This window comes from Streptomyces sp. NPDC002870, assembly GCF_042888505.1.
Taxonomy (GTDB): Bacteria; Actinomycetota; Actinomycetes; order Streptomycetales; family Streptomycetaceae; genus Streptomyces.
In genome coordinates this window covers 63889-121559 of the sequence record NZ_JBIAPW010000005.1, presented here as the reverse complement: position 1 = coordinate 121559, position 57671 = coordinate 63889, and the positions used below count along the sequence as shown (strand labels likewise).

Sequence of the window (57671 nt, the reverse complement as noted above, 5' to 3'; positions counted from 1 at the left end):
CGCCGCGTGCCCGCTCCAGCGACTGTCCCACCTGGCTGAGCATGGTGGTGAGGATGGCGAGATCCTCGTCCCGCAGGTCCGGTGAGCGGTCGAAGGCCACAATGCAGCAGCCCACCGTCCGCCCGCTCGACACCAGCGGCAGGAAGGCCCTCGGCCGTCCGTCGTGGTACCGGTCGAGATCGGGGTACGCCTTCCGCAGCTCGTAGGGGGTCGCGAAGACCATGGGATGGACAAGGAGCGCCGCGTCGGCTTCCGGCGCCCCACTCTCGAGCGGGAGCCGGTCCACGCTGCGCAGGTCCTCCTTGGACGCGCCTGACGAGCCGACGACCAGGAGCCGTCCTTGGTCCATCATGCACAGCGTCACGGCACGTCCGCCGAAGGGCCGTGACACGACCTTCTGCGTGGTGGCGATGACGTCCGCCACCCGGCTCGCTGCGGTGAGTTCGATCCCGAGTTGCTGCAACTGCCACAGGTACCTGCTGCTGCTCGTCTGCCGGCGCCACTCCTCGGGTACCGTGCCGGACTGCAGGGCGGCTTCCGTGGCAGGCGAACCTGCCTCCGCCGGTACGTAGAGCGGGACCTCGGGGGCCTCCATCGACACGCTCCGGTCGGCCAGGGCGTCCAGCGAAGCGGCCACCTCGTCGGCGAGATGCATCAGGAAGTCGAAGGACTCCGCGGGCACGTCATGATCCTGAACCCACCGCGCGGTCAGCACGCCAAGACGCCGCCGTGCCGTGCGCAAGGGAGCGGAGGCCACCGTCACGGGGGAGGTGAACGGCGCGTACAGGCCCACAACCGGGACGGCCCGGATCGTCAGACGGACGTCCTCCGGCGTCTTCACGGCCGGCTTGCCGCTGCGATGGGCGATGCCGACCGTGTAGGTCATGTCACCGGCTGCGATATGCGGAGTCATGGTGAAGCTGAGCGGGGTGTCCAGGATCGTGGAGGGCGCCAGGGAACCGTCGGCCGCCAGCAGGTAGACCGATGCCGCGCTGGGCCGTACGCGCTCGTGCACTGCGAGCAGCGCCCGGGCCAGTTCCGCGTCGCGGCATTCGACCAGCGGATGGTCCGGGGCGTCGGAGGAGGTGAAGTAGCTCATGTCCACACTTCTGCGGCGTCGGACGCTATCCATCGGACTGCGTTCGGCATGCTGCCGGCGCGAGTCCTACGCACCGCCCAGTATGGTTCTCCGCCCTTGCCTTTGCGACATGCGGCTCTTCGTCGGAACGTGGGGTGGGTGGCTGAGCGTGATGCCGTGTGTACGCATCCATGGGTTCGGGACCGTGACGCATCAGCTGGACGGGGCCTTTCCGGCCACGCAGCCTTATACGTATAAGCCGGAGGTGGACAGCGCTCCCCGGTCCGGGTCAAGAGGTGTGCGCCAAAGACCTCGGGGGACCTTGTGCCTCCGCGGACTCGGCGGACTCGGCGGAACTGTCACCCGCTCTTGGCCGGCCGGAGTGGACAAGGGGCCACGGCTGCCACTCCGCTCGCTCGCGTGGCCGCGGCCCCTCCTCCGTGAGGCGGTTACGCCTCGTCGTTCACCCAGCTCATGAGCTTCCGCAGCTCCTTGCCTGTGGTCTCCAGCTTGTGGTTGGCGTCGGCCTTCTTGTACTCGTTGTACTTCGGCAGACCGGCGTGGTACTCCTCCATCCAGGTCCGGGCGAAGCTGCCGTGCTGGATCTCGGCGAGGACCTTCTTCATCTCGGCCTTGGTCCGGTCGGTGATGATGCGCGGCCCGGTCACGTAGTCGCCCCACTCGGCGGTCTCGGAGATCGACCAGCGCATCTTCTCCAGGCCGCCCTCGTACATGAGGTCCACGATCAGCTTGAGCTCGTGGAGGCACTCGAAGTACGCGATCTCCGGCTGGTAGCCGGCCTCGACCAGGGTCTCGAAGCCCGCCTTGACCAGCGCGGAGGCGCCGCCGGCGAGCACGGCCTGCTCGCCGAAGAGGTCGGTCTCCGTCTCCTCGGTGAAGGTGGTCCTGATGACGCCCGCGCGGGTGCCGCCGATGCCCTTGGCGTAGGAGAGGGCGAGCGCGATGGCGTTGCCCGAGGCGTCCTGCTCGACGGCCGTGAGGCACGGCACGCCGCGGCCCTCCTCGTACTGGCGGCGGACCAGGTGGCCCGGGCTCTTGGGGGCCACCATGCAGACATCAACGCCCGCGGGGGGCTTGATGAAGCCGAAGCGGATGTTGAAGCCGTGTGCGAAGAACAGCGCGTCGCCGTCCTTCAGGTTGTCCTTGATCGACTCCTCGTAGACCTGCGACTGGATCGGGTCCGGGATCAGCACCATGATCACGTCGGCCTCGGCGGCTGCCTCGGACGGGGTGGTCACGCGCAGGCCCTGCTCCTCGGCCTTCGTACGCGACTTGGAGCCCTCGGGCAGGCCGACGCGCACGTCGACACCCGAGTCGCGCAGCGACAGCGCGTGGGCGTGGCCCTGGCTGCCGTAGCCGAGGATCGCGACCTTGCGGCCCTGGATGATGGACAGGTCGGCATCGTCGTCGTAGAAGAGCTCGGTCACTTCGGGTTTCTCCTTGATCGGGGTTGTGCGTTCCACCCTTTGAGGTGGGGCGGGAAGGGGCGACGCCGACCTGCGGCGCCCGTGGGAGACGGCGGCCGAGCCAGTCGACTCACCGCTGACCGGGGTGAGTCGACGGGCTCGGCCTTGTTGCTCGAACCCGGCCTGCCCGGACCGTGCAGCCCAAAGCGTCACGTCCGGGCCCGAGTCGGGCGCTCGGTTCGAAGAACCGCAAGCTCAGCGGGCTACACGGATCTTGTCCAGTAGATCGCTGACGCCATTGACGAGCTCACCCACCGTCGACTTCCCGCCCAGGGCTCGGACTCGAGCGAGGTCATGTCGACGTTGACATGCATGCGGCTTCCCTCGGCGTGGACCGTCTCTCCGTCCTCGGAGACAACGCGGAAGGCATGGGCGCCGCACAGCGTTGTCGGCACCAAGAATCACGAACTGCCGCCACCGGCGGCATCGGCCGAACGACCTATCCGGCCATCCGGCCGGGGAGAAGTCGTCGAGTTCGAGTCGATTTCGGCGGTTGCCGCAATCCGGAGTGGGCACCGGGCGGCTGAGGACGCGCACGCCGCCCGCCCCGGGCCGTGGAGCCTAATGCGTCACCTGCCGGTACGCGCTGAAGAATTCCTCCAGGTGGTCCGTACGGAAGCCGATTGCATTGGTTCTCGATCGAGCTTCGAAATTCCGGCCTTGCTGCTCCACATGTGCAATAAGGCCCGAGGGGACCGGCGTGGATTCATACCGGAGGGCTTCCACACCTGTTTGCGGCATGACTACCCGCCCCGCTTGTCGCATCGCTCGCCGACGGGAGCGATTCCGGCCAAGGAATTGCGCTCCTGAGGAGTGAGCGATATGTCCAGTGCCGCGGACATGGCCTCGAGCTGGGCCTGGGTACGAGGTGCGATCAGGGCACCAGAGACAGCCGGTTCGCTCAGCACCCAGGCCAGGGCCAGCGCGGTCGGAGTCCGACCGTGCTGGGCCGCCAGGACGTCGAGCCTGCCCAGAATGCCGTACAACTCGCTTCCGACCAGCTTGCCGTAGCTCGGCAGCAGAGCCAGCCGGGAACCAGCCGGCACCTCCCGATCCGCACGGTACTTGCCGGTCAGAAGCCCCCCGGCGAGTGGACTGTATGCCGTGAAACCTGCTCCATGTCGGGCACTGGACGCGAGCTCCGGTTCAGCATCCCGCTCGAGGAGGTTGTAGCCCGCCTGCAGATTCACCGGCCGCCTTGCCCCAAGCCGGTCGGCCACGCTCACAGCCTCGTCGAAATCACTCGCCGAGAAGTTGCTCATGCCGTAGCGAAGGATCTTGCCGGTGTCGATCAGTTCGTCGAACGCGCGGATCGTCTCCTCGACCGGGGTAGCGGGGTCGGAGACATGCGTCAGGTACAGATCGATGTGGTCGGTGCCCAGCCGGCTCAGGCTCGCCTCGACCTGGCTGCGGATGTGTGCCGCTGACAGGCCTGCGTCCAGCGGGCCGGGGCCTACCCGGTTACCCACTTTTGTCGTGATCAGCACCTCGTCACGCACGGCGCGGCTCCTGAGCCAACTGCCCAGCCACTGCTCGGAACGGCCGCCGCCGTACGAGTTGGCGGTGTCGAACATCGTGATGCCCTCGGCCAGAGCCGCATCGAGCATCTGGTGGGCGGAGCGCTCGTCGTCACCTTGGCCGAACAGTTCCGGCGCAGATCCGATGCCGCCGAAATTCCCACACCCAAACGTGAGCAGGGGTATTCGGATATCGCTGTCTCCCAGCCTCCTGTAGCGCATGGTTGAAGATACCAATACTCGAGAGGTGAAGAAGGCTTCTCTCCTCGAAATTCCACGTCACCTGCGGTCGAAATGCTCGACTGAGCAACCGTTTCACGAGTCGATACTCGAATGAGCAACAACGCTCTGCCCCGGGCAGGGCACATTCTTGACGGGGCAGAACCGCAATATGAAGCGGCACGACTCATCAGACGTCGGAGTTCGCGCGAACTTGAAGTGTCGTCAGCCGTGCACGGGACGGTCCGGGCGCCACTGCTGAGCGGCTCACTGGTCGGCGGTTGGGAGGACCTCGATGCCCAGGAGGGATGCGGTCCGTTCGTAGACGGTGCGCGCGAGGGCTGTGTCCTGGGCGAGTCGAGAGGGCGTCGTCGGTTGGGACTTGGTGAAGAAGCCTCCGCTGGGTTGCGGAGCGGGCGAGGCGGTGGCGAGCCACAGCGTGGTCTGGACGCCCTGGTCCGGCGTGATGGAGAACGGCCGGAACAGCGGGGCGGTCAGCCGCATCAGTCCGCCGGCGTTGGTGTTGATGCCGGTGTTCTTCACCATGCCGGGGTTGGCGCTGTAGATCCGCAGGCCGTCGGGCAAGCGGCGCGCGAGTTCAGTAGTTGCAAGGAGGCCGAGCAGCTTGCTCGTCCCGTACACATGGAGCTGGGAGTAGAATCGGTGGCGCCATGAGGTGCCGGAGACGTCGGGGTCGGTGGCGTCGAGTCTGCCGCGCTTCTCCACGAAGGTGGAGAGGTTGATGATCCGGGCGTCGGCTGTGAATGCCCCCGCCGCCAGGAGGGCGTGCGTCAGCAGAAACGGTGCGTGGTGGTTCACGGCATACGTGCGCTCGACGCCGTCCGGCGTTTGCCCGTAGCGGGGGAATACCGCTCCCGCGTTGTTGACCAGGACATCGACGCGTACGCCGTCGTCCGCCAGCTTCGCGGCCAAGTCGCGCACCTGCGCCCACTGCGACAGGTCGGCCGCGTACACCCGGGGCGGGACGGCGTCAGTGCCGGCGGGAGCAAGGTCGCGGAGACCGTCGGCTGCGGCGGCAGTGCGTACGGCGTCCCGGCCGGCGAGTACCACGTTCGTTCCGGCCTGGACGAGGTGGCGTGCCGCCACCAGGCCCAGACCTCCTGCGCCACCGGTGATGACAATGGTCCTGGGGCTCATGATGACCTCATCGTTCTTCCTCTTCGTGGCCGTCCCGGCTGCTGATTTCGGGCCCGGCCGGGGTATCGCCCGCCGCCTCGCGGAACAGCGCGTGCAAACGCAGTCGGCTGTCGTGGTCGAGGCGGGCGAACGGCGATCGTTCGGCGGTGTGCCGGATGACGCGGTCACGCAGTTCGCACCCTTGCGGCGTGAGCTGGACGATCTTCGCGCGGCGGTCGGTGGGGTGGGTTACCCGGCGGACCAACCCGTGCTTCTCCAACTTCTCCAAGCGGTCGATCACTGTTCGCCATGGAGCATGGTCTGCTCCTGACAACCGCTGGTTTCTCCGCGCGATCACAGCCGGCCGCGCCACGTTCCCTAGGAAGGGTTCTCGCTTGCGGCCATGTCCTGTGTCCCGATGACGGAGAGCAGTTCCAACTGGGCCGCGCCTTCGCTGCCGGGCGGGGCGGTGAACCACAGTAGGCGCTGGCGTCCGTCCTCACTGAAGAGACTGTGGCAGTCCAGCTCGATGTCACCCAGGGCGGGGTGGACGATCCGCTTGTGGTCGGCCCGGCGCAAGGCGACGTCGTGGGTGCCCCAGAGGGCGGCGAACTCCTGGCTGCGCCGCCCCAGCTCGGCCACCATGCCGGCCACCTCGGGATCCCGGCCGCGCCGGGCGGCGACCGCCCGGAGGTCGGCCACGAAGGCCTGAGACTGGTGCGGGTGCTCGTCCAGCGGATAGATCGCGCGGGCGCCGGGGTCGGTGAACCAGCGGTAGACGAAGCTCGCCGCCGGGCCGGATACAGCCGGGTGCCGGCCGACGAGCGCGACGGCCAGCTCGTTCTGGACCACTGTCTCGTGCAGGTCGGTGATGACCTGGGCGGGGGTGGTGGTGAGCCGGTCCAGCAGCCCGAGCAGGGCCGGCTGGACGTGCGCGGTCGGGCCTTGGGCCGCCGGGGGGACGGCCCGGCCGGCGAGGTTGAACAGATGGTCGCGTTCGTCGCCGTTCAGGCGCAGCGCCCGGGCGAGGGCGGCTACGACCTGGGCGGACGGCTGGACGCTGCCTCCGCGTTCCAGTTCGGTGTAGTAGTCGGCCGACAGGCCGGCCAGCTGAGCGACCTCCTCGCGCCGCAGGCCGGGCACGCGGCGCCGGGGACCGGTGGGCAGGCCGACGTCGCTCGGCCGGATCCGGTCGCGCCGGGACTTCAGGAATGCGGCAAGTTCGGGAAGGTTCACCCCCTCATCGTCACTCGCGCAAGTGCGCTGAGCCAGGGGACGCCTACCCCTGGGTAGACGTAACCCTCGCTGGAGGCGGAACAGCTACCGACCATGGAGAGCACGCGGGTGCCGCGATGCGCCCCGGCTTCGGTACCCGCTGTAGGTCGATTGCCCGATGCCGCCACAGCGGAACTCGGAGACCATCGGTCTCGCAGGTCCCCGGATCGTCCCGCTCGGGAGACTTCGGGAGACTCACGAGCGGCACGCGGGGCCTGTTGTCACCCCGCACGCATCAAGCCATTGACTGACACCCACGCGGCGGCATCGACGCGTGCTGCTGCTTGCACGAGAACTAAGCAGGGGGATCATCGATATGGGCGCGGAAAGCACGCCGCCACCTGTGCCGGCAACCGACGTCTTTCTGACCGCTACCATTGCCAGACGGTTCTATCTTGAGAACCGGTCGAAGAGCGAGATCGCCGACGAGTTCATGATCAGCCGCTTCAAGGTGGCTCGCATACTCGCGGAGGCAGTGGCCCAAGGCATCGTCCGGATCGACGTCACTGTTCCGGTCAGGATAGACGTCGATCTTTCTCTGGCTCTCCAACAGCGCTTCGGGCTCTCACGCGTGATCGTGATCGAAGCCTGTGAGGATGCGCACGAGATGCATCCCGATGAGGTGGTTCAGTGGCTGGGAGAGGCAGCCGCACGGTTGATCACCGACACCGTCGATGACGATGACATCCTTGGACTGGCCTGGGGGCTCTCAGTGGAAGCCCTCGGTAGAGCGATCACCAAGCTGGCTCGCTGTCAGGTAGTCCAACTCACAGGTTCTCACCCTGATGAGTGGGACAGCTACGCATCGGTCTCCGCCGTTCTTCGTGCGGCGGCGATCGGCGGCGGCACCGCGTTTCCACTTCACGTTCCCCTCATCGTACCCAACGCGTTCACGGCCACCATCCTGGGCAAACAGCCCGGAATCGTCGCGACACTCGCCCAGTTCGAACAAGTCAGCAAGGCGGTCGTCGAAATCGGCGCTTGGGCACCAACTCTGTCCACGATCTACGACGCCTTGACGGAGCGTGAGCGTGAGACGTACCGGGATCTCGGCGTATGTGCCGAGATATGCGGTCACCTCTTTGACGGCAATGGCATTGTCCTGCCGACGGAGTTCAGCGACCGAGTGATCTCCATAGAGGTCGAGAAGCTACGGAAAATTCCGGAGGTGATCGGCATTGCAGGGGACGCCCAGAAGGCGGACGCCATCTGCGCCGTTCTCAAGTCCGGACTGCTTACCGGGATTATTACGGATGCTTCGGTTGCCCGGCGCATTCTCAGCTCCAGCGACTGAGGCCCTCAGCTCTGTCGGCCCGCCGTTCGTTCACACACACCAACTGTACTCAGACGGGCGGCAGTTGTGCCCGACGGGCTTGGCTGTACGTGTCGTGGCCGCGTCGTGTGCGGCCGCAGGGGTGTGGCGCCACTGCCATCAGCCCGGACGGCGCCTGGTCGCAAGCACCGGCACCGACCGTCAGGACGGCGTGTTCGGCTACGACCTCCGCCTCGGCAGCCACCCGACCTGAAACGCGCCACCCACCTGAACGAGACCGCCGGGTGCCCCTGCCGGAACCGATTGCCGAGGAAGCCGGCTCCAGGACCACAAGACGGTCCTGGAGCCGTGCCAGCCGCCGCACTGGTCAACCCTCGACCCGACCGTCCAGAAAGTAGTCGAACAGCTCCTGGTGCGACGCTTTCCGCCCCTCGGCGTCAATGGTCGCGTTCCACGTTTCCACGATCTCCCGGTGCTCGCGCCAGGCTGCCCTGTTGCGGGTGATGTCCTGCCGGTACGTGGTCAGGTCCATGGCCGCGAGATTCCACGTGTCCGGCCCGCAGACGACGTTCTCGCGGATGTCCACCGCGTTCCGCCGGAGGGTCGTCGGGAAGTTGCTGCACACCAGCGGGCGGTGTGCGTACACGCCGCAGCGGGCCTTCCCGGGGGCCAGCTCCATGAGGAAGACGCAGGCGCCGCTTTCCGGCCTGCGGATGAGGAAGAGGGCCTTCCCCGGACCCCCGGGCCCAAGCCGGAAGCCGTCCTCGTCGTCCATCAAGCGGATGAAGTCCGTGGGGTGAAGTGACGTTCCGGCCGCCAGCCTTCGCACGTCCGCGACGGTCACCTCGACCTTGTACGTCCGGCAGCAGTTGCCGGCGCAGTTCGCGCAGCCGGCGACGTTCGCCCCGCTGCCGTTCATACCGCCCTACCTTCTTTCGCACGGCCCGGTCGTTCGCGACGATGGGGTCGCGCGAGCGGGGCAGGGATGGTTTTCATGCTGGCTGCCGTCCATGGCTCAGGTGGCTGTTCCCCCTGCCCCGCCACCTCTTCCGGACTGCTGATTAGGCTCTGCGGACCATCGCTTGGTAGGGCGAGGACAGGCGGAAGGGGTCGCGCCGCACGTTCAACGGCGAGGGGAGCGTCGCGATGACCGCAACCGCAGGATTCGACATCGCCAAGGAGTTTCACTGGCTGGCCGCCATTGACGACCGCGGTCGGCTTCTGCTCAGCCATCGCGTCGACAACGACCCGGAGTCGATCGAGGAAGCCATCACCGAACTGCGCACCGTTCAGGCCGAGCACAGCCACCTCACCATCGGCCTGGACATGATGGGCGGTGTTGCCGGACTGCTCACGGCCATGCTGCTGACCGCCGATTTCCGCTGCGTCCACGTGCCCGGCCTGGCCGTCAACCGTGCTCGCCGCGGTACCCGCGGCGGGGAGAACAAGTCCGATCCCCGGGACGCCAAGGTCATAGCGGAACAAGTCGTGCTGCGCGACGACTTGAGGATCGTCGACCTGCCTGAGGAAACAACCGTCGACCTGCGGCTTCTGGTTAGTCACCGTGCGGTGCTGGCCAAGGAGACCACCGCGCGGATCAACCGGCTGCGCGACCTGCTCACCGGCATACACCCGGGGCTGGAACGCGTCGTGGACCCGACCCAGAAGTCCAGCCTGCTGCTGTCCCGCTACGTCACGCCCAGCGAAGTCCGACGCGCCGGCACGACACGGATCACCGACTACCTGCGCAGGCACGGCACCCACCGGCCCACGGCCGAGAAGCTGGCCGAAGCCTCGGTCAGCGCGGCCCGGGCCCAGCGCACCGCCATCGTCGGCGAACGCCGCACCGCTCAGCTCATCCGTGAACTCGCCACCGGGCTCCTGGCCACCAAGGAACGGCTCAAGGCCCTGGAGGCCGAGATCGAGGAGCTGGTCAGCGGCCACCCTGACGGGGCCCTCATCCGCAGCCTGCCGGGGATGGGGGCCATCCTCACCGCGGAGTTCGTCGCACTGGTCGGCAGCATCGGCCGGTTCACCAGCGGAGACGCCCTGGCCGCCGCGGCCGGGCTCGCCCCGGTGCTCTCCCAGTCCGGAAAGGTCCGGTACTCGCGCAGCGCCACCGGCGGCGACAAGGCCCTCAAACGCGTCTTCTACCAGTCGGCGTTCTGCGCGATCCGACGCGACCCCGTCTCCCGGGCCTACTACGACCGCAAGAGGAGTGAAGGCAAACGGCACCACCAGGCCCTGATCGCCCTGGCCCGCCGCCGCGTCAACGTCGTATTCGCCATCCTCCGCGACCGCAGGCCCTACGAGGGCCGACCGCAACTTCGTCTCATCGCTTGACTTCAGCATTAGGCAGCCACCTCCTCGGGCCACGGCGCACCGGCTTCACGGGCGGTCTGTGCCTCCAGCAGATACCTCTGGAAGTCCTCGATGCCAAGTGCGGAATCCGACTCCTCGGCGAGCGCGTTCCATCGCTTGACGACCTCGAACCAATGGTCGCGATCGGAGGCCCAGACGCTCACCCCGTCGGTCAGCTTCTCCTCGTCGAGATCCTTCTCGGTCCACTCCTGACACTCGCATCCCCGCTGGCGCTGGGTGGGTGCGGAGCCCCTGGCCGGATCGGCCGGGAAGACCCGGCAGGTAACGGGGGCGAGATCCCCGAGACCGCAGCGGCCGGCCCCGCTGGAGGTGCGTATCGAGAAGACACAGCCGCCCGCGGCGTTGGCCAGTCTGAGGTTGACGCGACGCCTCCCCTCATCAATGACGATCCCCGTCGGATCGTCGGCGGCGGCCGGAGCGGTCTGGGTGAAATGCCACGGCTCCAGAGCGAGGGTGCGGGAAATACGCACGATGTCCGCACCGGTGACATGGCGGGCTCCGCGCGTGCAGCGCATCGTGGCGCGACAGGACAGCCATTCGGCGCGGGCGCTCGGCGAGTTGGGTGATATCAATGCAAGCTCCATTCCTCAGGGCGACCTCCGCGAGGTGCGCCCGGACCAGAAGCGGTGAAGGATTTGGTGGGTGGCCGGACGGTGCCGGTGCGCTACGTCCGCGCACCGGCCCTTCCGCTCAGGGGCCCTATGGCTCAGTCCGCTTCAGCAGAGGGAGAACCCCCACTTCTGCTTGGCCGCCACGTCGACATCGCCTCTGGCCCGCATGCTCACGGTCCCGTTGTTCCACCCGGTCACATATGCCCCGCCGCTGGCTTGCAGGGCGACCTTGCAGTCGCCCGCGGAGAACGCACGCCAGACCTGCCCCGGGTCCTTCGGGGTGCAACCGGACACGTACAGAGCGCCACCGTTCGTGTCGAGGCACTGGTTGGCGCTCTTGAGCTTCAGCAGCATCTGTCCCCCGGGCATCACATAGCGCGTCCAGACGCTCGTGCCGCACGTCTTCTGGCCGACAACTCGGCCATTCACGGTAGTCAGGCACAGACCGCTGTTCGCATTGCTCACTTTGCGCTCTTTGGTCTCCCAGTACCCGGAAGCGGCGGCCTTGGGGGAGGGCGTGGCGGAGGGCTTCAGCTGCTTCTCCACCTCGGTTTGCGACGCCAGCCGCTGCCCGGCGGACACGGGCTCTGCCGCCTTGTCGAACGCCGGCTTGCCGTCCTCTTGCGCGCCGTTGCCGCCCTTGTTCCCCTGTCCGCCGGAGGGGTCGACAGACGGTTTCTTCGACGAGTCCTGCTTCGACGAGTCCTGCTTCGGCACAGCCGGTGCGTACTTGCCCGAGGGAGCCTGCTCTTCCCCGGTTTCCCCCAGCAGGGTGTCCTGCGCGGCGTTGGAGATGTTCTCCCGCTTCTTTTCGTCGCCCTCGTCTCCGCCGATCATCAGGATGGGAACACCGAGCAGCACAACGCCCGCCAGCGCAGCGGCCGCCAGCATCGGCTTGTTGGGGCGCCCTGGAGGCGCGTCCCCGTCCGTTCCGGGCTGGGCGGGGTCCGGTTGGGCAGCCGCAGCGGCCTCTGGGGTGCCCAGGGCGGACTCGCCGCGTCCTTCTTCGGCCGCGGCGAGTCCGGCGTCCGGCGCGGCGGCGGCCTGGCCCGCCGCCGATTGCTGCCCCTCCTCGGACGCCGTACGCCGTGTGCCGGCCCCGGGCGTCGAGGCCCGCACCGCGCCCTCGAACTCCCCGACCGTTGAAGGCGAGGCGTGCGCAGCAGTCGCCGAAGGCTGAGATGCCGCGACTGTGCCGGTCTGCCCCGACGGAGCCGGGCGCAAGTTGGTCCACGCGGCACCCGGATCGCCGGACATGGCCGACAACGTGACCGCCCGGCGCGTACCACCGGCCGGACGGCTGCCGGTACCCCCCTGCGCCTCGTTGTCCGGGGACGCTTGGCGGGCGGTGCTGCCGGATGTCTCTTGAGTACTCATGTGTCGTCTCCTCTTGTGGTTGCTTGAGGCCCGTCGGGCAGTGCTCGGTGCAGCGCATGCGTCACCTCGCCCAGGTCTGCCAGGCCTCTCCTCTGTCCTTGCGCTGCGTTGGCTGTCATGCGCCTGTTCGGCAGACGGCTAGCGATTCCGGGCAACCCGTTACCCGCCGGATCCCAGCGGACCGATGCACCGCTCCGGCCAGTCCGCTCCCCCCTCGGTGGGGAACTCCCGGCCGAGCGCTGCTTCGAGTCGGCTGAGAGCCACACGGTCCAATTGGCTCAGTTCCTCAACACCGTCCCCGAAGGGCGTGGGGGAGGCGGCCGTCGCGGGAAGCTCACGCAGAAGGATCACGGGCGAACCGTGCACGGTCCGGGAACCGAGTACCCGGAATCCGGTTCCCGGCGCGAACACGATCTCCTCAGGTGCGTCCTTCGCCCCGCCCGGGCGGTCGAGCAACTGCCGCACCTTGCGCCCGGTGACCGACCAGATCCCGTATCGCACAGGCACACCCCCTGGGCGCACCGAGGACATGGCCAGCGAGCTGACCGGCCCGGGAGAGAGAAGGAGGGCTCCGGCCCGCGGCTCGCCTTCTGCGTGCCCGGCTTCGGCCGGCTCGGCGGATTCGGCCGCGCGGAGGGCTACGCCCCGATAGGAGGGCAGCCGCCGCAGAGCGGACGCGATACACGCTGCGTACGGCAGCAGGCGCCCGTCGCCGCGGTGCAGGTCGCGGACGAGTGCGCGAGGGAGCAGCGGACCTTCCTCGGTGGTGAGGTAGGCAAGGAGGGCGACCAGGTCGGCCCTCGCGGCTTCGAGCTCCTGCCCGCGCAGAGCGGGCATCCGGGTGAGCACCCGCGAGACGGCGGCGCCGTGGACTTCCCAGACGTCCGACGCCAGTTCGCGGAAGGCCGCACGTTCGGCGGCGCTGCTGACGTGGCCTGGCGCGAACGGCACGGGCACGCCGGATGAGGACGGTTGCGGTGCCTGCGCGGCGGGAGCCGGCTCCCGCCCACCACTCTCGGGGCCTTTGGACGGGGGCTCCGATGCCGCCGGACCGTCCGCCCCGAGACCCTCCGCGCTGCCGCCTCTTCCATCGCGGTCACCGGGGTCCACTGCACCGGGTTTCACTTCACCGGGTATCGCTTCACCGCGGTCCGCGCCGTCGTCAGGCTCAGCGACAGGGGGGCCACTGGTTGAAGGATCACCGGCCGTGCCGAGGACGGAACCGTGCGAAGACGAGGCGTCACCGGACGACGGCGGCTCTCCTGATCCCGCCGTCAGCACGCCTGCGACCAATTCGCCGACGGTCTCTGTGTCGTCCGGCCGGGATCCACCCGCGCCTGTCGCGGGAGCCGCCGGGGTTGGGACGGGCTCCTGCGACCTGGCCTCGGTCACCGCGATGCGCGGGGCCGGGGCAGGCCTGGGGGGCGACGATGTGTCACCCACCCCCGCGATCCTCCGCGGACCCCGGCCGCCGGCGCCGCCGACTGCTCCGGCCGCGACGCCGGCGGTCTCTGGTGCGGCGGGCGACGTGAAGGCGCTTGCCCCGCCGGTGCCGACCAGTTGCCCGGACAGCTCCGGAACCTGCGCCGGGTCGGCCGGGGGCCTCGTCGCTTCCGGATCTGGCGCAGTGGGCACCGTAGCGGACTCAAGGTCGACCGCCGGTGGGGCAACGGCCGTCGGTACCCGCCCTTCGGCGTCCGGGCGCGGACGCCCATCGGTTGGTGATGACGGCTCGCCCGGCTGCTGTCCGGAGCTCACCGGCCCCGTGTCGCCACCGGTGAGATATCGGAGACCCAACACGCCTTGCTCCGAGGCAAGTTGGCGCAACCCGCCCTCTCCGGAGGGGAGCGTGCCGCGGACCAGCAGGGTGGTCCGCGCACGGGTCTCGGGGCCGAGGCTGGTCAGGAGCTGGGAGAGCGCGGGGAGCACCGACTCGTCCAACGCCGCTCCCGGCGTACCGAGTTCGACGGACAGCGTGTCCGGGTCCACCGTCATCGCGGTCAGCGAGGGGCGGGGCCCGCCCAGTTCGCCCACCGCCACACCGGCCCTGGTCGCGACGGCGTACCACTGGTCCGTGAGCGGCATGGTTTCGTGTTCGGCGTCGGCCGCGCCCTGGACGAGCGGGTAGCTGTGCACCAACCGGGGGGCAGGTGTCTTCCCGACCCCGTCGACCGGACTGCAGGCAACGGCCGTGACGTAAGGCTGCCACGTCGGCTCTCCGTCGGAGCCCACCAGGGTGGGGCGGACGGCCGCTTCCGACACGGAGTTCCCGGACAGCAGCGGTATCCCGGTGAGCACCTCCACATCGCTGCCCAACATGTCGGCGACCGACTGGGCAAGCCGCAGCAGGTCACGCCGCCCGCCGGGCGCGAGTTGGAAGCGAGACCGCTCCGCGGCCGGGAGTGCGGCAAGCACCGCGGCCACCTCGTCGGCCGCGACGTCCTCGGCCTGGGGAGCCCCCACCAGCAGGACGGGCCGTTCGGGATGAACAGGCATCGCAAAGCACAGATCGTCTTCGCCGGGCTCCGATGCCCCGGCCTGTCGCACATGTATTCCTGCCGGTATCTGGTCCACCACGCAGCCGCCGGCCGTGCGGGCGGGCACCCGGTTGAGCGACTCCTGCCATACGGGCGCGGGCGCGCGGGGACCCAGCGGCCGAGGCCGTTCACCAGGCGCGAACCGCCACCATCCGCGCGCCGCCCCCGGGCTTCCCAGGACGAACAGCGCCCCGCCGGGAGCGATGAGTACGACCCCGTCCGGGGCGATCACCTCCATCTCCCACGCATCCGCGATCCGGCGCGCCAGGCTGAGCCGGTCCGGCTGTTCGTCACCGGCACCGGACATGACCAGCCGCACGCATGAAGTCCCCTTGTCGCGGAGGGAGTCCAGGAGACCGCTCATACGCGCCCAGTAGTCCGAGGAGTCGTGGCCGGCCCGGTCGGCCGAGCCGGCCATCACCGTGACGACTTCGTCGTCGTACTCGTGAACGGTGCGGGCCACCTCCGCCAAGTCCACAAGACTCGGGAACTCGTCCTCCAAGGACCTCAGGAGAAGGACACCGTCGATGTCCTCGACGGGCACGGTGGCGGGGACCGCCCGGACCCCGCCACCGGCCGAACCTCGGGGGCCGTGCGCCGCCCCGGACCTACCGCCCCTGCGCCGGAAGACAGATGTCCACCGGCTCACGCTTCCGACCCCCGGGGCTCGCCGCTCTCCGCCCCGGCCGTCAACGCGTCAGTCACCTTGGAGCTGAGCGTGGCCTTCGGCTCCTCCACCGCGCCACCGCTGAGCGTGGCCTCCGGCTCCTCCACCGCGTCGCCACTGACCGTGGCCTCCGGCTCCTCCTCCGCGTCGCCACTGACCGTGGGCACGCTGGGTGCCGGGCTGTTGGCGGACTCGACCGCGGCACGCATGACGTCGAGTTCCAGGGTCATGCTGACCGGGGCGGAGGGGTTGAGGTAGAGCAGATGCCCCTCGGGGACCTGGTGCACCAGGTCGTTGACGTTCATCACCTCAAAGGCGAGGCGGCCGGCCGTGTGCAGGAACACCGGTGAGGTGAACAGCGGGACGACAGCCTCACCGTCCGGGGCCGCGGCGAACAGCACGCCACCGCCCGGCTTGACCAGGACCGCCACCTCCCGGCCGACCAGGGACTCGCCGACGGCTTCCCCGGGTCCGTAGCCGGTGGCGGCGAGCTGGATGGCCTCGTCCACCTCGTCTTCCGGCTCCGGCCAGCCGAGCGCGTTGGGCGAGGGCCGGTACTCGGGATTGTCCCGCCACTCCTCGATCTCCCCGTCCAGACCGGAACGCCACTGGCCGACCAGCGCCCACTCCGGGGGCGGCCCCTCGCCCGACCACGTCGGATCCACCATCCCCAGCCAGTGGTCCGGGGCAAGCCTGGCCGCCTCACGGATCGCGTCCGGAATGGGCGGCGGATCGGAGTCCGGGCCGGTGGTCGTGGCGTCCGCCTGACCGCCGTCGTCTCCGGCTCCGGCCGCCCCGCGATCGTCGCCCTGCGCACCGACCGGTGCCACCGGGATGTGTTCGTTCTGGGGCTGGCTCCCCGGCTTCTCGAGGGGCCCCACGACGGTCTCCTCGTCCGGCACTGTGGGCAAAGGAAGGGTGGTGGTGGTCTTCTTGGCCATTGCTGTCCTTACCAGGTGAGTGGGATCGGCTGATCTGCGCTGTCCCGCGCGCCGCGAGTCATTCGCGCCTACTGGCGTTGAAAGGTGTGCGTTGCCCCCGCCGTCGAAACGACGGCCGATGGACTGCGCTGAATGACCGCGCCTGCACGCGAAAGCCGACAGAGCGCTCCTGGGTTCCACCGCCGCGGACGGGATATCAGCGGGTAGGCGCAGCCAGGCGGCCCATGTCAGCCCCTGCGCGCAAGCGAACGCGGTGCCACCGCACGAACGCACGCCGAAGAGCAAAACGAGACTGACGCCAAGACCCGGCCGTCGACATCGTGCCGGGTTTCCCAGTCACCGGAGTGCCGTCCGAGACCAACCCGTTGAGCACTGCTGGACACCTCGGCCGCACCGGGCCGGGACCAACATCGACGCCCCACTGCCGCAGATACTAGCGGTGCCCAGCCTGCTGTGCATAACACCCCCGGCCGACCAGAGGTCGGACGAGATCGCTCACAGTGGGGTGCGAACCTCATGCCCGCCCCTCCAGCAATGCCATCACGGTGTGAACCTCGACGATGATGCTGACGGGAGCGGAAGGACTGAGGTAGAACAGCTCGACCTCGTCGGGGACCTGGAACAGCAGCTCGGCGACGGACATCGTCTTGTGGGGCGGCAGTTCGACACCCGCCAGCTGCGACGACACGGTGAAGATCGGAACCACCCGGGTGCCGTCGGGCGCCTCGATGACGGCCGGGCCGTCCGGCCCCTGGATCACCGCCACCTCGGCCGCGTCCGCCAGAGCCAGTGCAACATCGTGCTCCGGCCCGTATCCAGTGGCTGCGCGCTGCACCGCGGTGTCGACCGCATCGGCGGGCTCGGACCAGCCCAGTGCCCCGGGAGAAGGCCGGTAGTCCTCGTTGTCCTCCCACTCCACGATCTCGCCCTTGTCGTTGGAGCGCCACCGGCCGAGCACGGCCCACCCCGGCGGCACCCCCTCCCCCTCCCAGGCGCTGTCGGGCACGGAGAACCAGTGATCGGGCGCGAGCCGGGCGGCTGCGACGAGCTCTGGGGGCGGCGGGGGCATCCCCCACTCTTCGTCATCGCCGGCCTTGTCGGCCTTTCCTTTCCCGCCGGTTTCGTTCGGGTTCGCCGATGCCTTTGTCCTCGCGCTGTGCCCGGCGGCGCCCTCCTTCTCCCGGGTCAGCACGGACACCTTCGTGAACGCGGGGTCATTCTGGCCGGGTTCGGCCGTATCTGTGGTCACGGGTTCCGCTCTCGGCTCACTCATGACGTCCTCATGTGTCGTCGTCCATTCATCGGTGGCCAATCCGCCGGAGTCGGAACGCTTCGCGCCACCAGAGCCGGGCGACGTCACGGCGCTGTAGCCGGGCTGGTCAGGAACGCCTGAACGGAAAGGCCGCTGCCCGCATGAAGGGCGGCCTGTACGAGCATCTGCCGCAGCGCGTCGCTGTACCCCGGCATCGGCAGTCCGTGCTGCGTATAGAACGACTGGAGCACCTGGTTCAACTGCCACTGCGTCAGAGGGGATGTGTCGCCACTGTGGTAGCGCATCTTCTCCAAGCTCGCGAAACCACGCATGGCCTCGGCATAGAAACCGGACCATTGCGGGCTCTCGACGTGTGCCCCGAACGCCCCGCGCAACGCACGCGTCCACCGCCGGACACGCACCTCGCGATCCGGCATCCCCACATCCAGCCCCGCCTGATCCGCCCACCACGACAACCAGGCCTCGGGTGTCTCCGGATAAGACCGGATGAGATCCTCCCGGACCTCGCTCAGCCGCCCCTCGACCAGGATACGAGCGGGCCCATTAGCCAGCTCGACAAACCCATCACCCGCATAGCCCCATGCCGGCAGACCGGTCTCATTGGCCACATGCTGCGCGGCAGGAACGTGGGTCAACGGATCATGCCCATGCGCTTCAGCAATGACGCCACTTGCACAGACATCGACCAGCACGCCCTTCTTACCGATCAGACTCGGGCGCCGCTTGATCAGCCGCCCCAGCACCGGCCCACGCACATCATCCTCAGCGGCCTGTGAATAGCCACCAATAGTCTTGATGAAGGGAATTTCAGCACCGTTGAGATGTTTGACGCCGTGCGCACTGGCGATATACAACTCCCGCAGATCGAACGGAAGGCCCTTGACCGGACCCTCCGTATCCGTATCGGGATCCAATCGACTGTAGTGGAGTATCGCCGGAAGAACCCGGTAATGCTCCTCGTTGTCCGCCATCTCCTTGTCACTGTGGAATATGCGGCCCGTGGATTCCGACGTGGACGGATCGACGACGGTATGCGACACCAGATTATTCTCCGTGATGTCCATACCCGACGAATTCGTCACGACATACCCGCCCGCGGCAGGAGACAACCCGGGATCAGGCAGCATGCCAGGCCGGCTCAGAATCCACTGGCCCAGCGGCCGCCCTCTAGAGCCGACGAAACCCACACGCGACCGATTACCACTGGCGGCGACAAGGCGGTACTGCGCATCCATCGACCACACCAGCACCCCCGCACGCTCCGCCACCAACCGGGCCTCCTCCAAGACCCTTCCCGGCAACGGCACCACAAGAAGCACCGGAACATACGCCGGCCGCTCAGGGTCCGCCGCGATCGCATCAGCCAACCGTGGATCCCACACATCGGCGACCACCGTCCACACCGGCCCGGTCCCCCAAGGAGTAGCCCGCTTCGTCACACCACCGGATGCGTTCACCTCCGCATAGGCGGAAGAATCCAGTGGCGCAACAGGCCAGTTGGTCCAGTTCCGCCCCTGGCCCAAACCGCCCAACCGCGTCTGCGGCCCATACGAGTACGAAACCGCGCCAGCCCCCGCAGCCGACGACGCCCCCTGACCAGCACCACCCCACCCCGGCTGCGCCCCATACCCCGACTGCGGCCCATACGAGAACGCAGCGCCACCCGCAGCCGAGGACGACCCCTGACCAGCAAACGGCACACCCCCACCGAATCCAGACCCACCAACCGGCTTCGGCCCCTTCCTATGACTCCTACGAGCAGGCTCTGCTCCCCCGGCTGTCGCCACCCCGTCGGCAGGGGCCGGTTCCACCGGGCCAAGCACCGCCTGGTCCGGGCTCTCGCCGGGGCCTTGCGGAAGTCCGGCAAGGTAGCGGTCGCCGTCGTGGACGAGGAGGGCGGTGCCGTCCACCCCTCCCCCGCCGTAGTAGTCCACCGTGGCCTCCAGGCCCACCACAGCCACCTCGACGCCGAGTTCGGGGGCGGCCACCGCTGCGAGCACCCCGGCCGCGGAGTCCGGGTCTCCCCATCCGTACGACGGGTCCCGCAGCGCCAGCGCGAACCGCTGGGCCACGCTCAGACCGACCTCAGAGGCCGGCAGTTCGCCGAGGAGGGCGCCCTGCATGCGCTGCGCGGTGGTCAGCTCCACACCGATCGCGTCCAGCAGGCTCAGCGGGATGATCCGCCCGCCGTCCAGCAGCGGTGGTGCGCCCTCGGGCACATCGTCGTCGGTGACGCGACCTGCCAGCCAGTCGCGGAAGCCGTCACCCATGTCGATCCCCGCGGCCTCCAGCGCCTCGTGGGCCGCGTACCGGACGGTGAACAGCAGGGCGTCGACGAGCCGGTCGCCCTCCCCCGGCGACGCGTGCAGCGCGTACGGCACACCGTCGAGCTCCGCACTGTACGGTCCGGTGCGCCGGTAGTCGCCACGCGGTGCGGCTTCTTCCGGGCCGGTGCCGGGCTCGGTGTCGGACTCCGTGCTGGGCTCGGTCAAGGCCTCGTGGCCAGCGGGCGACTGCGCCGCTGGGAAGGCGGTCCCGTCCTGCGGGGTCTCGCGGTCGACGGGGCTGTGCGGCGGCTCGGGGGCGGCGGGCGCGGGCTCGTGGGCCAGCGGCCGGTAAGCGTTCTCGACCTGGTCCCAAAAAGCCCGGTAACCGTCGTACAGGTCGTTCTCCGCCCGCGTGCGCTCCACGGGATTCGCCCGACCCGGGTCGAGAGCCTCCGGATCAGAGCCGTACAGCCGCTCCAGAAGCGGCAACAGCGCCGGCTCATGGCGCCGCACCCAGTCGGCACCATTGTTCCGCGGCTGCTCGGTGTAAAGATCCTCCCCGTAGTTCGTGCCGAGATAGGCATTGGTGACCTGCGCGAAGTACTCCTCCACATGCACGGATGAGTAATTGCCGGTAAGCCTTCCATCGATGTTATGCAACGGGCCGTCCACCCATTGAGCACCGTACTGTTGACTTACCTTGGCTAGATACGAATTTTCGATGACCTGCCGGTCAGCGTCAGTCAGCCCGAACGAATGAATGGCGTGCGCGAACTCGTGCGTTGTCGTCGAATATCCGTCAGGGTACCCAAATGGGCCGGGTACGCTGGATTTTTCGCCAAGGAGATTCTCCTCGGTGACCGCTGTGGCGTCCGGTCCATTACCCCCCCGCACCATGTCCCAGTTCCGGCCATCGCCCATCGACACACCCTGCAGGTCGCGGAACGGGGCCAGCGAGGTCATCGCCTCGTCCTTGGGTACAACCACCACACGGGAACCACGGGTCAGCAGCCGCGCGGCCACCTCCGGATCACGCAGCATCCGCGCTATCTGCGCCTGAACCTCACGCCGCGCCGACACCGGCTGATCCACACCCTCTGGCATCACCACCATCAACTGCGCGGCAACAAGCGCGAACTCGTCCACGGACAGCGCCGTACGCAACCCGTCGACCAAAGCCGGATCCGACGCCAGCGACTCCCGCTCGGAAGCCGACAACCAAGCCAGCTCCGCAGCCCGCTCACCCACCCTCATCCCAGGCAACCGCACCGCGAGACCGCCAACCTCCGGCGCCCCGGCCCCTGCCACGCCCTTGGTTGCTTCCGACGGCGCGGTGGCGGCCCCCGTGCCCCCTAGCGACGGGGCGGTCGGCGGGGAAGGAAGGGGCATGTTCCAGTCGCCTTCCGACGGGTAGCCGAACGACACCACGGGGACCGGCTCCTTCGGCCCCTGCTGGACTGGGCCCATTTGCACCTTCCGCCACGGGGTAGGTCTGCCGTCGGCCCGTTCCCGCAGATGTACAAAGGGCGTTCTGCCATCGTCAGCGAAGGTGACCGCGACCGGCCCGTCCGGGTACCAGACCGTCATGCCTGTGATGGCGGCCGCCCGCCGCGCCCGCTCCGCGGCGGCTTTGCCCGCGCACGGCAGGAGGAACAGCTGGGTGACGCCGGACAGGTCCAGCATGGCAAGATACTGGCCCACTTCCGCCACGTCACCGCGCCGCGCCCCTCCCCCGGGCTTCGCCATTGAGAAGGCGCTGCCCCCGGGAGTGCTGTGCGAAGCCCAGGTCGCGGCTCCCGTGAAGGGCATGGCCTTGATCGTCGCTATGGGACGCCCCGCGCCGTCCCGCTGCCACTCCACGTAGTGCTTCACCGTCGGCAGCTGACTGTAGGCCGCCCGGCGCCGGGCCCAGTCGCGCGGGCTGAATGACGCCCAGCCGAACCGCCGTCCGCCGTGCGCGATCTCATACAGCACGGTCTGTGTGTTCCACCAAGCGCCGGGGTCGCCCGGCTTCGGCACCGCCGGCGCCAGCCGCTCGCCGGCGGTCACGTCCGGGGCCGGGGCGTCCGGGGCACCGGCTGTCGGCGGCAGGGCCTCGACCCGTCGCCGGACTTGAGGTACGGGTTCGGTCTCCTCCAACTGCACGTGCAGGTAGCTCTGCCGGGTCTCCTCGTCGTGCCGGACCTCCCGGCGCCGCACGCTCAACACCGTCTCCGCCGGGTACAGCACGTGCTGCCGGATTGGGTTCCCGGATACGGGGGCGATGTCCCGGGCCGTGGACCTGAGCACCTCGAACAGGACCGGGGAGCGGCGGCCCGACGCGGTCCTCTCCCTGAGCAGGCCGGACAGCACCTCTTCCCGGCTGCCGCTCGCCCTGTGGAACTCCGGCACGCTCACCGCGTGCAGCTCATCACCCGGCAGCCCGTTGGACAGATCCCCCGTGATCCAGGTGCCCCACCACACCGGCGCGTTCATCGGTGGCAGCGCCATCAGAGTGTCAGCCGCCATCCCCAGATGCTGGGGAATCTCCGCCGCCAGCGCAGCGGCCAGCCGGTCGGCTCGCTCCAGCAGTATTCCGAGCGTCTCTTCCCGCTCACCACGGTGCCCCTCCCCCTCGGAGATGGTCCGGATCCTGGCGGCGGCCTCGTCGAAATCCCCGTCGCGCAGAAGCAGCAGTGGGAAGTCGAACCGCCGCGTCTCCACCGCACGCCTAACCACCGAGCGCGCCTCCACCCGCAGCAGCTCGGCCCCGTTTGCGCCGGACGCGTCGGTGAACCGCCCACTGACCAGCGCCGCGTCCGGGCCCGAGAGCAGATACAGCGGCAGGAGGTCCCCACGCCGGAGGAAGTCCAGCACAGAACCGCCGGGGTGACGCTGCCGCCAGCGCTCCAGCGCCGCATGCCGCGAGTCCGGCCCGGGGCGGGGCACCGGCGCACCGTTCAGCCGCCGCCAGATGCCTTCGACTGCAGCCCCGGTGGCCTGTTCGGTGAGCGGCCCGGCGGTCTGGTGATACAGCGCGTGGTGCGGAAGGTAGAGCGTCTCCATGAAGGCACCGGGATCCCGGCTATCCCGGGGCGCGAGAAGCGCGGCGAACGAGCTGTACACATGGGCCGCGTCACCCTGGAGCTCCACGTCGCTTTCAAGGACCTCGGCCCTGTGGGAAGCCTCGATGATTTCGAACAGCGAGCGGGTGTGCTCGGGAAGGTACCAGGCGAGCAGGGCCTCACGAAGACGCAGCATCTCCTCCTTCGACGCATGGGTGTCGTCACCGTACTTGCGCAGCAGGTGTGTCACCTTCCTGGCCTCACCCGTGACCAGCGGGAAACCACGCCTACCGCGGGTGTCCCGGTACCAGCCGCCGTCCTTGTCGAGCGACTGCTTGGAGAACTCCTGAGGATGTTCTGAGATGACGGCGGTCCACAGGGCCCGCATGAGCTCGTCCAGCCCAGCCCCGGAGTGCGGATCCAGAAGGCGGCGCATGTTCCGAGCAACGGTCTCTGGGTCCTTGGCCGAAAAGAACAGCTGTGCGGCCCGGGGACGGTCGTAGCGCTCGGTGTAGTGGCGGTAGAGAGTCCCTACGGCCTGCCGGGCAGTGTCGGACACCGCCGGCTCCGCAGCCAGTGTCCTCCCCAGGTGCCTCTCGTACGCCACTGCAAGGAGCTCCCACTTGGGGTCCGCGTACGAGCTGCTGAACCGGCTTGCATGCCTGGCCGGGTCCATAAGGGCCGAGCGGACCGTCTCAGCGGCGAGGACGCTCGGATCCTGCGGCTCGAACTCCCGCCACTCCGGCTCCGGCTGACCCGGGGCCTGTTGGAGCACGAGTTCGCCTGTTTTTGGATACAGGCCGGTCTCGACCGGGGGAGCGACAGTGGTACTCCTGCTCCACGTGGCCGCCTGCTGAGAAAGTCTTCCCGCGCCCGAATGACAAGCAACTGTCAGCAGCCGAAAGTCTGCACGGGGCCCCCTACTCTCCGTCAGCTGCCGCATATAGCGGCCGACCTGAGTACCGTCCACTTGCTTTTGGCCGTATCGCGACATGACGCTGAAGGACTGACCACTGCTGTGCGAATGGAAGATGACAACGTTCTGGTCCGACCAGGGAAGGGGGCGAATTTCTCCGACGGTTCCCGGGTCCAGCCAGTTGCCGAAGCGGTAATTCCTCGATTCGTGCAGACCAGCATGGAACGGTGTGCGATAAAGCCAGTCCCCCATGTCAAAGGAGGACACGCCGTACCAGCGGCCCTTCCGGGTGCGCACATTCCGCGTGATGATCTCGCGGTCCCACTTCTTTCCAAGCGGCTGCGGGACCTCCTCGAGGGTGACGTGCACGTACCGCCTGCCGGTCGCCTCATCGAGGCGGACCTCGCGGCGTATCTCCCGCAGGGTCGTCGCGTAGGGGTACAGCACGGCGCGCTCGCCGGGCTTGCGCGCCAGCGGGGAGACGTCCCGGCCGGTGGAGTCCACGACCTCCCGCAACACCGGGTGCCCCTCACTCCCCTCGGTGCCCGGCCGCAGCAGGGACGCGAGCGCGGTGTTCCGGGTCGTCGTCGCCCGGTGCAGCCTCGGCACCCTCAACGTCCGCCGCTCCCCGTCGCCGTGCTGCACCCCATCCATCGGCCCGGACTCCCACGACGCCCACCACACCCGTTCGCTGACCGGCGGAAGGAGAGCTACCGCTTCAGTCGCCATCTCCGCGTGCGCCCGCAGCTCACCCCACAGGCTGTCCGCCAGCTCGACGGCCCGTTCCGCAAGGCGCATGCGGGCCTCCCCCCACGCGTCCCGTCCAGTGGGATCCGCGCGGAACTCCCAGGCGCGGTGGGCCAGTTCCGCCAATTTCCGGAACCGCTCGTCCCGCAGGAACAGCAGCGGCAGGGACGCCATCGGATCGCCGCCCTCGAACGCTTGCTCCACCAGGGGCCACGCCTCGCCCCACAGCGCCCTCTGCCTCTGCTCGAGCGGGCCGGGCGCGTCGGGGCCGGGAGTGAACTTCTCGTCCAGCAGCCGCACGTCAGAACCACTGGCCAGCTGCAGCGCCGCCGCGTGCCCCTCCTGCGCATTCCACAGCAGCTCGAGGGTGCGATGACGCCGCAACCACTCCAAGAGGGCCTCGCGGCGCTGCCGCGAGGCCGCCACCGCCGGACCGCTCAAATCCGTTCCGACCAAGGAGCCCCCCGGCCGTAGCAGACCCTTGATCTCCTCGGCCCGGCCGTCTCCGGTGACTTCCGGAGTGAACCAGTCCGCTCGCGCGAGGTACATCCGCTCATGAGGCAGCCGCAGGTCCTTCCGCAGGTCGCCGGGGCTCTTCCTCACCCGCTCAACCGGGTCGACGGCGGCATCCACCCATGCGTAGAGGCGGGAGGCCTCGAAATCCGTGTCGGGCTCGGTCTTGTCGCGCACCCCGGCCCGGCCCGAAGCCAGCCAAATCTCCACCAGCGTGTGATCGTCAGCCCCGGGCAACATCCGCCCCAGCAGCGCTTCCCGGAACCGGAGCGCCTCGCCACCGGGCACGTTCAGCGACTGGTAAACCCCGAGCAACCACTCGGCTTCCTCAGCAGTGCCCGGTCCCACCGGGAATCCGCGCCGGTCGTGCAGCTCCTTCAGCGTGTCCCGGTCGTGCGGCCGAACAGGTCGGGGCTTGAGGGGCAGACGCCGCGGGTTCAGCTGGGGTTCCTCACTCCACAGCCGGCCCAGCGTGGTCTTCCCGGTACCCGCAGCGGCGCGCCTGAAGGCATCCATCAGCTCCAGCAGGTCGGCATCGCCGTCAGGGTCCAGCAGGCGTTCCATCGCAGGCTGCGGGTCCATCGTATGGGTCAGGAACGTCGCCGACACATACTCCGGCCTGTAGTACGTGCTCAGCAGGTCGTACAGGGACCGGACCGCCCGCCGCGCCTCCCCGATCACCTCCGGGTCCTCGGCCAGCACCTGCCCGAGCGCACGTTCGTACCGCCTGCTCAGCTCCTTCCACTGGCCATCGGTGTAGAAGACGCCGAACCGCGGTGAATAGTCCTCGGCAGGCGAGGCCCCGTGGGGCGAAGGAGGCGCGTTCCAGTGTTCGTCCCCCGGCGGGACCGATGGCGCCGTGGACAGCACCGCCCCTGCCTGCGGGGCCGACCTCGAAGCTGCGGAGGCAGGACGGTACACCCGCCACCCCGTGGCATCGCCCTTGCCAGTCTCGCGCAGATGCACACCAACCGACGTGCCGTCCTCGCCAGGCGGAGCCGCAAACCCACGCTCGGCCACATACACCGTCAGCCCCGTACGCTCCGCGGCGGCCTTCAGGTCCGCGTCCTCGACCGGCGACAGGTCCTCCCCGCACGCCGCCAAGACGATACTGCTGAACCCCTTTGCTCTCAGCCTCGGCGCGAATCGCTCGACCACCTCCCCCCGGCGAACCCGCTCTACCCCTCCCCCGTCCTGCTCCAACTCCAAAGCGTCCGCGTCACCGTGCGAACCGAAGAAGAACCTCCCCGGCTCCCCCACCCCCGGCATAGGACGCTGCACAGCCAACTCACGGCCCTGGCCGTCCCGCTGCCAGTCCGTGTACTCCGTCGCCTCCTGCAGGTGCCGGTACGAGTCCTTACGCAGCTCCCAATCCTGCGCGTTGAACGACGCGAGCCCCATCACGCGTCCCTGCGCGTCCTTGATCTCGTGCAGCACCACACCGGAGGACCAGTCCTGCCCGCCGGCCCCGGACGGCTCGGCGGCGGGGCCGGCGGGCGGTACGGGTACCGGTGTGGCGTCCTGCCGGGCCTCCTCCAGCCGTACGTGCTCGTACGGCTTCCCGTCGGCGTCGTGGAGCACCGAGCGCGAGAGCACACGGAAGTCCGCGGGCGACGGGTAGCGCACCTGCGCCCGGTCCGGGGCGGGCGAGTAGAACGCGCGGAACCTCGGCCCGGTGTCGGCGTGGGCGGACCCGTCCGCCTCGGGCGCCGCCTGGCTCGACGGCGCGTTCCAGTCTTCGCGGCGCGGCCGGGACGGCTGGGGCGTGGGGGTGCTGCCCGGGGCCTCGTCAGGGCCCGGTTCCGAGTGCGTGGCGGCTCCAGGAGCCGCAGTACGCGCCGCACTGGCTGCCGCTGTCCCGCCGGCCACGAACGACGCCTCGCCCAGATGCACATGGTTGGTGCCCTCGATGTCGCGGACCACGCTCTGAACGAGATGGCGGTGGGGCGATGTCGCCAGGAACTCGTTCAGACCGATATGCGGATCGGTGGCGACCGCCTCCGACGCCTCGTCCAGGACGATATGCAGAGCCTCGTCGCTCGCCTCCGGTACCTGCCCGCCGCGTGCCTGGAAGTAGTCACCGGCGAGGCCGTCGAGGAAGGCGCCGGTCAAGAGGCCCTCGCTGCCGCTCGTCAGGCGCATGGTTTCGAGTGCGGCGAAACCGCGGATCAGTGCGGCGAACTCGGTTCCCCGGTCCGGGTTGCCGTCGATGTCGGCCCCGAATGCCTGGCGCATCGCGCGGAACCAGCGCAGGACGCGCTCTCGCCGGTCGACAACCGACGAGTCAAGTCCGTACTGCTGTGCCACCAGATCCAAATCGGCGTCGGTGGGCTCCGGAAGGAACCTCTCCCATCCGTTCGGATCGTCGGCGTTGTCCTTGAGTAGCAGGATACGCGCCGGCTTTCCGCCCTCCGACTGGTTCACCGAGTAGTCCCCGAGCGGGGCAAAAGCAGCGCGCCGGACGTGATTGGCGGCCTGCTGAGCGAGGGGGACAGTCTTGAGTCGGTCGGCGCCGCGGGGCAGAGAACCGGCTCCACGCCGCAGCAGCACGAGGGAGGCCGTCGCGCTGAGGCCGGCCGCACTGTCGCGGCGTTGGAGGTAGCGGCCGTACTCCTCGTCGCTGAGCTCAAGCGGTGAGCCGTCGACATAGTGGAGTGTGACCGAGTCTCCCGTACCGCCGACGACGGCGAAGTATGCGTCGGTCCATGGCACGGCCTTCAGCTCGCCGTACTGTTCCTTGTTGGCCTGGTCGTACTCGGCGTAGCGCTTGATGGTGGGCAGCCGGCGGTGGGCGTCTTCCTTCCGCGCCCATTCGACCGGCGTCGCCGACACCCGCCCGGCGCCCGCCGTGCCGTCGTCTCGCACGAGGGTGTAGCTGAGCAGTTCCCTGTCCGGCACGGTGGTGCCGTCGAGGGTTCGGATGGCACCGTCCGCGGGTGGTGGGGCCAGTCGCGGGGGGGTGTGGATCCACGGACCGGCGGGCTGGTGCTCGCCGGTCTCCCGGTAGATACGCACCCTGTTCCTGCCGATATCGGGGAGCAGGGCCAATCCATCACCGATGGACCACACGCTCTTACCGGTCCTGTGTGCGACGCCTCGAGGAAGGTACAGGCCCAGCGCTCCGGCGCGGTTGATGATCAAGACGATGGGGGTGTTGGCCGGAGCGGACATCAGGGCCGGGTCGTTGACCAGCAGTTCGGCCAATTCCTCTGTCCCGGCGCGTATGGGTGTGCCGTCGGCTGTGCGGACCACGATGTGCTCGGCGCTGCCTGCGGCCACCACCACGTAAGGCTTCAGATCACCCCAGGGCGCCACGTCGACTCTCGAAGAGCGGGAAGTGCCGTCCGCTTTCATGACGCGCGCTCCGACTGTCCCCGTATCGATCTCAGCGATCGGTTCGCCGCTCCAGTTGCGACCCAGACCCTGGTTTCCAAAGGTGCTTCCTTCCGCACCCGACAACACGCCCAGGATCTGCAGGTGAAGTGCGCCCACCGCGGCCAGACTGTCCGCCCGACCGATTCTGATCGCACCGGCCACCAGATCGATCAGCTGCCGCCACGAGGTCGCGTCCAGAGGTTGCCGGTCGCTTCGGTGCAGCAGCCTGCGGCCCAGTACGTCCAGATCGAAAGGGCCCCTGCTCAGGTACGGGTCGGCCAGGTGCAGAGCCTCCAGCCGCTCGATGACCTGCCGTTCCACAGCGGCCTCTGACACCTCCGCGGTATCCGCAACACTGACCTCCGGCAACGCCGTGAAGTCCGAGCCGAGCCCCTGGACAGGGGGGGCGCCAGTAGCCGCCTCAATGCCGCCGGGCGAGACGGCCTGCGCATCGGGCATCACGGCCTCGAGCCCGGATGACTCCGGGACCGACAGCTCTGGGAGCGGCTCGGCTGATCCGGTTGGCTCGCTCGGTCCGGTTCGTGAGCCGGAGAGATGATCTCCTGAGTCCGGGTAGGCCGTCCCCTCCTCCGGCGCGGTCTCGGCCGGGGGCGCCGGGCGCCGACGCGTGAACTCACCGGTGGAGAACGCCGCCTCACCGATCCGCTCGCCGTCCGAATCCGCGATTTCGTGCGCCAGGATCTGCTGATGCCACCCAGGCTTCGCGGGGAGTGTCGACGGCGCGACCGGCCCAAAGGCTGCACCGGAAGGGCTGCCTCCCGCGGCAGGGTGAGCCGCCGCACTGGCTGCCGCTGTCCCGCCTGCCACGGGTGTGGCCTGGACCGTGAACGTGGTCTGGACCGGGGACGTGGCCTGGACCGCAGGTCCCGTACCCGACGTGCTCAGACTCCAGTACCCGCCAACGGGCCGATTCGGCGTGCGGTGCGGATCCAGAATGGTGATCTTGTGCCTCGTCGAGAAGAAACTCTTCTTGCTGCCCGAAGGCGGCTTCAGCCGCATGCCGGTGGAATAGACCCGTGCCTCGCCTCTGTCGACCTCGCTGGCCCGGACGGCGGTCAGCCCGGGCATGTCCCCGGGTCTGGCCTCGTCCACCAGGAAGACAATGCGCGCACCCGGTGACCGCACATTGTGGTGCGCGATCAACTCGGCCACTTCTTCCGGGCCCACGGGGTATCGCGACCCATCGGGCATCGGTATCAGGATGTGCTCAGCGCTGCCCTCCGCGAGCACCGCGTACACCCGCTCCGCATCCCACAGAGCAGGTTCGCTGATCTCGCCCTTCCCGGAGGTCCCGCGGGCGTAGACCTTGTCCGTCCTGATACGGCCGACCTTCGCTGTGGTCCAGTTGACTCCCTGGACGCCATGCTTGGCGTCCCTGAGCGCATAGTTGCCCGACAGCACGCCGGAAAGCTGGAGGTGATAGGCCCCCAGTGCGGCCAGGCTGCCCGCACGCGACACCAGCGCGGCCTGACTGACCACATCGAGCAACTCCCGGCGCCGGCCGTCGGTGACGTCCTGCCCCTCGGCGAGATGAAGCACCCGGCGAGCCAGCACATCGAAGTCGAACGACCCCTGCCCCAGAACGGGATCGCTTCGCCGGGCGGCATCCAGGACCGCCACCGCCCGCGCCAGCCACCCGTACTCCGGGTCATCCGGCAGCACGCCCGCACGCTGAAGGGGCCGATAGGCCTCGATTTCTGCCATGCTGCGCGCACGCCCCGCAGCCACTGCCTCAACGACCACGTCGAGCAGCTCACGGCGTTGGCCGTCGGTGACTGCCTGCCCCGGGGCGAGATGAAGCACCCGGCGAGCCAGCACATCCAGGTCGAACGGACCCTGCCCCAGAACGGGATCGCTTCCCCGGACGGCATCCAGGAGAGCCACCGCGTACGCCAGGCCCCCGTACTCCGGGCTGTCCGACGCGATACCCACACGCTGAAGCAGGTGAAAGGCCTCGATCTCCTCCACGCTGCGCGCACGGCCCGCATCCGCGGCCTCACCGACCACATCGAGCAGCTCACGGCGTTGGCCGTCGGTGACTGCCTGCCCCGGGGCGAGATGAAGCACCCGGCGAGCCAGCACATCCAGGTCGAACGGACCGTGCCCCAGGACAGGATCGCTTTCCCGGGCGGTATTAAGGACAGCCACCGCATGCGCCAGGCGCCCGTACTCCGGGTCCGTCGCAATCCCTGCCCCGAACTCCTGGGCCAGGACAGCAGTCGACAGGATGCGCTGCCTGAAGGTGATACTCGTACCATCCTGGAGTGCCTGCTTGCCCGCCATCACCAGCAAGCCGACAAACGCGGCGGTCTCGTGGGGCGCGGACGAGACCGGCGCCCCCAGGATGTCAGCCTGCCACCGCTTGAGCATCGCGCCCGTCACAGGCCCCGTGTAGCCCTGACCCTCCAGCCGCAGGTTCTCCAGCGCGGCCCACCCCTCAAGCGCCGCCTTCAGCTCCGCTCGCCGATTCGGATCAACGGAGATCGCCAAGTTGTGCGAGCGCATCATGCGGATCCACTGCACCACTCGCGCGGACGGCTGATCAGCCTGCGGGCTCAGACCCACGCGGTCCGCCAGCTCAGCCAGCTCAGCCGCGTATGCCTGGAGTTCCGCCGCGCTGCCTGCACGCCCCTCGGCCTCGGCCTCAGCGACCAGTTCAATCAGCGCCTGGAGCTGACCGTCGGTGACGGCCTGACCGGGGGCGAGGTGGAGCACCTGACGGGCCAGCTGGTCCTGGCCGTCCGATTGCTGCTGCAGGGCGGGGTCGCTTGAGCGGACGGCCTCGAGAGCGGCCACCGCGTTCGCCAGCCGATCGTAATCCGTTGCCCCGATGATCTCTTCCCCGAATGCGTCGGCGAGGACAGCGGCTGTCCGAATGCGCTGGCTGAAGGCGCCGCCCTGCCCGCCCTTGAGTGCCCGCTTGCCCTCCATCGCCAGCGAGGCCACGAAGGGGGTGTTCCACCGGGGGGCATACCGCCTGTCGATCGACAGGCCGTCAGCCTGCCACCGCGCCAGCAGCGCAAGCGTCACGGGCCCCTTGTCGGCCTCGGCGACGGCAGGGTCCGTCAGCCGCAGATTCTCCAGCGCGGCCCAGCCCTCAAGCGCCGCATCCAGGTCCGCTTGCCGATCCGGATCAACGGCGATCGCGAAGCCGCTGATGCGCAGGGCTCGGATCCACCGCAACACCCGCGTGGCCCGCTGATCTGCCTTCGTGCTCAGGCCCGCACGGTCGGCCCGGTCAGCCAGCTCAGCCTCGTTAGCACCGGTGAATTTCAGGTACTCGTACCGAGGATTATCCAGATCGTCCTCGAGGCCGAAGGCCACATCCGATGGATCCAAGTCACCCATGGCTCGGATCAGAGGTTCTGCTGCCCAGACCTCCCTGGACAGCTCTGCCACTTTGTAAGCCACGCCCTGGGCCCGGGAGGGCTCTACCGGCGGATCTGCGGAAACGTTCTGAGCGGCGTAACAGACTACGAGATTGACATTAGTCCCCTCGCGCTTGACGAAGCTGGGCCGGCGCGCGATCCACCGGCCGTACTCGTAGCCACTAAAGAACTCTGTGGTCCCGTCTTTCAGGGCCAGGGAGATAGCGCCTGTTGTGCGAAGGCCGTGTGCGGCGGCGTGGTAGATGTCGCCGCTGTTCTTATTCTTGAAAGGAAGCGGCTTGGACTTGGCCCCAACCTTCTTGCCCTGGGGCGTTATAGGGGCATAATGCGTCCGCCCCGGGATATTTGCGAGAGCGGCGGCGTATCCACTGCCCAGCTCTGCTTCCGTCACGTTCGCGCGACCTGTCACCTCCCACTTACCCTCACCCTCACCCTCACCCAGCATGGCGTAGGTGCGCACATCCTTCATCGCGACCCGGTTGCCGTTCAGCGCTGTGAGTATGTCGTCGGACGGATCGGAGGCGGGCAGCACATATCCCGGCTTGCTCACAATCAAGCGGTGGACAAGCTTGTCGTGCGGGCCGGAATAGTGATCCAGGGCCATGACGATGTGCGGCTTCGCCGAGGAGATCCCCCCCGCGGCCGACGCGGGTTCCAACTCCCGGTCGGTGGACCAGACCTTGACATCGGCCCCGTCGACCGCGCTGACCCGGTCGGCGATCAGCCGGGGCAGCTCCAGGTACCCCGCCCCCGCCTTGGACACCAACAGCACGATGGGCGCACCCCGTGGCCGGGACTTGGCGTGCGCGATCAACTCGGCCAGCACATCCGCGCGCGCCCGATGCCGGGACCCATCGGGCAGCCGTACCCAGATGTGCTCGGCATCGCCGTCGGCGAACAGCACCCACGGTTCGGGACCCCATGGGGCAGGAACGCTGCTCTCCTCGCCCGTGGAGACCTTGCGGACGAAGACCTCGTCCGCCTTGATCCTCCCCATCCGCCGGCCGGTCCAGTTGACCCCCGCGACATCATGCGTGGCGGGATCGAGCGCGAAGTCATCCGACAGCGCACCCGCATGGTCAAAGTGATAGGCCTCCAGTGCCGCCATGCTGCCCGCGCGTCCCGCGGCCGCGGCCTCGGCGACCAGGCCGAGCAGTTCACGGCGCTGGGAGTCGGTGACGTCCTGGTCCGGGGCGAGATGAAGCGCCCGGCTGGCCAGCACATCCAGATCGAACGGCGCCTCACCCAGAACTGGATCGCCGGCCCGGGCTGCATCGAGGACACCCACCGCGTCCGCCAGCCGCCCGTACGCTGCGCTGAACGCGACCCCTGCCCCGAACGCCCGGGTGAGCACAGCAGCCGGATCCGCCACCGGCCCAGTCCCGGAATCAAGTAGGCCGTCTGCCGGGTCGGGGTAGGGCGTGCTTTCGTCGGGTGTGGTGTCGGCTGAGGACGCGGTTTCCGGATCGTGGATCTCGGTCCTGCCACCGGGGTGGGTGATGACCCAGCGGCCGGGTTCGCCGTTGGGGCCTTCCAGAAGGTGGATCTGCCCGGAGCCGTTGACAGCGGCTCCATAGAGGGGAGAAAGGACCGGCAGGCCCTCGGCGTCGGCGACACGGCTTGCGGCCGTCTCGTCCTGGGGCCCGTCGCCGCAGTACAGCATCATGATGACCGTGCCAGGAGACAGAGCCGCCAGGCTCGGCCGCGACAGCGCCCACTCCGTGACTTCGGCACCGCGGACCTCCCGAACGCCACCGTCGACCAGGGCCGCGTTGACGTAGGCCGTGCCACCGTGCCCGAAGAGCCCGAACCGGGGGCGGTCCGCAAGCGGTATCTTCCGCAGCGTGCTGAGCTGAGTCCCATCGGGAGCCTTGCGCCACTCCCGGTAGTCCGTCGCCTTGCTCGCCCCCTGCAGCGCGGGACGCCGACGCTGGAACTCGTCGGGGGCGAACGACGCCTCGCCCGCCGGCTTGCCCGCGACCACGATCTCGTGCGCCAGGATCTGCTGATGCCACCCACGGTCGACAGGCTGAGCCGACGGCGCGGGCAGCCCCAGCTGGGACTGCGGATCAGCGATCAGGCCCGCGATCGCCAGACGGCGGGCCGACCGCAGACCCATACGGACCACAACCGGCTCAGCCAGCGGCGCATCCACCGTGCCCACCGCCGCCTTGGCCCCCAGCGCATACCTGATGCGGTCCCGCAGACTGGCTTCCAGCCGCACATCCACATCGAAGCTCACCAGCACCGAAGCATCGCGCATCTTGATGGCCGGCGAGTGCCCCGAAGCCTGCGGCCCGTCCGCCCCGATGGCGCGGCTGCTCGCCCACCCGGGGGACGCTCCGTAGTCCAGAAGGTCCTGCTGCCGATATCTGACCCAGTTGGGAGCGAGCTGCTGCGGCGGCCCTCCGGCCTCGCTCTCGCCCCCGGACCCGGACACGGAGGTTTCGGCAAGCCGGGGAACCCCCGGGGAACCGGCGGTCCATTGGAACTTCATCCGCTCGCCGACACCGAGGACCTTCCCTCCGGTGAACCGGGCGCTGACGTCGATGTCGAGATCCTCGCCACCGAGCAAGGCCGAGACGTACTCGTTCGGCAACCGCCCGCCCACAGCGGCCAGCATCGGCAGCGCGGACACGATCCACTCCGTGGACAGTGCCTCCTCGCGCGCCAGCGCCGCCTGCTTCGTGGTGTGGAAGTCCGGCGACGCCCCGAGACCGGTCGCCAGCTCGTCCAGCGCCGCCCGCACAGCCGGCGCACCCTGGAAGTTGTTGACCTGCGACTCGGGTGGCAGAGGCGTCCCCTGCGCACGCCACTGCGGCAGCGGCTGGGACTGCGCCACAGGATGCCAACCGGCAGGGGCCAGGCCGCGCCCGGGGCCGAGACGCGCAAGCGCCCGCAGATCCGACTCCAGCATGCGGAACACAAAGTACCGGTCGTCAGGCCGTCCCTCGGGAGCGGCGAGCGGCACCGAGGCAACAGGAGGACGGTGCACCGAGTCGCCAGGACGGTAGAGTTCCAGCCGCGCCGTCACCGGGAAACGCATCCGCACGGCGGGCGCATCGGCCGACGCGGCGGTCTCCAGCTTGAACTTGTGCTTGCGGCCGCGCACATGCGATGCCGCCTCCGTGGCTTCGGCCGCCTGAGCGATCGGCAGGGCCAAGGCACCAGACGGATGCTGCCCGTCAGCGGTGGGGTTGCCTATCGGCAAGACCATCACGGTCAGGGAGTTGGCCACGGAGATGCCCTTGGACTCCTGGCCGGCAAAGGCAGCGCTCGTGGCATGCATCATGTGCCGACGCTCGGACGGACGGCCATGGAAGGTACCCGCACCCCGGGTCACGGTGAACCTCACCGTGTACACAGCCTTGCCGTTCAGGTCGTACAGCACGACCGGGGCTCCGCCGTCCATCACACTGCCGATCAGCCCTTGGCCACCCACAGGGCTGAGCAGCGTCATGAGCCGCTGCGTATTGCGGTAGCGGTCCGCCACCAACTCCCTCGGCAGTACCTCATCGGCGAACCCCTTCCCGCCCAGCTCCCGCAGCTGCGTCCGCAACGCCCCCAGCAGCCGCTCGTAGCCGGGCGCGTGCTCGATCACCGCCAGCCCCGGCGGGGTGGTGCCAACCACCCGCAGGTCAGCGGCGGGGTCGGCCGCGGCAGGAGCGGGGGCGGGGGCAGGGGCAGGGCCCCGCACGTCCGCGACCGCGACCGCGTCCGGGTCCGTGTCCTGGTCCGGCAGTTCCTCGATCCGTTGTCCGGACGGCGCGGCCGGGGGCAGGGTGGGTGTGGTGTGGCCGGCAGCACGCAGATGCCGGTCCAGGTCGGGCCCGAGACCGAACTCACGCGCCTGTTCCTCTGAGACCCAGGCCAAGACCGCTCGCGGCACCCGCTTTCCACCGGTGGCGATCTTGGGCGTCTTCCCGCGAACCGAGACCTCCGCCACCATCAGTACGTCAAGGTCTGCCTGGACCAACACCATCCGGTCCTTGAGCGCGGATATCGCCGTGCGCTCCACCGCTCCCGACACCGCGAACGACGACTCCTTGCTCCAACCCCAGCCGCGCCCCGCGCCCGGCCCCCCGAAGATCCACAGGTGCGCTTCGGCGTCACCGGCGCCGGCGACCATCAGCGCCCCCGACAGCGACGGCCCACCACCCCGCATGCTGCTCGCCTGATGCCCCCCCGTATAGACGGAATTCACCCCCGGGCCCTGCGTGACATGGACAACGGCCGGATTCACCGCATGGAACCTCGCGCCCACCGCGCCATCGAGAGAGGCCCAGCGGCGATCGAATTGCAGACCGCCTGCCAACCACACACCCTTGGTGCCCGTCTTGAAGCCGGCGGTCACCGCGTCGGCATCGAAGACGTCCTCGACCCGCTCCGCCGCATCGAGCCCGGCCGTTCCCAAGGCGGTATCGCCATCACCCGCGGCCGTCTCGAGCAACTCCAGGGCCAGCTGCTGGGCGGTCTCGCCGACACCGACATCCTCCAGCAGAAGCCACTCGGTGACCTGGTGCTCGTCGGCCGGTGGCGCCGCCCACTGCGGGTCGTACAGGGAAGTGATCCCCTCGGCGGCGGGGACCTTCACCGGGACCGGCTCCCCGACCGCCTCTAGGGCATCGCGCTGCGCCTGAGTCATCGTCAAGGAGACCGGGGCCATGAACGTGACCGGCGCCGACGGCACTCTCAGCAGAGCAACACCCTTGCCCCGATGCCCACCAGTCCTCGCGATCGTGGCAACCTCCACACCCGGCCGCTCACCACTGCTCGCAACTGTGGTCACCGCGGGAGTGTGCCGACCCGGCAGACCTGGATGCGTCACCCGCCGCCAGTTCCTGGACCGCTTGACCGAAGTGACCTCGACATCCCAGACCAGCCGGGCGGCAAACGCACTCGTCGAGGAATCCACCTCATGCAGGACACCGGTCACCGTGCCTGCGCTGGGACCTCCCTGTGCCTCACGGACGCTGGAATAACCAATAGCCCCCGTGCCCACAACATAAAAATGGCCGGGGATGGGCTTCGCGCTGAAACGCAGCCGCAGCGACGCGCCTTGGCTGCTGCCCGACCCGTCCTGGGCCACGGTCTCCGTTCCCGAGCCGAGCAGCACCGCCCAGTCGTCGACATCGCCACGGTAGGTGAGCCCCTCCTCCGCCAACCTCGCCCTGACGCGGATAGCCACGTGTTCCATGGTCCTGAGATGCTTCCGCCGCATCCGAACAGGCACACCGGAGGTGAACAGCTTCTTCTTACGGCTCTCCAGATTCCCCGCCGCGTACGTCGTGGTCAGCGCCCGGTAATTCGCTCGCTTCCTGGCCTCATCACTCCTCGATGTCCGCCACGTCGAGCCCCTCTTGTCGTCGGCGAAAGGCGGCAGGAATCCGGCCAACCGGGGATCCGTCCTGAACAGCTCCTCAATGGAGGACAGCAACAGCGCCGTGTCCAGATCGGCCATCTTGGTACTCGAACCCGTCGGGCCCGCGGGCAGTACCCGATCGAATCCGGGATGCTTGTACATCGCGGCGGGCCGCGCCCCGTCCGGCAACGGAAGTCCCAGCTCGGAAGCCTCCTCCTCGCGCAGGGAGAACCAGACCGTCACCTCCCGCTCGGAGGGTGCCCGACGGCCGCTGCTCGTGGTGAACGCCTGCGGACCGGTGCCCTCCACCTCGACGCGCACCCGAGCCTGGTACAGCACCTGGGTGCCGCCGATCTCCGTCCCGGACTGCGTCGAGAACTGGGAAGCCACCGAGGCAGAGTGCTTCCACCCGGTTTCCATTCCAGGCTGAAGGAACACCCGCGCCCGCGGGCCCCCCTTCATCGCCCCGAACCCCGCACCAGGCCCCAACGCGAAGTCCCCACCATGGTCCCTCTGCACCTGGGTGGCATGGCTTGTCGAGGCTTCCCACACACCGACCCCCGTCCAGGACGCCGGCTTTCCCCCTCGTCGGCTGCCCTCCCCGGGCTCGCCCTCCGTATCCGCCGCCGGCGCCGTGGCGGCACTTCCGGTGAACGGCATGGGGGCCACCGCCGTGATCGTCGCGCGGCTGCGGTAACCGCCCGTCACCCGGCCGTAGGCGCTGGCCAGATCCCCCGACAGCGCCCAGCCCGCCAATGTCTTCGGCAGCTCCTGCAGGAATTGCTTCTCGGACACCGCGTCGAAAGCGACCGCCCGCCCCGGAGCCCCGGCAGCGACCACCGACGGATGCACCTGCTTCCGAATGGCGTCGAAAAGCCCGCCACCCCCCTGATACGGCCGCCCGACATTGGCACCGACAGGCGTGAACGAACGGGCACCGCTGATACGCCGCCCCAGCTCCGGGTTCACAGTCGTGTACGCGCCGGGCCGCGTATACCCGCCGCCCCGCACCAGCTCCTGAACCGGAACCCGAAGCGCAGCGGTCACCTCGCCGCTGAAGGGCGGCGGAGCGTTCACCCCACTTTTCGTCACCCGCACGGTCATGCTCAGCAAACGAGGCACATCAACGGTGCCCGCCTCGCTGACCAGTTGCGTGATCTGATTTCCGCTCTGCTGCCTGCCCGTGGCCACTGTCCGCCGCCGGATACCGACGTTGGCCGCGACCGCCGCGCCCGCCAGCACGCCCGGCTTGGGCGTCGGCACAAGGAACATGCCCGCCCCCTTGACCGCCAGACCGCCCGTCGTGGAAGACGTGCCAGAGCTTCCCGCCGTGGTCGAGCGCGTGATGGACGTCTGCATCCCCGCGCTCTCGGGATGACTCACGAGATCGATCACCGGCAGCTGTTCATCCGCGTGACGAGCGATCGCGACCGTGACGTCGTACCAGACGCCATCACCCCCCTTGACGGGGAATGTCCGACCATGGCGAAGGAAGGTCTCCGGGCCCCCCCGCAACTCCTCCATGATCGCGTCAGGAGAACCCTGAGACGTCTGCTCACGGATCCGCTCGGCAGCCCACTCGGTGCCCGTCAGATCATGCAGAGTTGCCGTACCGGACGACTTCAGGTCCGCCAGATAGGGAGGCAGCTGCCACCGGTCGGCCCTCCGCGCACCGGGTGCCGCCCATCCCCCGGCCTCTTCCGTATCAGCCGGACCCGACAACTCCTGCATTTCGAGGGAGTCGGGACCGGTCACTGTGATGTGCGGAACCACCGACGTGGAACCGGTCAGCTCCATCGACCCGGCTCCCTGCGCCCCGAGGCGGTCCTCCGGGGCGGGATAGGCCTCTGCGCCCCCGGGCGTGGCATCCGCCGTCGGCGTACTGACGGCCGCGGGTGCCGGATCTCCCAGGGACCCGCCCTCCTCCGGCGCCCGCGGCGGACCGTGGGCAGCGTCCCGCGACACCACGGGGACCTGCCACAATATCACTGGCGTCTGCAGGTCGCCAAGCCAGGTGGTGGGCCTCCTGCCGTCGGCGGCTGGCGTGTCGAAGTCCAACAACGCCATGACGGCCGGGGGCAGTTCGGCGGTGCGTACACCTTCGGGTTCCAGACTCCGATCGGTGATCTTGCGAACCCTGGAGGCGAGGTCCGCACGGCCCGCGATGAAGCGGAGCGCGGCCTCCAAGATCACCTCCTGCTGGGGGTGGTCGCTCAGAGCGTCGGTGGCCTGCATCAGATTCAGGTCTCCGCCACGGTTGTAGATGTCGCGGACCAGTGCCTGGATCACCAACTGCGTTGTTCTGAGCGTGTCCGACCGGGTCGGCGGGGCGACGGCCGGCGCACTCTCGGCCGCCGGGCCTACCCAGCTGTGGACATGCCCCAGGATGACCCCATCGAGGCCAGGGAGGTCCTCCGAGTCCATCCCCAGCCTCCGCGCCACCGCGTTGATCACCGCGGGTCCGGTGCGCTCCATGACCGAGTTCCGGCGGATCATCCCCTCCGAGGTGGCGAAATCCTCTGGAGATATGTCGCTGTAGCCGAACATCAGCTCTTGCTGGACCCGCTGGTAGCGATTGCGGATCTCTTCGAGGTAGACGCGTGCGAACGGATGCCCCTTGGCCATGACGATGGCGGAGTTCCCGACCTCCCCCGGCACCCTCTCGACCGCGAAGCCGTATGGGGAGTCAGCGGCCGCGGCGGCATAGGACGGGTCGACCAGCACGTTGTCGCCGTCGACGTAGATACCGCCGAACCTGTGCAGAAGCTCCAGGCGGAGGATGTCACTGGCCGCCGCGTATCCCCGTCCGACCTGCTTGGCCGTCTCGGTCTGGAAGAACTCGTGCAGCATCATGGGGGAACCGGCATGGAACACCTCGTGCACATTCACAAGGCGCACACCGTTTTCCCGCGCCCAGTCGAGCATGTCCCGCGCTTCCACGAGGGTCGCGTCGTCGGTGGCGGCCGGAGGCTCCTTGGCCTGGTCAAGCACCGAACGCGGCACATCCGTCCAGAGCACCATCCGCGCCATACCCCGGTAGCGATCGGCCATGAAAGTCGTCTTCTCACGGAAGTCCGCCATCTTCCCGGCGTTCCGCAACGGGCCGCCCAGCCAGATCTGGTGGATGACGTTCGGCATCTCGGCCCGCGCCGGGAGCGGTGGCATCCGCCGGTTCGGCGCCCAGGCTGTCCGTTCGGCCTCTGAACGCTCGGTCACCAGCGCCGTGCCCGCAGCTCTCGGCAGCGTCCGCGCGTCCATCTCACGGTGTGTCGGGGCCCGGTGCACCATGTCGAGCCGGTCGAAGAATGTCGCCACCTGCTCGCCTTGCAGCGATGTGTGATCGTGGCCCTCCATGAACGCCGTGGGAGAAAGCGGGTTTCGCCCACCGAACAGGTCCGGCCCCAGCAGTTCCGTGCCACGGCCCGGTCGCCACTCGTTCACCGGGACCACCGCCGATGCGGCCACGTCGCTCAGGAGCTCGCGCGCGTCGGAATACGTCTCCGAGTCGCCCGGTGCGCGGCTCGCGGGGAATTCCGGCTCGAAGTCTGGTAGGGCGCGTGCTCCCTCCTCCTCCCGCGTGTCCGGGGCCGTGAGGGGATGGTCGTACACCACCGGTCCTGAATCGGTGGCGGTCTCAATCTGGACCAGATGGTCAACGGGCAGAAGACCGTTGCCCAGGCCCGCGGTACTCGCCATCACACCGGTCCCGGACACCTTGTCCGGCCGGTTACGGAACAGGGCCTTCGGGTCGAAGTAATGGTCGGTCACCGACACGAAGTGCAGTGCCTCGTGTAGCAGTACGGCATTGTCCCGCGCTGTCTGCTCCGCCGTGGCGCCCTCATTGTGCAGACGGAAATTCAACTGGTCGGAGACGCCCGGCTCCGACCTCATCGACACGTCAACGCCAGGAGTGCCCTGGGAAACCTCCACAAGTTCAACATCGATGTGCAACTGGTCCCCGGAAACAGGCAGCCGGAAGCCCGTGTTGATGCGCTTGTTGAGCACCTCGTTGAACCGCTGCTCCAGCTGCACCCTCGTATCGGGGCCGGTTCCCTCACCCATCACCACCGGCAGGACCAAGGTCAGTTCCCGCACCCAGCGTCCGTCTTCGGCCTGGATCCGACGGATATCCGTGCGGACCAGCGTCGCCTCACCCCCCAGACGCCGGACGCCATCCCGGACCACCGGCTCCGCGAGCGGATCTGAAGCAGGGTCGAAAACCTGGGTTTCCAACCTGGCAGGCCTCGCCCCGCTCCGCCTATCCCACCATGCGCCCTTTGCGACCGGATCGGCAGACGGCGCCACAAGGTCAAGCAGCTTGTGTCTGCCCTGGGCCCGTTCCCACAGGGCTCGGAAGCCCTCGTAGCCCTCGTTCTCTGCCTGGGTGGAGACCAGGTCGTGGGCCTGCGGCACGTGGGTGCCCTCAGCTTCGTCCCAGAGTGCTCGGAAGCCCTCGTAGACCTTGTTCTCCGCCTGGGTGGATTTGAACGGGTTGGCCGTCCGGGAGTGAAGGGCCTGCGGGTCGGTGCCGTACAACCGCTGAAGGAGCGGCAGCAGCGTCGGCTCGTGCTGCCGCACCCAGTCCACCCCGCCGTTGTTCCGCGGCTTTTGGGTACGCACGTCCTTCCCGGCGTTCGTCCGGAGGTAGACATTGGTGAGCTGAGCGAAGAACTCGTGCTCGTTCTCCGACGAGTAGTTGGTTGTGGGGCGCCCCCGTTTATCGGTGCCGAACAGCGGGCCGTCCGGCCATACCCCGGCGTCCCTCTGGGCCAGCTTCGCCTGGTACGCCTCCAGGATGAGCTGCCGCTCCGCGCCGGTCAGCGCGTACTGGTGGATCGCGTGCGCGAATTCATGGGTAGTCGTCGAGTATCCGTCCGCCGACGCTGGCACGGCCCCGGGGGCGGTGTTGAACTCACCGAGGAGATTCTCCTCCGGCGCCGCCACCCGGCGAAATTCCGTCAGGCCGCGCAGTTGATCAAAACCGTCGTCCCCCGCCAGCTGACGGAACGGGGCCAGCGACGTCAACGCCTCGCTCCTGGGCACCACGACCACGCGCAAGCCGCTCTTCAGCAGCTTCACCGCCGCCTCCGGATCGCGCAGCATCCGCGCGACCTGCGCCTGCACCTCCTGCCGCGCCGACCACGGCTGATCCACCCCGGTCGGCACCTGCACCATCAGCTGTGCCGCCGTCGCAGCGAACTCCGAGACGGACAGACTGCCCCGCAACACATCCACCAACGCCCGGTTGGACGCCAGCCGCTCACGTTCAGCGGGTGTCAGCAGCGACAGCTCCCACGCCCGGTCGGCCGCCGACATACCCGGCAGTCGCCGCGCCAGCTCGATCCGGTCGCCCGACCCCGGCCGGGCGGTACTGAACTCGTTGCGCAGCCGGTCCAGCCCCCCGTTGAGCCACCTGAAGTCGAACGGCCCGGCACCGAGCTCCTGCCACCTGGCCTGCTGCGCCGCACGCGCCCCGGCCAGTCCGTCCACTACCTCGAAGAGCCGGGCACCCAGCGTCGGTGCGGCACCGGGCGGGACCGCGCCCCGGTACGCCTCACCACGCAGCGTCTCGATCTCATCGACCGACAGGCCGTTCTTGAACATCGGGTCCGCCGTGCCGCAGAGCAGGTCGTACAGATCCTCCTCACGCTGCCTGTCGTCGGTGCGCAGAGCCAGCTCGTAGGCGATGTCGGCCAGCGAGTGGAGGGGCGACGGCACCGTGAAGCCGTCAATGCCAGTGGTGTCGGTATACGTGTCGGCACCGGTGCCCACGGTGATCTCCACGCCCTGGATCACACCGGTCAGCATGCGGCCGTCCGCCTCCGTGCGCAGCGCATTCTGCGGCGCCCCGGGGAACCGCTGGGCGACCGCCCGGTTGACGGCATCTACGAGCTGCCCGGGATCACCAGCCAGCTGGAAGTCCACCGTGTCCAGGGCACCCGGGCTCTGGAACTGCACCTTGCGCCGGGCCCGGCCGGACAGGACGACCGGAAGGCCGACACCCCGCATGAGCTCACCGAACTCCCGGCCGACATCCAGCTTCACATAGTCGGACGGCCCCCCGGGCGGGCCTTCCGGGGCGGGGTAGGCCTCTGCGCCCCACGGCGAGACATCCGCCGTCGGCGGGCTGAAGTCCGCGGTCAGGAAGGCGTCGGCGTCCATGGGGTCGCCGGAGGACGTGGGGTCGCCCGGTGCGCGGCTCACGGGGAATTCCGGCTCGAAGTCCGGTAGGGCGCGTGCTCCTTCCTCCTCCCGCGTGTCCGTAGGCAGCGCGTGGCGTTGGTCGCCGGGGTCCTTGGATGGGTGTGCCGGCTGCCCTGCCCCCTCCAACGGCTGAGGACTGTTCCAATCCTCCTCCGTCGGCAGCGCCTCGGGACCCACCACGTCGCCATCGCTGTCGCTGCCGGCGTAGCTGTCCATGTCGACGTCGCTGTCCGGGTGCTGCGCGTCGTCGACCCCATAGATGCCGAGCGGTTCGGGGAACTGCCCGATCAGCTTGCTCTCGGTGACCCGCAGATGCAGATGGCCGAGCCCGTCAGGGGTCTGGTCCCAGAAACGCTGAACCACCTCCAGCTCCGCCCGCTCCGGATACACCACCTCACCCCGGGCGGGGTCGACCGCGACGAAGGACACATCACGCGCTGAGGAGTCCACCACCTCCACCAGCACCGGGAACCCACCCACACCCGGGCCCGAACCGGACAGACCGGCACGAGCGACGCCCTCATCCAAGCTCGCCACCGCAAAGCCCGGGACAGCAAGGCCCTGCACATCCTCCGCCCCATCAGGCAGCCAGCCCGCCAACCAAGCGGCCGAGTTGACCGGCGGCAGAGCTCGCAAGCCCTCCACCGCCATTCCACGATGCTGCGGAGCATCCGCCAGCACACCCGCAACGGCATCATCCAGCCGCGCATGCAGAACCTGGCGTACCTTCTCCCGCCAGCCCTCAGCCGGCTCCGTGTGCACTCCAGCCGCCCCTGGGGTGGACGGGCCTCCGCGGCTCATCAGCAGGAGCTGCGTAGCGGCCGCCTCCTGGGTGACCGCGTCGCGGAAGTCCTCGTTGCCCATCAGCAGCAGCGGGAAGTCGGTGTGTTCACCGGTCGCCGCGAGCAGTGCCACGCCCTGGTCGACCGCGTCTCTGGCCGCGGCACGGAACAACTCCGCATTCTGCCCGGCGTGGAAGAACACGCGGTCGCGCGGGCTCGTGTGGAGATAGAGCGCGGTCAGATGCCCGGGCGCCAGCACGTCCAGCGGCGACGCGCCCCCGTGCCGTGCCGACCACGCCACCAATGCCGCCAGCCGCTCAGCCGACACACCATCAGCGTCACCCCGGCGGGCCAGGGCCACCAGATCACCCGGCACTGCCGGACCACCGGTCACCTCAGAGGTCAGCCAGTCATGACGCAGCGCGTACAGCTCCTGATACGGAGTCTGCCGCCGACCCCGACCCACCACCGGCAACTCTGCAAAAGCCCACGCATACACATGCGCCGCATCACCCAGGACAACGGAGTTCTCCACCGCCGACGGCATCCAGGACAGGGAATCGCGCACCGCTTCAAACAGGCTGTCCGAGCCCTTGCTCAGCAGCCAGCTCAGCAGCGCCATACGAGCCGCCTGCATCGACGCCAACGGCACCCTTTGCCGGTGAGCGGCAAGGAACGCCCTCGCGGTGTCGAGTCGGTCGCCGGAGAGGTGCAAACTGCGGACCTCGCTGAGCACCCGGAACTCATCGCTCTGCCGGTCCACGCCAGCGCTCTGGAACGACACCCCGGAGGCCGCCGCAGCATCGACCACGGCGTCGATGAGGAGGTTTGTGGGGGCGTCGTCGGGATACTGGGCCGCTCGCCCGGGAAGCCAGATGCCGACCATTTCCTGCGCCGCCCGGCGGACAGCGGGATCAGCAGCGAGATCCTCTCCCAGCGCCCGCTCATACGCCCCACTCAGCCCCGACCAGCGTCGGTCCCGGTAGAGGCCGCGGAACCCGTCGGCGTACGGCGCATACGCCCGAGCCGCAGCATGCCGGGCTGCCACCGACCGAGGACGCGGCCGGAATTCACGGAAGCGCGGCCCACCCGGCTCAGGGGCGAGCTTGATCGTGACCTTGCCTTCGAACTCGCGGTATTGCGTTGTGGTCGTGGGTGCAAAGCTGTGGTGATCGCTGGCATCAGCGACCTCCTGTCCGCCCGGATCGCCGCCCAGAACATCGGCACCTAGGCTGCACGCGACGAGCACGATATCCGTGTCCGCCCCAAAGCCGCCGCCACGCAGCAGATTCTTAAGGTGCCAGCCCCACTCCGTACCGCTCACTAGGCGGGGGCCGTACCTGGAGAACACCTCGAAACCGACGGAACTCCCGTGCGATTGGACCGAGACGGAGTTCCTGCCCCATCCGACGGGCATCCAATCCACGTCCTTGGCCTGCAGGTCCTTGGACTCAATCCCCAATGCCGCGTCTTTCGGGTGGACCCAGAAACGGATCTCGTCCGATCGCTCCATCTTGCCGAACATGTAGCGCCACTCGGCAATCGGCACGCTGGAGAAGCCCATGATGCGGTTGTCGCGGGCGACGGGCCAGGTCAGGATCTCCGGGGCCCAGGACGTATCCCGCTGCCCGATCTCCTCGAGCACCACATGCTCATACACAAGCCCCGACGCACCGTCATACCGCATCGCCCGCGATACCACCCGGACGGTGACGGCCTGCGGGAACCGCACCGTCCGCTCCCCCGGCGTCCGCGACAGCGGGGAGACCTCCCGGCCACTGGAACGCTCCACCGACCACACCACGGCCCGCCGACCCGCACCCCCGCCGGACGCCGAACCCAACAACCCCAGCGCACCAGCGGTACTGGTCGTCGCCCCATGGAACTGCAGCAACCCGAACTCCGCACCCACGGCGGGCAGGATATTCTCCCACGACGCCCACGCCACCGCATGCGGGACCCTCGGCAGCATCGTCAGTGCTTCCGCCGCCATCTCCCGATGCCCCGTCAACTCACCCCGGGACCATTCCGCAAGTGCAGCGCCGCGCTGCACCAAGTCCGTGATCTCCGCATCACTGCCCGAGAACGACTCCACCTTCGCCCTAAAACCCGCATAGCGGGTGAGCAGCAGCGGAAGGTGCGCCATTGGCGAAGGCTGGCGCAGCGCGTACCGCACCATAGCTGCGGCCTCATGACGCAGGCGCGCCACCCCAGCGTCGTCCGCCGTGAACGCCTCGCTCAGCAACTGTGCGTCCGCACCACTCACCAGCGGCAATGCCAGCATGTACGCGGGATTGAGGTTCGCCCAAAGCAGATGGGGGGAGCCATGACGCAACATCCAGTCCGCCAACGCGGCATGCCGCTCCCGCCGGTCCTCCAGAACATGGTCAGCCAGTTCGCCGATACCGCCGCTCCACGAGAAGACTGTCTCCCGGATGCCGTCGAGGACAACGCCGCCGTCAGCCAGACCCTGGAACCAACCGCCGTGCCGCTCGCGGTATGCGCGGTGGTGCGGCAGCTCGAGATCGGCGCGGACGCTCCCGGACTCCAGGACCTGCGCGGCCTCCGCCCACAAGTGTCCGCGCATGGGAGGATCCAGGGCGCCGAGAGCCCAGGCATACAACTGCGACGCGTCCGCAACCGCCATATCCGGTTCCAGCCCGTGCCGGACGCCCGCCGCATGCCCACCCCGCACCACCTCAGCGAGGGTGTAACCCTCAGCCTCCGGCAGTCCGGCCAGCAGTACCTCCCGGAACTGCAGTGGATCGGAGCCGGTCAGGGTCAGCGAGGCATACACCCGATGCAGCCACCCAACGGCCGCGACCGCCTCCGGCCGGATGCGAACGCCCCGTGCCATCTGACCGGCCGGAGCCTGCCCATGCGGCGGGATATCCGGGGGCAGCAGAGGCACACCGTGCGTGTTGGTCTGCGGAGCGGTCCGCCACATATCGCTCAGCGTGGAACCCGAAGTGCTCCGGAAAGCCGCCAGGATGAACAGGCCGACCAGTTCCTTCGTTCCCATGGCCGTGTTGTTAGGGTCTGTCCACGCCCAGAGCTGGGAACGCAGGCCCTGCGCTCCCGTCGGCCAGTCCGCAACAATGCCGGACGGCGTGAAGGCACGCACGGCGGCCTCACGACCGAAGTGCCCCTCCAGAGTCGTCAGCAGTGCACGCACGGAGTTCTTGGCCACGCTGACCACACCGCGATCGACGGCCAAGACCTGGCGCAGCGCCCCCTCAAACCGGTCTGCCGCCTGCTGCCAGGACGGATCGGCGTACAAGTCGGGGAACCGCGACCCCTCCTGCGGCTGAGGGCTGTTCCAGTCCTCAGCCGCCGGCTCCCACTCCGCGCCCAACTCGGCCACGCCGTTCTCGCCCACGGCCTGCATGGCGGAGGACAGATTGGGGAGCGGCGCGGTCTCGTCCCGCATGGCATGGGCGCTGCTCTGCGAAGAGGACGGGGCAGAGTCTATGGCCGGGGGCGGGACAGGAAGCGGGGCGGCCCCCGGGTTCTGGAGGTCGGCAGGCTCTGCGTCCTCCCAGTCCGCGACGGTCGGGTTCGGCACCTGCCCGGTGGCGACCAGATGGAGGACGCCGACCCCGTTCGGGTTCGTCCGCCACTCAGCACCGGCACGGGTGAAGCGCACCTTGCGGCCGAGACGCTGAGCGAGGCGCTGCGCCAGACCACGGTTGAGACGACCCAGCTCCGACACCTCGAGCACCACATCGGTGGAGAGCCGACGCCGCATCAGCTCGGGATCGGCCGCCACCAGTTCAATGAACACATCGCCGGTCACCGTGTAGGAGACACCACGCAGGGTCACCGACACCTTGTTGGGCTGCCCCGGCGCCAAAGAGGCCCGCACCAGGTAGGGAGGGGGCTTGTCGCGGCCGTACCTGTCCTTCCCCGACCACGGCGCCTCCTCCAGCCCCGACGGCAGACCGACCCACGACATATCCAGCACCCAAGGCACCAGCCCGGAGACGAAATCACGCCCGACCAGCCCGGTGACCTCGGTCTCAGTGCTGTAAGCCCCCAGCACGTCCAGGTAGAAGGCGGCCAGCACATCGGGGTCGGCCACATCACGGCCGCGCGCGAAACCACCGGCGGCCCCCACTGCCAAGATTTCGCGTGCCTGGTCGTTCACCGCGGCGGGGTCCATGTGCAGCACCCGGGCGGCCAACGCATCCCAGCCCGCTCCCCCCATCCTCGCCCACATCTCGTAGGCCTTCACAAACGCCCAGAACACCCGGGACCGCTCCGCCTGCCCCACCTGGTCAGCCCCCGACAGCATCAGTGCGTTGACGGTCCGCCGATCGAGCGTGCTCAAGTTGGCACCGGCCAATTCCCGCGCTGCATACGCCACTGTGGGCAGGGCGGCGAACTGGCTCAGCAGGGTGCCGGGCGGGGCCGTGCGCGCGGACTGGAACAACTCCCGGTAGTCATGCCGAGTCGGCTCGCTCTGCCCCTGCGGCAACCGCGCCTTCACCACCCGCTGCAACAGATCCAGCGTAAACGGCCCCAGCCCATCGAAGGCCGGATCCGCGCGCCACATCCCCTCCACAGCAGCGACCCCCCGCAACAGATCCGCATACGCGGGGTCCTGGTCGACACGAACACCATCATCGACCTCATTACCCATGGTCAACTTCAACGCCCGCACCAGAGCAAGCGTCTGCTCCCGCACCTCCTCCGGCACCGGATCCGCACCCGCATACAAACCGGCCACACGCGCCCGCCGGTCCACCTCCCCCACCACCGGCTCCGGGAAATACTCCTGATACGGCGCCCGACGCCCCTGCGCATCGGTATGTGCAATCCGGCCATATATGCCGAAGCTGGGCCGATATGTCCCTGTTGTCTGCACGTGGGCGCGCGTCTTACGTCCTGTTCCGTTCGCAATCCACTGCCCGACCGGATGACTCCGGAGCGGGTCGGCAACAAACACAACAGGGGAAGCCTCGCCGTGTATGTGCGGCGCAGGCACGGTATCGTCACTGGGCGAAGCACCCTTGCAGGGAATCACGTCCACCCAGAAATCCGGGGGCAGCGAGGACAAACTCTTCCGCCGCTTCAGCCATCCCGCCGCCTCCGGCCCCGACGCCTCCTTATAACTACCGTCCCTCAGCGGGAAATAGACACGGCCCGGGCCGCCGTGCGCGGCCCAGTGGTAAATCTTCGCGTCCGGCCCCGGCAAACCCACCTCAGCCGAGTAGGTTCCTGTAGCGGGATTGAAATACTGGAACGTCTTCATCTCGGGTAGGCGACGGAAAGGCTCGAACCGTAGGCCCAGGTCGGAACCGGTGAGAGCGCTTCGGCCGTGCTGCCTCCCGTCCGCCGGAGTGACCATGGCCCGGGTCACCACCTCGCGGTGCCATGCAGGAGCGCCATCATCCCGGTCAGGCGCTATACCCGGCTCAATCCGAATGAAATCCGCCGACTCCGCATGCCGACCCACAACCTGAAGGATCCGCATCTTCCCGCCCGTGCTCGCAGGAATCCACGCACGCCCCGTCGGCGCCCACACAACCCGCCCAAGCCGCTCCGCCAGCTTCCGCGCCAACTCCAAATACCCATCCCCCGCGAAGGGAACAGCCAGCACCACCGGCACATCAACCCCAAGACCAGCCAGCTCTGGATTGTGCGCCATCACCTCAACAAACTCATCAATCCCCAGATGCCGCGTCGAACCATCCGGCCACGGCACCCGCACCCCGTCAGGACCCCCCTCACCCCCCACCACATACACCCCATGCGGCCAAACGGCCGGCACCTGGCGGAACCGCGGCGCCTTACCCTGCTCGTACTCCATCAACTCGACGTGCTCGGTGTCCAGCTCAACGGTCTCGTCCGGCCCCCAGTTCAGACCCGCAACGGACTGGCCCCCGACCGTGAAACGACGCGAACGGCCCGCGTCGAACACACCCTGCCGCTGCACATGGAACGCAGCCAGCGCCGCCACACTCCCCGCACGCCCCTCCGCCTGCGCATCCCGCACCAGAGCGAACAGCTCATCCCGCACCCCTTCATCCACCGGCACACCATCAGCCAGATGCAGCACACGCCGCGCCACCACATCCACATCCACATCCACCGAGCCACCCACACTCGGATCACTACCACCCAGCCGCTGAAGCACCACCGACGGCGGCGGCCAGGCCACCGCAAACGTCGCCCGCCGACGCAACTCCGAAACAGACGTATGCCCAGACCCCGCAGCCCCCGCCACATTGCGCCCCTGGCTACGCCAGGCAACACGAATATCCGCAGCCCTCAAACGATCCTGACCCGCCGGCACACCCGCCTGAAGCGTCCCCAACGCATCATCCAGCGACCGCACAAGCCCCTCACGAGCCGCCCTCGCCCGCTCCTCCCCCCTCTCCAGCGCCCGCTGCTCCCCATTCCTCCCGCTACCCGGGCCATATCCCGTCACCACCACATCAGGCAACGGCAACCCAGCCCGCCACTGCGCAAGCGCCTCCGCAGCCACCCCCTCCGCCAAACGACGAACATCCACCTTGGCACCGGGAGACAACGTCGTAGACCTCGGCCCGAACTCCACCCAACTCAGCGACGCCACACCACTCGCCGACCCGCCCAACCCCGCCGTTTGTGGCTGAGGACTGTTCCATTGCGCCGGCTCCGGTTGGTCCAGCGCGCTCATCGCCAGCGCCGGTTTCGGTGCGGGGGAGTCCCCGGACATGGCGGGCGTGACTGTGTCGGGCGTGTGCTGGGCCGACGACGGCCGGGGCAGGAATGTGCGCCACTCGGTCTCTCGGCCCTGCTCGTCGTGCTCGAGGGCGATCCTGAGGCTGCCGCCCGCCTTCGGCGGGCTGAACGCGACTCTTCCGGTGGGGGCGTGGATGACCAGGCCGGAGATGTCGGCGACGATCTGGGCGTCCGCGAGCGCCTGCCCGGCCCCGGCGTTCGTAGGCCGGTCCTTTCCCGCCGTGCAGGAGAACAGCGTGATCGCCTTGAAGTCCTTGAGCACGGATTTGAGGGAGCGCAGAAGGTCGCCGAGCTCCTCGGCGCTCATGATCCGTTCGCGAGTGGCCCCCTGCAGCGCATCGGTGATGGGGTTGGCCTGGTCCTCGCCGACGACGGCGCGGAACCCGCGGTCGTCGTGGTGCAGGCCGAGGAAGAACGAGTCCTTGAAGCTATTGGGGAGCTCCTTCCAGGTTCCGGCCGGGGCGCCGTCTTCCTTGAGGTAGCTCGCGACGAACCGGGTCTGCTCCGATAGCTTTCCGTAGGTGTTCAGGCGCCTCTCGAGGTCCTTTGCGCTGAACGAAAGCGCGCCCATGCGCTTGCCCGAAGCGCTCTTGACAGCGTTGACCTGTATTCGCGGGTGCTGCCACGCGCTCTTCGACGGCTTGGCGTACTTCTTGGTGGCCGGCTTCGGGGTCTGGGGCAGGACCGTGGCGAACGGTGCCTGGTGGGTGCCGGTGCCCGGCTGCTCCTGCTGTGCCTGCGTCGCGTGGGCGGCGGTTCCGCTGCCCTGCAGGGGCGTCCCACCGACCTCGACAGCGGTGGACTCGGTGGGCACCTGGCCGGATGCAGGCGGGGGGATCTGCACATCGGCGGACTTCTGTGCAGCTGGGTTGCCGGCCGGGGACTTTGCGGATGCTGTCTGCGGGGTTTCCGAAGTACCGGAGGATACCGGGGTTCCCGGAGTCGGGCTCCCCGTTGCGATGGTGTGCGGGGTTATCGGAGCACCCGCGGTGTACGGCTGCTCTGCCGGAGTGGAACCTGCCTCCTGGCTCGCGGGATCGGCCGTCGGCTCGTGCCCCTCGACGGTGCTCTGTGCCGACGGCTGGCCTCCAACCGGAATCTGGGCCTTGGGCGGCGTTGGCTGACCTGTCGCGGCGGAGGGGCCGTCGAGGAGCGGTTGTCCGACGATCGGGACGACGGGTTCGGATACGTCCCCGACAATGCCGGAGCTCTCGGGACCTTCGGTCTCCGGGCGGGAGTCGTCCTGATCTGCTGCTGCATCCTGTTGCGGCGCGGGCTGTCCCGGTACGTGGCTGCCGTCGGCGGACAGCGGCGGGGACGCGGTCGGCCCCGCTGCGTTCCCGATGGCCTGGGCGGCGGCGTCCGGAAGGGACTGCGCCCCTGCCGTGTCGATTTCCCCGGCAACCGGCTGGGTGACCGCCGGGCCGGTCTCCCCGGTGGCCGGCTGGGCGATCGTCGTGTCCGTCTCTCCGGCGACCGGCTGGGCTGGCACCTGATCCGCGGTTTCGGCTTCCGGCTCCGAGTCCGAATCCGCGTACGGTTCCGCGAAGGTGTTGTCCGGGTAGGGAGACGCGGACTCGTTCGTGGAGGGTGTGGGGATGCCGGAAGCCGGTCGGCCCGTCGGCGCCGATGGCTGGTCCGTGGTCGAGGAGTTGTCCAGCGGGCGGTGTCCGGACTCCTCGACTGCCTCGTCGATGATCGGCTGCTCGGCGGACGACTCCGCTTCGTCGGCGATCGGGGCGTCCTGCACGGACGGGCTGCCGCCTCGAGGGGTGTTGCCGAGGTCGGAAGGTGCCGTTGCCTCCGCGGGCAACTGTCCAGAGGTGACGGGAACGTTCGGAACGTGGGTGTCTTGCGTGTCGGGGACGCCGTCGGTGCCCAGGGGGGCGGAAGGTTCGGATCCCGGCGGGGCCAGCGTCGACTCAATGATGTCGGCCAGCGGTTGGGACGGCGAATCGCCGACGACAGAGCCCTCTTCGAAGTCGGTGTTGTCGGGGCCGGTGACGACGGAACCGGAAGTCCCGACGGCTCCCGTCCCCGTGACCGCGCTCGGCCCCGGGCCCAGACCTGCTGCCAGAACCGGGCCCAGGCCCGGTTCTGAGCCCGGGACCAGCCCCGGAGCGAAGTCGGCGTCTGGAGTCGGCGTGGCCGAGCCGTCCAGATTGTCGAATCCCGAGAGCGACAGCGGGTCGACGGAGAAGTCGGAACTGTCCTTGTCCTGGAGCAGCGGCTCCTCGTCGAGGTCGAAGTCCGATATCGAGGAGGTGTCACTGGCCAAGCTGAAGTCCGTGATGTCCGACTGGGGATCGGTCAGTTCGGAGACATCACTGAAGGCATCACTGAAGTCGGTGCCCGGCCCGACATCGCTGAAGTCGGAGACATCGCTGAACTCAGAGATGGACGCCCCATCGCTGAGATCGGAGACATCGCTGACGAACGATGCGGTGTCGCTGTCGCTGTCGCTGTCGCTGTCGCTGTCGCTGTCGCTGTCGGGAAGGGGAGTCGGCAGGGTGATCGGTTCCGGTACGAACTCTGCTGCAGGCATGTCTTCTGGCACATCGCCGATGTCGTACGGAGGCTGGACGGCGGGATCCGGCGTCGGCGCAGGTACAGGAGCCGGGGCAGGAGCCAGGGCAGGAGCCGGGGTGGGCAAAGGCACGGGGGCCGGAGCAGGAGGCGGTGTGACGGGAGGTGCGGTCTGATCGACGGACAGGTCGGGCCCGATGGTGGAGACGTGGTTGGGGAGTGACTCCAGTGTCGTGTTGGCGTTGGGGGTGACGAAGATCGGGTCAGGACCGGAGTCTGTGGTCGCCACGGGATTCGGCGTGTCGTCCTGGCCGCCTCCCTCGCTGCCGGCACCGGGATTGTCGTTGCTCTTGTCCAGGAGGTTGAGGATGTTCAAGCCGCCGAGCAGGTTTTTGTTGATGGATTTGCCACTGATTTCGGCGAAGTCGTTGGCAAGCTCCTGCATCAGGCCGTTGACACCGGCCTCGTAAATCGTTGTAGGATCAACTTTCCAATTGCCGTCAAGAAGACCTTCGACGACTGTTTCCGCGGGCATCTCAGCAAAGAGACCTTCATTGAGGAAGGCCTCAGGAAGTTCAGCTACTTCCTTCTGCCATGGCGGCGCTTTCTTGAAGTAGTTGCGAGTAAACTTATCGAACACTTGGGCGGCAGCCCCACCGAAGGCCCCGGCAAACAGCCCGAAAAGCGCGGACCTTCCAATGTCGCTCCAGTCGATCCCCTTCGCCCTCAGGTCGGGGTTGTCGGGAACGTTCATCGCCATGAGGTTGGCCGCGAATGCGACGAACGCTTCCTGAATGGCTTCGATGCCGGCGGTGAGCGGAATGGGGAGGAACCGCCCCATCCGTTGCGCAATGAGCATCACCCGCAGCGCCCACCGCCATTTGGCTGCGCTGATGAGTGGTGCCGTGACGCCGCCAGTGAGAATCGCCGAAAGTTCGATCAAAGCGATTTCGATCATCAGCATGAGCCACTCGAGGAACATCTCGTACTGGCTCTGGAGTAGCTTCTGGGATGCCTCGATCCGACTATTTGCGGCGGCCTCGAATTGGACCGCCAGGTCCGAGGAAGCATCCAGGAGCTGCTGGACCGCAGCGACGAACGGTTCACCGATTTCCGGCGGCAGGGCGGCGCCAACCGAATCTATCGCCCCCTGCATCTCCGCCGCGAAACGGCGGAGACCTTGGGCCTTCTCTGAGTAATTGTGGGAACTGGAGATGCCTCCGGGCGCACTGCCCTTGGCGACGGGTCCTACCATCACCTCCAACATGGAGAGAAATTCGGATGGAAAGCTTTCCACTTTATCGCCTTGCGCTGCCTGGATCCGAAGATGCCTGGTTGATGCTGTCCAAAGCGTCGTTCTGCGGTTTCTGGATATCGGTAGCCTGCGCGGAAACCGAGTCGTAAACCGCCTGAACCGCCTGGCTGAGGGCTAGCAGAGCACTCTCGAGCTTCTGGTCTTCCTCTCTCACCTGAGGACCCATTTCGTTGGCGAAATCATCCATATCGCCCTCTGTGCCCCACCAACCATAAGCGGCATCCGTGGCCAGATTAAATGTCTTGGCGAGACCCTCGGCAATGCCCACGCCCTTGATAAGGTTCGGGGCATTGCGCAGGATCTCCCCGATATCAGCGGAATAATTGGTCATCGCTACGCCCCCGCCCGCTTCCTCGCACCCGCTCCGTTCTCGGAAGGCGCGGCAATCCGTTCTTCATCGTCCTCGTGGATCTCGTCACGGAACCGGCTCGCGACTGCGGACCTTTGCTCCTCCGACTGCTTGCCGCTCAACGATCCGAAGATCTTCTCCCAATTGATGCTCATCTGGTCCGACGTGCCTTCGCCGGGGACCATCTTGGCGATCGGATCAAGCGTGGCGATCACCCGACTCGCCATCTCGGTACGGGCCTTGTTCGCGGCTTCTAGCACCGCTGCGGACAACTGCACAGCAGTCATGTTCTTGTACTTGCCGCCAAGGAACTCAAGGTCCGTTAGTTCGCCCTTGGGGCCGACCGTCACCTGAACCGACCTGTCCGCCGACTGAGCCGCTTCCGATGCCTGAAGCAGCTCGCCTTCCGCCTTCGCCGCAGCTTCGTCGATCGCCTTCAGGTGGGCCATGGCCTGAGTGATCCGGTCTTCCAACGACCCGCTCAACACGATCTCCTCATCGACTCTTCATCCCTGTCCTGGTCGGTCCGGTGGGCTATTTCCATCTGGGGCGGGGGACGCGGCAGCTGATGTGCCCTCATCGGCCCAGAGCCTGTGGAGCGCCGCCCTCATCGGCCCCCCACACGTCCTCGTCTTCCGTCAGCCAAACGTTCCGCTCCCGGTCGCCGCTCTCGGTCTGCTGCTGCCCCCCGCCGGGCATACCGCCCATCGGGGGCATGAAGGGAGCATTGTTGCTGCTGGTCTGCACTCCCCTCGCCGCGACCTGGTGCTCCTCTTCCTCCACGGTCGGCGACGGGCTGATCCCCCGGCTCGGCCGGGTGACGCCGGCGTCCAGGACGTTTCGAGTGCGCTCGCCGGAAGAACCACCTGATTCACCGCCGCCCATACCTCGCATGGGGGGCGGGAACATACCGGGCGATGATCCTCCAGAGGAACCGGACGGGCCGCCGAGGCTCGACGCATCGGCCCCTTCCCGCCCCAACGCGTATGCCAGGTCGTCCTGGTTGTAGAGGTTGTCGTTGAAGCTGGACGCGTGCGGCGAGTTGGCGGCGGCGTGGTGCGACGAGAGATCAGGGGGCTGCGGAAGGTCCGCAATGCGCTGACGGATCAGTTCCTCAATACCCTTGTCACCACCGGTGGCGCGGTCAGAGTCGGCCTGGATGTCACCGATCCGTTGATCGAATGCCGCCCTGGCGTCCTGGCGCGCCTGGTCGGCCTGCGCATGGGCCTCAGCCCTTTCCTGCCGGGTCTCCGCCCGCGCGTCGTCGAACTCCTTCCGCGCCTGAGCCTCAGCGGCGTCGGCCTCAGCCTTGGCGTCCCGCTCCGCCGCGTCGATCTCCGCGAGCCGTTGGTCGAGCTCCTGCTGCCCCTGTTCAGGAGTGAGTTGACCGTTGGCGACCTGGTCCTCGATCTCGCCCCTGGCCTCCGCCCGGTCCCATTCGGCCTGCTTCTCCGCCTGGTCCCGCTGCGCCTCGGCCTCCGCACGTGCCTGCTCGAACTCCTGCCTGGACTCGGCCTCTTTGTGGTCGGCCGCCTGCAGAGCCTCGTCGCGTTCCGACCGTGCCTCGGCCTGCGCCTGTTCGAACTCTTGCCTCGCCTCGGCCCTGGCCTGCTCCGCCCCGGTTTGAGCCTGTGCGCTCTGCTGCGTGGCCTCCTGCCGGGCTTGATCCACCTGCGCCTGAGCCTGCTCCTGCTGCTCCCTGGCCGCGGCTTGCGCCTGCTCCTGAGCCTTGTCGTTCTCCGCCTGAGCCTTCTGCTGCTCAGCCTTCGCCTCGGCCTGAGCCGCCTTCTGCTCCGCCTTGGCCGCGTCACGCTCCTGCTCAGCCTCCGCCTTGGCCGCAGCCTGCTCGGCCTTGGCCGCAGCCTTTTCCTGCTCGGCCTCAGCCTTGGCAGCCGCCTGCTCCTCCTTGGCGGCAGCCTTCTCCTCCTGCTGCTCCGCCTTGGCCGCGTCACGCTCCTGCTCCGCCTCCGCCTCGGCCGCAGCCTGCTCGGCCTTGGCCGCAGCCTTCTCCTGCTGCTGCTCCGCCTTGGCGGCAGCCTTCTCCTTCTCCGCCTCCGCCTTGGCCGCGTCACGCTCCTTCTTGGCCTCGGCTCGCTGCTGCTGGGCGATCCCGGCAGCCGCAGCTTGCTGGGCAGCCGCGTCGCTCTTGGCCTCCGCGCGATCCTGCTCGTTCTGTGCCTTGGCGGCAGCCTGCTCCTCCTTGGCCGCAGCCTTCTCCGCATCCGCCTCGGCCTCGGCGGCAGCCTTCTCCTTCTCCGCCTCAGCCTTGGCGGCAGCCTGCTCCTCCTTGGCCGCAGCCTTCTCCGCATCCGCCTCGGCCTCGGCGGCAGCCTTCTCCTTCTCCGCCTCAGCCTTGGC

The 57671-nt window shown here is 68.5% G+C and carries 18 protein-coding genes and 1 pseudogene (1 of these 19 running past the window's edge); 3 read left to right on the top strand and 16 right to left on the bottom strand.

Annotated features, from left to right (window positions below):
* From ACFYWY_RS08630 to ACFYWY_RS08605, 6 genes are all read right to left on the bottom strand, one after another.
* Positions 1-1099 carry the beginning of a SpoIIE family protein phosphatase gene (locus ACFYWY_RS08630; protein WP_389181762.1) on the bottom strand. Its footprint begins 1133 nt before the window's first position, so the window shows 1099 of its 2232 coding nt (coding positions 1-1099); the start codon lies at positions 1097-1099; its stop codon lies off the left edge, out of view.
* A gap of 428 nt (positions 1100-1527) precedes the next feature.
* A complete protein-coding gene (ilvC, locus tag ACFYWY_RS08625) occupies positions 1528-2526 on the bottom strand; it encodes a ketol-acid reductoisomerase (RefSeq protein ID WP_389181759.1) in 999 nt (332 codons plus the stop codon).
* Positions 2527-3308: 782 nt separating this feature from the next.
* Positions 3309-4304: an aldo/keto reductase gene (locus ACFYWY_RS08620; protein WP_389181757.1), complete on the bottom strand. Its 996-nt coding sequence runs from the start codon at positions 4302-4304 to the stop codon at positions 3309-3311.
* A 264-nt stretch (positions 4305-4568) separates the two neighbouring features.
* On the bottom strand, positions 4569-5459 hold the full coding sequence (locus ACFYWY_RS08615) for an SDR family NAD(P)-dependent oxidoreductase (protein ID WP_389181754.1): 891 nt from the start codon (positions 5457-5459) through the stop codon (positions 4569-4571).
* A gap of 7 nt (positions 5460-5466) precedes the next feature.
* Positions 5467-5739, bottom strand: coding sequence for a MarR family winged helix-turn-helix transcriptional regulator (locus tag ACFYWY_RS08610; protein WP_389181751.1), 273 nt, complete (start codon positions 5737-5739; stop codon positions 5467-5469).
* Positions 5740-5816: 77 nt separating this feature from the next.
* Positions 5817-6674: a helix-turn-helix transcriptional regulator gene (locus ACFYWY_RS08605; protein WP_389181748.1), complete on the bottom strand. Its 858-nt coding sequence runs from the start codon at positions 6672-6674 to the stop codon at positions 5817-5819.
* A gap of 313 nt (positions 6675-6987) precedes the next feature.
* On the opposite strand from ACFYWY_RS08605, the gene ACFYWY_RS08600 reads away from it, so the two are divergent.
* Together ACFYWY_RS08600 and ACFYWY_RS08595 are read left to right on the top strand one after the other, a co-directional pair.
* The gene (locus ACFYWY_RS08600; protein ID WP_389181745.1) at positions 6988-8007 is read left to right on the top strand and encodes a sugar-binding transcriptional regulator; all 1020 of its coding nucleotides are present in this window, start codon (positions 6988-6990) and stop codon (positions 8005-8007) included.
* A 79-nt stretch (positions 8008-8086) separates the two neighbouring features.
* On the top strand, positions 8087-8239 hold the full coding sequence (locus ACFYWY_RS08595) for a hypothetical protein (protein WP_389181742.1): 153 nt from the start codon (positions 8087-8089) through the stop codon (positions 8237-8239).
* A gap of 114 nt (positions 8240-8353) precedes the next feature.
* On the opposite strand, the gene ACFYWY_RS08590 is transcribed toward ACFYWY_RS08595, so the two are convergent.
* A complete protein-coding gene (locus tag ACFYWY_RS08590) occupies positions 8354-8905 on the bottom strand; it encodes a YkgJ family cysteine cluster protein (protein ID WP_389181739.1) in 552 nt (183 codons plus the stop codon).
* Positions 8906-9132: 227 nt separating this feature from the next.
* Between ACFYWY_RS08590 and ACFYWY_RS08585 the strand changes: the two genes are divergently transcribed.
* Positions 9133-10329 carry an IS110 family transposase gene (locus tag ACFYWY_RS08585; protein WP_389181736.1) on the top strand — a complete coding sequence of 399 codons (1197 nt, stop codon included), beginning with the start codon at positions 9133-9135 and terminating at the stop codon, positions 10327-10329.
* An 8-nt stretch (positions 10330-10337) separates the two neighbouring features.
* Here the strand turns inward: ACFYWY_RS08585 and ACFYWY_RS08580 are convergent, their stop codons facing one another.
* From ACFYWY_RS08580 to ACFYWY_RS08540, 9 genes and pseudogenes are all read right to left on the bottom strand, one after another.
* Positions 10338-10940 (bottom strand): hypothetical protein, encoded by a 603-nt coding sequence (locus ACFYWY_RS08580; protein ID WP_389181733.1) that lies wholly within the window; start codon positions 10938-10940, stop codon positions 10338-10340.
* Positions 10941-11084: 144 nt separating this feature from the next.
* Entirely contained in the window at positions 11085-12356 is a 1272-nt protein-coding gene (locus tag ACFYWY_RS08575) for a hypothetical protein (RefSeq protein WP_389181730.1), read from the bottom strand.
* A 159-nt stretch (positions 12357-12515) separates the two neighbouring features.
* Positions 12516-15395: a hypothetical protein gene (locus ACFYWY_RS08570; RefSeq protein ID WP_389181727.1), complete on the bottom strand. Its 2880-nt coding sequence runs from the start codon at positions 15393-15395 to the stop codon at positions 12516-12518.
* 143 nt (positions 15396-15538) lie between these two features.
* Complete coding sequence (locus ACFYWY_RS08565; RefSeq protein WP_389181724.1) at positions 15539-16501, bottom strand: type VII secretion system-associated protein; 963 nt, start codon at positions 16499-16501, stop codon at positions 15539-15541.
* A 514-nt stretch (positions 16502-17015) separates the two neighbouring features.
* Entirely contained in the window at positions 17016-17774 is a 759-nt protein-coding gene (locus tag ACFYWY_RS08560) for a type VII secretion system-associated protein (protein ID WP_389181721.1), read from the bottom strand.
* An 83-nt stretch (positions 17775-17857) separates the two neighbouring features.
* The gene (locus ACFYWY_RS08555) at positions 17858-54904 is read right to left on the bottom strand and encodes a lonely Cys domain-containing protein (protein ID WP_389181718.1); all 37047 of its coding nucleotides are present in this window, start codon (positions 54902-54904) and stop codon (positions 17858-17860) included.
* Positions 54905-54947: 43 nt separating this feature from the next.
* Positions 54948-55295, bottom strand: coding sequence for a hypothetical protein (locus tag ACFYWY_RS08550; RefSeq protein WP_389181715.1), 348 nt, complete (start codon positions 55293-55295; stop codon positions 54948-54950).
* A 2-nt stretch (positions 55296-55297) separates the two neighbouring features.
* The gene (locus ACFYWY_RS08545) at positions 55298-55798 is read right to left on the bottom strand and encodes a YbaB/EbfC family nucleoid-associated protein (protein ID WP_389181712.1); all 501 of its coding nucleotides are present in this window, start codon (positions 55796-55798) and stop codon (positions 55298-55300) included.
* Between the two features lie 91 nt (positions 55799-55889).
* Positions 55890-57671 (bottom strand): annotated as a pseudogene (locus ACFYWY_RS08540) (hypothetical protein); the annotation flags it as partial.

Excerpts from the sequence above, each read along its gene's own strand:
- ACFYWY_RS08620 (WP_389181757.1), bottom strand. The coding sequence starts at position 4,304 with ATGCGCTACAGGAGGCTGGGAGACAGCGATATCCGAATACCCCTGCTC.
- ACFYWY_RS08615 (WP_389181754.1), bottom strand. The coding sequence starts at position 5,459 with ATGAGCCCCAGGACCATTGTCATCACCGGTGGCGCAGGAGGTCTGGGC.
- ACFYWY_RS08590 (WP_389181739.1), bottom strand. The coding sequence starts at position 8,905 with ATGAACGGCAGCGGGGCGAACGTCGCCGGCTGCGCGAACTGCGCCGGC.
- ACFYWY_RS08585 (WP_389181736.1), top strand. The coding sequence starts at position 9,133 with ATGACCGCAACCGCAGGATTCGACATCGCCAAGGAGTTTCACTGGCTG.
- ACFYWY_RS08575 (WP_389181730.1), bottom strand. The coding sequence starts at position 12,356 with ATGAGTACTCAAGAGACATCCGGCAGCACCGCCCGCCAAGCGTCCCCG.
- ACFYWY_RS08565 (WP_389181724.1), bottom strand. The coding sequence starts at position 16,501 with ATGGCCAAGAAGACCACCACCACCCTTCCTTTGCCCACAGTGCCGGAC.
- ACFYWY_RS08560 (WP_389181721.1), bottom strand. The coding sequence starts at position 17,774 with ATGAGTGAGCCGAGAGCGGAACCCGTGACCACAGATACGGCCGAACCC.
- ACFYWY_RS08555 (WP_389181718.1), bottom strand. The coding sequence starts at position 54,904 with ATGGTAGGACCCGTCGCCAAGGGCAGTGCGCCCGGAGGCATCTCCAGT.
- ACFYWY_RS08550 (WP_389181715.1), bottom strand. The coding sequence starts at position 55,295 with ATGACCAATTATTCCGCTGATATCGGGGAGATCCTGCGCAATGCCCCG.